At 68.2% G+C, this 57,671-nt stretch carries 47 protein-coding genes (1 of these 47 running past the window's edge); 29 read left to right on the top strand and 18 right to left on the bottom strand.

What is annotated here, in order from left to right; all coding sequences use genetic code 11:
• Positions 1-2,366, top strand: partial view of a discoidin domain-containing protein gene (locus IB228_RS14880; RefSeq protein WP_192199049.1) — the 3' portion only. Its footprint begins 736 nt before the window's first position; the window shows 2,366 of its 3,102 coding nt (coding positions 737-3,102); its start codon lies off the left edge, out of view; it ends in the stop codon at positions 2,364-2,366.
• Positions 2,367-2,593: 227 nt separating this feature from the next.
• On the opposite strand, the gene IB228_RS14875 is transcribed toward IB228_RS14880, so the two are convergent.
• Complete coding sequence (locus IB228_RS14875; RefSeq protein WP_343227090.1) at positions 2,594-3,790, bottom strand: serine hydrolase domain-containing protein; 1,197 nt, start codon at positions 3,788-3,790, stop codon at positions 2,594-2,596.
• A 232-nt stretch (positions 3,791-4,022) separates the two neighbouring features.
• Between IB228_RS14875 and IB228_RS14870 the strand changes: the two genes are divergently transcribed.
• A complete protein-coding gene (locus IB228_RS14870; RefSeq protein ID WP_192199048.1) occupies positions 4,023-5,129 on the top strand; it encodes a crosslink repair DNA glycosylase YcaQ family protein in 1,107 nt (368 codons plus the stop codon).
• A gap of 100 nt (positions 5,130-5,229) precedes the next feature.
• Here IB228_RS14870 and IB228_RS14865 read toward each other — a convergent pair whose 3' ends face one another.
• Together IB228_RS14865 and aceE are read right to left on the bottom strand one after the other, a co-directional pair.
• Positions 5,230-6,249, bottom strand: coding sequence for a hypothetical protein (locus tag IB228_RS14865; protein ID WP_192199047.1), 1,020 nt, complete (start codon positions 6,247-6,249; stop codon positions 5,230-5,232).
• Positions 6,250-6,598: 349 nt separating this feature from the next.
• Positions 6,599-9,292: a pyruvate dehydrogenase (acetyl-transferring), homodimeric type gene (gene aceE / locus IB228_RS14860; protein ID WP_192199046.1), complete on the bottom strand. Its 2,694-nt coding sequence runs from the start codon at positions 9,290-9,292 to the stop codon at positions 6,599-6,601.
• Positions 9,293-9,526: 234 nt separating this feature from the next.
• Between aceE and IB228_RS14855 the strand changes: the two genes are divergently transcribed.
• From IB228_RS14855 to IB228_RS14840, 4 genes are read left to right on the top strand one after another with little or no spacing between them, the layout of a single operon-like run.
• Complete coding sequence (locus IB228_RS14855; protein ID WP_183640595.1) at positions 9,527-11,521, top strand: SpoIIE family protein phosphatase; 1,995 nt, start codon at positions 9,527-9,529, stop codon at positions 11,519-11,521.
• Positions 11,515-11,952 (top strand): ATP-binding protein, encoded by a 438-nt coding sequence (locus IB228_RS14850; protein WP_192199045.1) that lies wholly within the window; start codon positions 11,515-11,517, stop codon positions 11,950-11,952. Before IB228_RS14855 ends, IB228_RS14850 begins: the two co-directional genes overlap by 7 nt.
• Positions 11,949-12,332 (top strand): STAS domain-containing protein, encoded by a 384-nt coding sequence (locus IB228_RS14845; protein WP_192199044.1) that lies wholly within the window; start codon positions 11,949-11,951, stop codon positions 12,330-12,332. The genes IB228_RS14850 and IB228_RS14845 overlap by 4 nt, the downstream gene beginning before the upstream one ends.
• 51 nt (positions 12,333-12,383) lie before the next feature.
• A complete protein-coding gene (locus tag IB228_RS14840; protein ID WP_183640589.1) occupies positions 12,384-12,758 on the top strand; it encodes an STAS domain-containing protein in 375 nt (124 codons plus the stop codon).
• Positions 12,759-13,514: 756 nt separating this feature from the next.
• Here the strand turns inward: IB228_RS14840 and IB228_RS14835 are convergent.
• Both IB228_RS14835 and IB228_RS14830 read right to left on the bottom strand, forming a co-directional pair.
• Entirely contained in the window at positions 13,515-15,812 is a 2,298-nt protein-coding gene (locus IB228_RS14835; RefSeq protein WP_183640587.1) for an NADP-dependent malic enzyme, read from the bottom strand.
• Positions 15,813-15,925: 113 nt separating this feature from the next.
• Positions 15,926-17,269: a dicarboxylate/amino acid:cation symporter gene (locus tag IB228_RS14830; protein ID WP_192199043.1), complete on the bottom strand. Its 1,344-nt coding sequence runs from the start codon at positions 17,267-17,269 to the stop codon at positions 15,926-15,928.
• A gap of 265 nt (positions 17,270-17,534) precedes the next feature.
• On the opposite strand from IB228_RS14830, the gene IB228_RS14825 reads away from it, so the two are divergent.
• Together IB228_RS14825 and IB228_RS14820 are read left to right on the top strand one after the other, a co-directional pair.
• On the top strand, positions 17,535-20,207 hold the full coding sequence (locus IB228_RS14825; RefSeq protein WP_192199042.1) for a PAS-domain containing protein: 2,673 nt from the start codon (positions 17,535-17,537) through the stop codon (positions 20,205-20,207).
• 119 nt (positions 20,208-20,326) lie between these two features.
• Positions 20,327-21,502 carry a porin gene (locus IB228_RS14820; protein WP_192199041.1) on the top strand — a complete coding sequence of 392 codons (1,176 nt, stop codon included), beginning with the start codon at positions 20,327-20,329 and terminating at the stop codon, positions 21,500-21,502.
• 12 nt (positions 21,503-21,514) lie between these two features.
• Here IB228_RS14820 and IB228_RS14815 read toward each other — a convergent pair whose 3' ends face one another.
• Positions 21,515-22,186, bottom strand: a complete 672-nt coding sequence (locus IB228_RS14815) for a response regulator transcription factor (protein WP_183640577.1) — start codon at positions 22,184-22,186, stop codon at positions 21,515-21,517.
• Between the two features lie 156 nt (positions 22,187-22,342).
• Between IB228_RS14815 and IB228_RS14810 the strand changes: the two genes are divergently transcribed.
• From IB228_RS14810 to IB228_RS14785, 6 genes are all read left to right on the top strand, one after another.
• Positions 22,343-23,464 carry a porin gene (locus IB228_RS14810; RefSeq protein WP_192199040.1) on the top strand — a complete coding sequence of 374 codons (1,122 nt, stop codon included), beginning with the start codon at positions 22,343-22,345 and terminating at the stop codon, positions 23,462-23,464.
• Positions 23,465-23,592: 128 nt separating this feature from the next.
• A complete protein-coding gene (locus tag IB228_RS14805; protein ID WP_343227089.1) occupies positions 23,593-24,858 on the top strand; it encodes an amino acid deaminase in 1,266 nt (421 codons plus the stop codon).
• 18 nt (positions 24,859-24,876) lie between these two features.
• Positions 24,877-26,232, top strand: a complete 1,356-nt coding sequence (locus tag IB228_RS14800) for a gluconate:H+ symporter (RefSeq protein ID WP_192199038.1) — start codon at positions 24,877-24,879, stop codon at positions 26,230-26,232.
• Positions 26,233-26,251: 19 nt separating this feature from the next.
• Positions 26,252-27,115 carry a MurR/RpiR family transcriptional regulator gene (locus IB228_RS14795; RefSeq protein WP_183640567.1) on the top strand — a complete coding sequence of 288 codons (864 nt, stop codon included), beginning with the start codon at positions 26,252-26,254 and terminating at the stop codon, positions 27,113-27,115.
• Positions 27,115-28,542 (top strand): D-aminoacylase, encoded by a 1,428-nt coding sequence (locus IB228_RS14790; protein WP_192199037.1) that lies wholly within the window; start codon positions 27,115-27,117, stop codon positions 28,540-28,542. The genes IB228_RS14795 and IB228_RS14790 overlap by 1 nt, the downstream gene beginning before the upstream one ends.
• A 31-nt stretch (positions 28,543-28,573) precedes the next feature.
• Positions 28,574-28,969: a RidA family protein gene (locus IB228_RS14785; RefSeq protein ID WP_183640562.1), complete on the top strand. Its 396-nt coding sequence runs from the start codon at positions 28,574-28,576 to the stop codon at positions 28,967-28,969.
• A gap of 3 nt (positions 28,970-28,972) precedes the next feature.
• Here the strand turns inward: IB228_RS14785 and IB228_RS14780 are convergent, their stop codons facing one another.
• Entirely contained in the window at positions 28,973-30,229 is a 1,257-nt protein-coding gene (locus IB228_RS14780) for a flavohemoglobin expression-modulating QEGLA motif protein (protein ID WP_192199036.1), read from the bottom strand.
• Between the two features lie 643 nt (positions 30,230-30,872).
• A complete protein-coding gene (gene rsgA / locus IB228_RS14775) occupies positions 30,873-32,000 on the bottom strand; it encodes a ribosome small subunit-dependent GTPase A (RefSeq protein ID WP_192199035.1) in 1,128 nt (375 codons plus the stop codon).
• A 90-nt stretch (positions 32,001-32,090) separates the two neighbouring features.
• On the opposite strand from rsgA, the gene IB228_RS14770 reads away from it, so the two are divergent.
• Complete coding sequence (locus IB228_RS14770; protein WP_192199034.1) at positions 32,091-33,368, top strand: aminotransferase class I/II-fold pyridoxal phosphate-dependent enzyme; 1,278 nt, start codon at positions 32,091-32,093, stop codon at positions 33,366-33,368.
• Positions 33,369-33,699: 331 nt separating this feature from the next.
• On the top strand, positions 33,700-34,353 hold the full coding sequence (locus IB228_RS14765) for an SGNH/GDSL hydrolase family protein (protein ID WP_192199033.1): 654 nt from the start codon (positions 33,700-33,702) through the stop codon (positions 34,351-34,353).
• 94 nt (positions 34,354-34,447) lie between these two features.
• Here the strand turns inward: IB228_RS14765 and IB228_RS14760 are convergent, their stop codons facing one another.
• Positions 34,448-35,239, bottom strand: coding sequence for a polysaccharide deacetylase family protein (locus IB228_RS14760; protein WP_183641383.1), 792 nt, complete (start codon positions 35,237-35,239; stop codon positions 34,448-34,450).
• A 54-nt stretch (positions 35,240-35,293) separates the two neighbouring features.
• On the opposite strand from IB228_RS14760, the gene grxD reads away from it, so the two are divergent.
• Positions 35,294-36,223, top strand: coding sequence for a Grx4 family monothiol glutaredoxin (grxD, locus tag IB228_RS14755; protein ID WP_192199032.1), 930 nt, complete (start codon positions 35,294-35,296; stop codon positions 36,221-36,223).
• Between the two features lie 363 nt (positions 36,224-36,586).
• Here grxD and IB228_RS14750 read toward each other — a convergent pair whose 3' ends face one another.
• The 3 genes from IB228_RS14750 to IB228_RS14740 all read right to left on the bottom strand — a co-directional run bounded on the left by IB228_RS14750 (position 36,587) and on the right by IB228_RS14740 (position 38,549).
• Positions 36,587-37,126 (bottom strand): DUF924 family protein, encoded by a 540-nt coding sequence (locus tag IB228_RS14750; protein WP_192199031.1) that lies wholly within the window; start codon positions 37,124-37,126, stop codon positions 36,587-36,589.
• Positions 37,127-37,227: 101 nt separating this feature from the next.
• Positions 37,228-37,752 carry a GNAT family N-acetyltransferase gene (locus tag IB228_RS14745; RefSeq protein ID WP_343227088.1) on the bottom strand — a complete coding sequence of 175 codons (525 nt, stop codon included), beginning with the start codon at positions 37,750-37,752 and terminating at the stop codon, positions 37,228-37,230.
• A 20-nt stretch (positions 37,753-37,772) separates the two neighbouring features.
• Positions 37,773-38,549 carry an AMP nucleosidase gene (locus IB228_RS14740; protein ID WP_183640544.1) on the bottom strand — a complete coding sequence of 259 codons (777 nt, stop codon included), beginning with the start codon at positions 38,547-38,549 and terminating at the stop codon, positions 37,773-37,775.
• Between the two features lie 111 nt (positions 38,550-38,660).
• On the opposite strand from IB228_RS14740, the gene IB228_RS14735 reads away from it, so the two are divergent.
• The 3 genes from IB228_RS14735 (at position 38,661) to IB228_RS14725 (ending at position 41,870) form a co-directional block, all read left to right on the top strand.
• Positions 38,661-40,082 (top strand): amidohydrolase, encoded by a 1,422-nt coding sequence (locus IB228_RS14735; protein WP_192199030.1) that lies wholly within the window; start codon positions 38,661-38,663, stop codon positions 40,080-40,082.
• A complete protein-coding gene (locus IB228_RS14730) occupies positions 40,079-41,347 on the top strand; it encodes an amidohydrolase family protein (protein ID WP_192199029.1) in 1,269 nt (422 codons plus the stop codon). Before IB228_RS14735 ends, IB228_RS14730 begins: the two co-directional genes overlap by 4 nt.
• A 130-nt stretch (positions 41,348-41,477) precedes the next feature.
• Positions 41,478-41,870 carry a DUF1761 domain-containing protein gene (locus IB228_RS14725; RefSeq protein ID WP_192199028.1) on the top strand — a complete coding sequence of 131 codons (393 nt, stop codon included), beginning with the start codon at positions 41,478-41,480 and terminating at the stop codon, positions 41,868-41,870.
• Between the two features lie 30 nt (positions 41,871-41,900).
• Here IB228_RS14725 and IB228_RS14720 read toward each other — a convergent pair whose 3' ends face one another.
• Positions 41,901-43,607 (bottom strand): diguanylate cyclase, encoded by a 1,707-nt coding sequence (locus tag IB228_RS14720; RefSeq protein WP_192199027.1) that lies wholly within the window; start codon positions 43,605-43,607, stop codon positions 41,901-41,903.
• Between the two features lie 261 nt (positions 43,608-43,868).
• Here IB228_RS14720 and IB228_RS14715 point away from each other — a divergent pair, with 261 nt between their 5' ends.
• The gene (locus IB228_RS14715) at positions 43,869-44,816 is read left to right on the top strand and encodes a DegV family protein (RefSeq protein ID WP_183640532.1); all 948 of its coding nucleotides are present in this window, start codon (positions 43,869-43,871) and stop codon (positions 44,814-44,816) included.
• 75 nt (positions 44,817-44,891) lie between these two features.
• On the top strand, positions 44,892-45,236 hold the full coding sequence (locus IB228_RS14710; protein WP_141454454.1) for a hypothetical protein: 345 nt from the start codon (positions 44,892-44,894) through the stop codon (positions 45,234-45,236).
• 28 nt (positions 45,237-45,264) lie between these two features.
• Here IB228_RS14710 and fghA read toward each other — a convergent pair whose 3' ends face one another.
• The 3 genes from fghA to IB228_RS14695 form a co-directional block, all read right to left on the bottom strand.
• On the bottom strand, positions 45,265-46,095 hold the full coding sequence (gene fghA, locus IB228_RS14705) for an S-formylglutathione hydrolase (protein WP_192199026.1): 831 nt from the start codon (positions 46,093-46,095) through the stop codon (positions 45,265-45,267).
• 18 nt (positions 46,096-46,113) lie between these two features.
• Entirely contained in the window at positions 46,114-47,223 is a 1,110-nt protein-coding gene (locus IB228_RS14700; protein WP_192199025.1) for an S-(hydroxymethyl)glutathione dehydrogenase/class III alcohol dehydrogenase, read from the bottom strand.
• An 80-nt stretch (positions 47,224-47,303) separates the two neighbouring features.
• The gene (locus tag IB228_RS14695) at positions 47,304-47,579 is read right to left on the bottom strand and encodes a metal/formaldehyde-sensitive transcriptional repressor (protein WP_192199024.1); all 276 of its coding nucleotides are present in this window, start codon (positions 47,577-47,579) and stop codon (positions 47,304-47,306) included.
• A gap of 262 nt (positions 47,580-47,841) precedes the next feature.
• On the opposite strand from IB228_RS14695, the gene IB228_RS14690 reads away from it, so the two are divergent.
• The gene (locus tag IB228_RS14690; protein ID WP_192199023.1) at positions 47,842-49,002 is read left to right on the top strand and encodes a helix-turn-helix domain-containing protein; all 1,161 of its coding nucleotides are present in this window, start codon (positions 47,842-47,844) and stop codon (positions 49,000-49,002) included.
• An 88-nt stretch (positions 49,003-49,090) separates the two neighbouring features.
• Positions 49,091-50,779, top strand: a complete 1,689-nt coding sequence (locus IB228_RS14685; protein WP_192199022.1) for a serine hydrolase domain-containing protein — start codon at positions 49,091-49,093, stop codon at positions 50,777-50,779.
• A gap of 52 nt (positions 50,780-50,831) precedes the next feature.
• Here the strand turns inward: IB228_RS14685 and IB228_RS14680 are convergent, their stop codons facing one another.
• On the bottom strand, positions 50,832-52,196 hold the full coding sequence (locus IB228_RS14680) for a glutamate--cysteine ligase (RefSeq protein ID WP_183640515.1): 1,365 nt from the start codon (positions 52,194-52,196) through the stop codon (positions 50,832-50,834).
• A gap of 178 nt (positions 52,197-52,374) precedes the next feature.
• Here IB228_RS14680 and IB228_RS14675 point away from each other — a divergent pair, with 178 nt between their 5' ends.
• The 3 genes from IB228_RS14675 (at position 52,375) to IB228_RS14665 (ending at position 55,034) form a co-directional block, all read left to right on the top strand.
• Positions 52,375-53,088, top strand: a complete 714-nt coding sequence (locus IB228_RS14675) for a VIT family protein (protein ID WP_183640513.1) — start codon at positions 52,375-52,377, stop codon at positions 53,086-53,088.
• A gap of 15 nt (positions 53,089-53,103) precedes the next feature.
• Positions 53,104-53,937, top strand: coding sequence for an AraC family transcriptional regulator (locus tag IB228_RS14670; RefSeq protein WP_183640510.1), 834 nt, complete (start codon positions 53,104-53,106; stop codon positions 53,935-53,937).
• A 98-nt stretch (positions 53,938-54,035) separates the two neighbouring features.
• Positions 54,036-55,034 carry an MBL fold metallo-hydrolase gene (locus IB228_RS14665; RefSeq protein ID WP_192199021.1) on the top strand — a complete coding sequence of 333 codons (999 nt, stop codon included), beginning with the start codon at positions 54,036-54,038 and terminating at the stop codon, positions 55,032-55,034.
• Positions 55,035-55,068: 34 nt separating this feature from the next.
• On the opposite strand, the gene yihA is transcribed toward IB228_RS14665, so the two are convergent.
• Positions 55,069-55,671 (bottom strand): ribosome biogenesis GTP-binding protein YihA/YsxC, encoded by a 603-nt coding sequence (yihA, locus tag IB228_RS14660; RefSeq protein ID WP_183640504.1) that lies wholly within the window; start codon positions 55,669-55,671, stop codon positions 55,069-55,071.
• A gap of 174 nt (positions 55,672-55,845) precedes the next feature.
• On the opposite strand from yihA, the gene IB228_RS14655 reads away from it, so the two are divergent.
• Positions 55,846-56,637 (top strand): c-type cytochrome, encoded by a 792-nt coding sequence (locus IB228_RS14655; protein ID WP_192199020.1) that lies wholly within the window; start codon positions 55,846-55,848, stop codon positions 56,635-56,637.
• A gap of 107 nt (positions 56,638-56,744) precedes the next feature.
• Entirely contained in the window at positions 56,745-57,392 is a 648-nt protein-coding gene (locus IB228_RS14650; protein ID WP_192199214.1) for a thiol:disulfide interchange protein DsbA/DsbL, read from the top strand.
• Positions 57,393-57,671: the final 279 nt, after the last annotated feature.

Genomic DNA, 57,671 nt, shown 5'->3' with positions numbered 1-57,671 from the left:
CGCCGGAGGTCCACGAGGCCACCGCGCTGCGGCTGGTGACCGAAGGCGGCGACGGCGCGATCGTGGATCGCCTGCAGTTGCTCGGCCCCAAGCGGCTGATGACACCGATGCGGCGCTACGAGATCGCCGCCACGCGCCGTCATGGCGAGTTGTTCCCGTCGTCGCTGAAACAGCAGCAGGTGTACTGGACCACGGTTGGCATTCCGGCCGGCCTGCAGAAATCGGTGTTCGACGAGTACGGCAACCTGGAAGCGTTCAAGGGCGCGCCGCTGGTGCAGCCGGTCTGGCGCGATCGCGGCGGTCGCGCCGCGGCGGCGTTCAACGCGGATTTGCGCCACAGCCTGCGCGAGGGCTGGATGCCGATGCCGGCGGTGGAATGGTCGCCGCAGCCGGGGCTGTCGCTGCGCAGCGAGGCCATCGCGATCGAACAGGACGGCGCGCCGGTCACCCTGGTCCGGTATCGCCTGCGCAACACCGGTGATCAGCCGGTGGACGGGCAACTCTCGCTGCTGACGCGGCCGATGCAGATCAGTCCGCCATGGCAGAACGGTGGCTTGTCTCCCTTGCATGCCATCGCGGTGGAAGACGATGCGGTGCGGGTGAACGGGCGACGGCTGTTCCAGTCGCTGACGCCGCCCTCGGGTGGGGGCGTATCCGCATTCGGCGCGCACGGTGAAGGCGAGATCACCCGCCACGCGGCGCAGGGCGATGTGCCCGCGCAGCGCAGCGTGGAGGACCCGGATGGCCTGGCCGCGGCGATCCTGCAATATCCGGTGAAGCTGCGGCCCGGCGAGCACCGCGACGTGGTCATCGCGTTCGCGCTGGGCAACACGCGCCTCGACACCCAGGCCCGGCAATGGCCCGACGCGCCCACGCTGGATCGGGCGGCGTTGACCGCCGGCGGCGATCCCGGCGTCGCCTTCGACACGCTGGCCGACACCCTCGCGCAGCAATGGCAATCGCGCCTGGGCCGGATCGGCCTGAGCCTGCCGGACGCCTCGCTGGTGGACATGCTGCGCGCGCAGGCCGCCTACATGCTGATCAACCAGAGCGGCCACGCGATGCAGCCGGGCCCGCGCAACTACAACCGTTCCTTCATCCGCGACGGCGCCGCCACCGCGGCGATCCTGCTGCGCATGGGCATGGGCAGGACCGCCCGCGACTACCTGCAGTGGTATGCGGGCCATGCGGTGCATCCGAACGGGCTGGTCTCGCCGATCCTCAACGACGACGGTTCGGTGAACACCGGCTTCGGCTCGGACCTGGAGCACGACAGCCAGGGCCAGTTCGTCTGGCTGGTCGCGGAAATCGCGCGGCTGGACGGCGGCGCGGCCAGCGTCCGCGACTACCAGGACGAAGTGAAGCGCGCGCTGCGCTTCCTGCAGGAACTGCGCGAACGCACGATGGTGCCCGGTTATCTGGCCGACCGCGAGGCGCCGGAACGTTTCCACGGCATCATCGCGCCCTCGATCAGCCACGAAGGCTACCCGGTGCCGACCCACAGCTACTGGGACGACTACTGGGCGCTGAAGGGCTGGCACGACGGGGCGTGGCTGGCCGAGCAATGGGGCGACCGGGAAACGGCGGTGTGGGCGCGCGAACAATACGCCGCGCTGCGCGATTCGATGTCGGCGTCGATGCGGGCGACGATGAAATGGAAAGGCATCGACTACATTCCGGCTTCCGCCGATCTGGGTGACAGCGATCCCACCAGCGTCTCGATCGGCCTGGATCCGACCGGCCAGCAGGACCTGATGCCGGCCGATGCGCTGGCGCGTACCTTCGCCCGCTACCTGGCCGACGTGCGCAAGCGCACGCCCGATGCGCTGTACGCCTACACGCCGTACGAAATGCGCAACGTGCTGACCTACGTACACCTGGGACAACCGGCCGAAGCCAACGAACTGCTGCAGGATCTGGTGCGCCATCGCCGTCCCGCCGAGTGGCAGGTGATCGCGGAGGTCGTCTATTCGGATCTGCGCCACGCGATCTACCTGGGCGACATGCCGCATACCTGGATTGGTTCGGAATACGCGCGTTCGATTTTCGGCATGCTGATGTACGAGGCCGACGATCACCTGTCGCTGCTGCCGGGTACGCCTCCGGAGTGGGTCGCGGGCGAAGGCCTGTCGGTCGATGGCCTGCCCACGGCCCATGGCACGCTGAAGATGCGCGCGCGCCGCGAAGGCGGACAGTTGCGTGTTTCGCTGGGCGAGGGACTGCGCGCCGACATGCCCGTCATGGTCAACTGGCCCGGCCGCTCCGCGCCGAAGCAGGTCACCGTCGATGGTCGCCGCGTTCGCGATTTCGACGCCAACGGCGTGCGCCTCGCGCGTCCCTTCAAGGAATTGATCGCGCAATGGTAGACCCGGGTTTACCCGGCTGCTGTGTCGCGCTAGACCGGACGTCCAGGGCAGCGGAGCAAGCTCCGCTCTACGAGGTGTAGAGCCGGGCTTGCCCGGCTGCTGTTGCGCGCTAGACCGGACGCCCCGGGTAGCGGAGCGAGCTCCGCTCTACGAGGTGTCGAGCCGGGCTTGCCCGGCTGCTGTTTCGTGCCAGACCGGATGCCCCCGGTAGCGGAGCGAGCTCCCCTCTACGGGGTTGCGAGGCGTTCCTCTATGGCCGAGAACGCCGAACGTCCACCGGCGCGCGCTTCGGGAACGCCGGTGACGAAGTAGGCCACGCCCGTGCCGGTCACCGGATCGACCCAGAGGCCGGACAGCAGGCCATAGGCCGAGCCGGAATGGCCGAAGCGTTCGATGCCATCGCCGAACGGATCGTCGTGGCATCCCTCGCGCGGCGTCGCCAAGGTCTGCACCGCCAATCCGTAGCGACAGAAGAAGCCGCGTCCGCCCTGCCCGCTTTCGTCCTCTTCCGACGTCAGGCCGGTACCGGGTGAATAACGCCACTGCGGTTCCACCAGGGTACGCACCGATTCCGGACGCAACAGGCGGACCCCGTCCACCTCGCCTTCGGACAGCAGCAGGCGGCCGATTTTCGCCAGCCCGTTCGCCGAGATCCGCAGGCCTCCCTGCGGCGAGAACAAGGCGCCGTTGTCGCCGGCCCGCCATCGCGCCAGATCGCAGCTGCCATCAGCGGCAGGGACCACCGGGCATTCCGGCCGGTGCCCGCGATTGTCGTCACGTACCGGCTGGCGGCCCTCGTCATACAGCACCACGGCGCGTGCGGCGGTCGCGTCATCGCAACTGGCCCAGTTGAAGCATCCATCGATATCCAGCGGCAGCAGCACCAGGCGCTGCATCAGTCTGTCGAAACGCTCGCCCGTGGCCTTTTCCATCACCGACGCGACCAACGGAAAATCCAGGTTGGCGTAGCGGAAAAACGTGCCCGGCGCGTGTACCGGATCCCAGGCGCGCGGATCGGCCAATACATCCTGCAACAAGCCGCCCAACGGCACCTGGTAGTAGCCCGCCGCGTCGGTCAGGCCGGCGCGGTGCGAGAGCAGCAGGCGCAGGGTGATCGGTGTATCCGGGAAAGCCGGGTTGCGCAGCTGCCATCCCAGCCAGCGCGACACGTCGGCATCGAGATCCAGTTGGCCGGCCTCGACCAACCGCATCACTCCGATGGCGGTGACCAGCTTGGATATCGAGGCGATGCGCACCGGATCCGCTGCCGTCACCGCGCGGTTCGCGGCGATGTCGGCCAACCCGCGCGCATTGGTGGCGGTGATGCCTTCGCGATCGAAGGCCACGCGGACGGTGGCGATGGGCTCGTTGGCATGCAACGGCATCGCGGCAAGCAACACCCCAAGCAGAAACCCGGTACGCACCATCATGCTCTCCTGTGAAATGGGGCGGCCCATGCGAGCGGGCCATGCAACGCCTGCCGTGCCATGGGTCGAAGCCTACTGCATCGCCTTCCGGCAGACGACCGCCACGGCGGTGAACCGGAACACCGCGTGGTGGATGGCGCGCCGTTGACGCGGCGCGTCATCGCCAGCACTCGATGCCGTGCGGCGAGTCGCGACCGAAGGCGACGGGCGTCGTGTTCTAATCCACACCATGCCCCCCTCGCCCACCCTCGACGATCTGCGCCGCCATGCGGTGGCGCGCACGCTGTTCACGCCGACCACGCTGCTGACCGCCATCCGCCGCCTGGGCTTCGTGCAGGCCGATCCGATCCGCGCCCCCGCGCGGGCGCAGGACCTGACCCTGCGCCATCGGGTGAAGGACTACCGCGCGGGCGATCTCGAGCGCCGCTACACGCGACTGCCGGTCGAGGAGGATTGCCTGGTCAACTACGGATTCCTGCCGCGCGAGCATCTGGCGCTGATGCATCCCCGGGTGTCGTCACGTCCCTGGGACGCGCAGACGCGCCGCAAGGCGGCCGATGTGCTGGCGTTCGTGCGCGAACGCGGCGCCGTGCATCCACGCGAAGTCGAACAGGCGTTCGCGCATGGCCGGGTGACCAACTACTGGGGCGGCACCAGCAACGCCAGCACCCACCTGCTCGATGGCATGCATTACCGCGGCATGCTGCGCGTGCAGCGTCGCGACAGCGGCACCCGTATCTACACCGCCGCCGAGCATCCGGTCGGCGACGACAGCGAGGCGGCGCGCGTCCAGCGCGCCGCCGCCCTGCTCGATCTGGTCGTGCGCAAGTACGCGCCCTTGCCTTCGGCCAGCCTGACCTACCTGGCGCGGCTGCTGGGCTATGGCGCCCCGCATCTGGCCGCGCAGATCCAGATCGCGCTGCGGCAGGCGCGCGCGCAACTGGCCAGCGGCACCATCGACGGCACCACCTGGTATTGGCCGGCCGATGAGAATCCGCGCTCGCGGCGTTTCCAGGCGGACGAGCGGGTGCGCCTGCTGGCCCCGTTCGATCCGGTTGCCTGGGATCGCCGCCGCTTCGAATTGTTGTGGGGCTGGACCTACAAGTTCGAAGCCTATACGCCGGCGGCCAAGCGTCGTTTCGGTTACTACGCGCTGCCGCTGCTGTGGCGCGATCAGATGGTCGGTTGGGCCAACGTCACCGCGAAGGATGGCCGCTTGCAGCCAAGCTTCGGCTATGCCGATCGTTCTCCGGCGAAAGACCCGGCTTTCCGCCGCGCCCTCGAGGATGAACTGGACGACATGACCCGGTTTCTTGCCGGGCATGCCTCCGCCTGATCGCCAGGGGATGTGCCATCGCCGGGAACGGTGGCGCGGAGCGCCGATGCCAGCCTGACCGCGCAGGCGCCACGATTGTCCGCAACGCCGGGGCGCCGAACTACTTCAGGCACGCACCCAACTGGTTCTCCGCATACCACAGCGCGCGCCGCGCCTGGTCGTAGGCCGCGTCGCCACGGCGCGGCAGCATCTGCCGGGCCATGATCGGGTCCGCACCATGGGCCAGTGCGTACTCGACCTGTTCCAGTTCGGTCAGGTGGGTACGGGCGGTAGCCAGCAGTTTCTGCACTTTCGCCGCCTCGCACGAAGCGGCGCGTTTCTGCAACGCTTCCAATGCGGTGCGGATGCGACGGCTGGCTTCGCCCGACAGGCCCGGCACCTTCTCGTGCGCGATGGGCGCCGCCTTGTAGGCATTGCCGGTTTCCGCGCGTCCCAGGTCCGAGGCCTGCTCGTAGGCCTGCGGTTTGAAACCCACCTCCGGCGGCGGCCGCGCCCGTACCGTCTGCCGCTCTTCGCCGAAGATCTTCTTGCCGATCGCCGCCAGGCCATCGCCGAGTTTGCGCGCGGCCTGCTGGCCGAGGGTGCCGTCGCTGGCCCAGGTACCACCGAACGGACTGTCGGGATCGGTTTCGATGGGATTGGGCGGATACAGCAGATCCCGCGCACGCTTGAGTTCGCGTTCGTTGGGCAGGCCCGGTGGATTGGCCGGAGGCTCGTTCTTCGCCATCGGATCGATGCGTGCCTGTGGCGGCAGCCTGGCCCGGCCCGTGTCGCGGTCGTACAGGCGATCGACGACCCGGTTTTCCTTGGGAGCGGGTGGTGCGGTACGCCTAGCTTCCGGCCGCACCACGCTCGCCGGCTCAGCCGTGCGGGGCGACGCGATCGTGTCCGCTGATGGCGTCGTGGCGGTGTCCGGCGATCGGCGAACATCGGCCGGAGGAGGCGTGACGGGCGACCAGCGCGGCCGTTCCAGATAGACCACCCGCAGCGAATCATCGTCGTGCGCGGTGGGCAACATGGGCCCTCTCAGCAGCAGCTTGCCAATCAGCAGCAGGATGGCGGCAGCGGTGGCCGCGGCGATGACGCGTGAGGCGGATTCATCGGGATAAGTGAATCTCACGCGATCTGCTGCCTTCGGAGCGATGGTGGTCATCCGCTTCAACGCGCGGACAGGATGCCGGTTGACCGATGTTGCCTGTGCAAGTTCCCACCATTTGAAGCCCCATGCCGGAACCGGCGCGTCGGCGTTTTACTGATGTTCATGCGTTCACGTCGGCACGATGTTTGTTTTTCGTTTTGCACCTGGCGAATGCCATACGGCCTGGATGGCATGCGGGAACGATGAAGCCGCCATGCGAAAGCGCGGCGCTGCATCCTGTCTGTGAAAGCGCACCCGGGATTCATGGATGGCGTGAAAAAGAAAAAAGGCGGCCCGTGGGCCGCCTTTTTCATTAAGCCGCTCCGCCGGTTCAGACGCCGATCGGGTTGGCCTTCTCCACATCGATCTTGTACTGCTTGATCGCGCGGGCAACGTCCTTGCCGGTCATCTTGCCTTCCTTCGCCAGCGCCGCGATCGCGGCATGGGCGATGTAGTAGCGGTCGACCTCGAAGAAGCGGCGCAGGTTGGCGCGGGTGTCGCTGCGGCCGAAGCCGTCGGTGCCCAGCACGGTGTACTGCGTCGGCACGAAGGCGCGGATCTGGTCGGCATAGCCGCGCACGTAGTCGGTGGCGGCGATGGCCGGGCCCTGGCGACCTTCCAGTTGCTCGGTCACGTAGGCCTTGCGCGGCGCCTTGGCTTCCGGATTCAGGCGATTCCAGCGCTCGACGTCGAAACCGTCGCGACGCAGCTCGTTGAAGCTCGGGCAGGACCAGATGTCGGCGGTGACACCGAAATCCTTGTCCAGCAGTTCCGCCGCCGCGATCGCCTCGCGCAGGATGGTGCCGCTGCCGAGCAGTTGCACGCGCAGCTCGCCCTTCTTCGGCTTGCCCGCGTCCTTCAACAGGTACATGCCCTTGATGATGCCGTCGGCCGCACCTTCCGGCATGTCCGGATGGGCGTAGTTCTCGTTCATCAGGGTGATGTAGTAGTACTCGTCGACCTGCTCCTGCATCATCCGCTGCACGCCGTGCTGCAGGATCACCGCGACTTCGTAGCCGAAGGTCGGGTCGTAGCTGCGGCAGTTCGGAATCGCGCCGGCCAGCAGGTGGCTGTGGCCGTCCTCGTGCTGCAGGCCCTCGCCGTTCAGGGTGGTGCGGCCGGCGGTGCCGCCGAGCAGGAAGCCGCGGGTGCGCATGTCCGCCGCCTGCCAGGCGAGATCGCCCACGCGCTGGAAGCCGAACATCGAGTAGTAGATGTAGAACGGCAGCATCGGCACGTTGCTGACCGAGTAGCTGGTGCCGGCCGCCATCCACGACGCGATCGCGCCCGGCTCGCTGATGCCCTGTTGCAGCACCTGGCCGCTCTGGTCCTCGCGGTAGTACATCAGCTGGTCGGCGTCGACCGGCTTGTACTTCTGGCCGAACGGCGCGTAGATGCCGATCTGGCGGAACATGCCCTCCATGCCGAAGGTACGCGCCTCGTCGGCCACGATCGGCACGATGCGCGGGCCGATCTGCTTGTCGCGCAGGGTGATGTTCAGCGCCTGTACGAACGCCATGGTGGTGGAGATCTCGCGCTCGCCGGTGGATTTGAGCAGGCGCTCGTAGGTCTCCAGCTTGGGGGCCTCGAACGACTCGGCGGCCTTGCGGCGGCGCTGCGGCAGGTACCCGCCCAGCGCGGCGCGGCGTTCCTTGAGGTACTGCACTTCCGGCGAATCCTCGCCCGGATGGTAGAACGGGATCTGCGAGGCTTCCTCAAGCTGCTTGTCGGTGATCGGAATGTTGAAGCGATCCCGGAAGGTGCGGATGGCGTCGTCGTCCAGCTTCTTGGTCTGGTGGGTCGGGTTGAGCGATTCGCCGGCCGAACCCATGCCGTAACCCTTGACCGTCTTGGCCAGGATCACGGTCGGCATGCCCTGGGTGTTCACCGCCTCGTGGAACGCGGCGTAGACCTTGTGCGGATCATGGCCGCCGCGGTTCAGGCGCCAGATGTCGTCGTCGGAGAGATTGGCGACCATCGCCGCGGTCTCCGGATACTTGCCGAAGAAATTCGCGCGGGTATAGGCGCCGCCGAAGGCCTTGCAGTTCTGGTACTCGCCGTCGACGGTTTCCATCATCAGCTTCTTCAGCACGCCGTCGGTGTCGCGCGCCAGGAGCGGATCCCAGTAGCTGCCCCACAGCAGCTTGATCACGTTCCAGCCGCCGCCGCGGAACACGCCTTCCAGCTCCTGGATGATCTTGCCGTTGCCGCGCACCGGGCCGTCCAGGCGCTGCAGGTTGCAGTTGACCACGAAGATCAGGTTGTCCAGGCCCTCGCGGCCGGCCAGCGCGATCGCGCCCAGGGTTTCCGGTTCGTCCGACTCGCCGTCGCCGATGAAGCACCACACCTTGCGATCGGACTTCTCGATCAGGCCGCGGTGCTCCAGGTACTTCATGAACTGCGCCTGGTAGATCGCCGCCAGCGGTCCCAGGCCCATCGACACGGTCGGGGTCTGCCAGAAGTCCGGCATCAGCCACGGATGCGGATACGAGGAAATGCCCTGGCCGTCGACTTCCATGCGGAAGTTGTCCAGCTGCGCCTCGTCGATGCGGCCTTCCAGGAAGGCGCGCGCGTAGATGCCCGGCGAGCTGTGGCCCTGGATGAACAGCAGATCGCCCGGATGGTTTTCGCTGGGCGCGCGCCAGAAGTGATTGAAGCCCACGTCATAGAGGGTGGCGCCGGAAGCGAAGCTGGCGATGTGGCCGCCGAGGTCGCCGGGCTTGCGGTTGGCGCGCACCACGGTGGCCATCGCGTTCCAGCGGATGATCGAGCGGATGCGCCATTCCAGCGCGGCGTCGCCGGGCGACTTGGCCTCGTTCTGCGGCGCGATGGTGTTGACGTACTCGGTGGTGGGCGAGAACGGCAGGTAGGCGCCCGCGCGGCGCGTGACTTCGACCATGCCTTCCAGCAGCTGATGTGCACGCAGGGCGCCGTTCTTCTCGATCACCGCCTGCATCGAATCGATCCATTCGCGGGTTTCCAACGGATCCGGATCGCTCTGCAGCATCTCGTTCAACCAGTTCATTACCACTCCCAATCTGTCGCGCGGGACCGCGCGGACGTTGTCGTTTTCAGGACTTTGAAGTGTAGCGCACCGCCCCTGTCCCGATCTGGCTACGCGGGCGTATGGATTCGTGATTTTTTCGTTGTCCTGGCCGGTTTGACCACACCAAAATGAGACCTCTGGCGCTGCGCGCCGGGTACCCGGGCGACGTATCATCCGTGCGGGGGGACACATCGCAGGGATTCGGGGTGCCGCATGAAGGGAAGTCGGCAGGACGGGGCTTTGTCGCCGGAGCGAACCGGCGTGGTGCATTGGCGCCGGAGCCTGCGCACCCGCATCGCGCTGTGGTCGGGCGTGATCAACGTCGCCGTGCTCCTGCTGCTGGCGGTCGGCATCGCCTGGTTCGCGCGCCGGCTGATCATCGAGGACGCCCGCCGCGACACCATCGCCAGCACCCAGGAGGCCGCGGATCGGCTGGACACCGCCCTGCGCGCGGTCGTCATCACCACCAGCGGATTGTCCGATCTGCTGGCCAATTCCAACCTCGACCCGGCCGAGCTCACCACCACCCTGCGGGCGATGGTGCGCGCCACGCCCGGCAGCGTCGGCGGCCTGCTGGTGGTCGAACCGGAGCAGCCCGGCCAGGCCGGATTCGCGCGTTACATCAGCGCCAACGGCCGGGATCGCGATTTCATCGCCGACGGCTACGACTACCGCGCACAGGGCTGGTACCGGCGCACCGTGTCCGCGCCCGGCGGCTGGTGGTCCGAACCCTACCTCAACCGCACCGCGGGCGACGTCTGGATGGTCACCTACAACCGTCCGCTGCGTCCGCAGGGCCGCGGCGTGACGACCCGCGGCATGGTCAGCCTGGACGTCCCGCTGTCCGAACTCACCGGCAGCTTCGAGAGCCTGGCCAACCTGCCCGGCTGGCGGGTCTCGCTGGTCGCGCCGGCCGGCACGCTGGCCGCGAATCCCGATGTGGGGGTGGAAGACAACCTCACCCTGGAACAGCACATCCGTCGCGCCGGACGCCCGGACCTGCAACCGGCCGCCGACGCCGTGCGCCTGCACCAGCCACTGCAGTTGATGCATACCGACGCCCGGACCGGCGAGAAACGCTTCACCGTGGTCGAGCCGATCGGCCAGAGCGGATGGAGCCTGCTGGTGGCGCAGTCCTACGCGCTGATCATGGCGCGCCTGGATCAGGCGCTGGGCTGGCTGCTGGCCGGCGGAGCGGTGCTGGCACTGCTTTGCATGCTGCTGGTGCGGCGGCTGGCCGGCCGCATCAGCCAGCCGGTCGAACAGCTGACCGCCTCGGCCGCGTACCTGGCCGAGGGCCACTACGACACCCCGGTGCCCTATACCCGTCGCCTGGACGAGGTCGGCCTGATGGCGCGCACGCTGGAACACGCGCGCACCTCCATCCAGCGGCAGCTGGCGGAAATCGAGGAGATGGGCGCGGCCCGGCAGAAGCTGGAGAGCGAACTGGCGATCGCGCGCGACATCCAGTTGGCGATGCTGCCGCCCGGACGCGTCATCGATCGCGATGATCGCCATCTGGAAGTTTTCGCGCTGCTGGAGCCGGCCAAGGCGGTCGGCGGCGATTTCTACAGTTTCATCGAGGGCGGCGACGGTCGGCTGTGGTTCGCGATTGGCGATGTCTCCGACAAGGGCGTGCCGGCGGCGCTGTTCATGGCGCGCACGGTCACCGTGCTGGAAGTCGCCGCGCGCGCCGGAGACTCGCCTTCGGCGGTGCTGGCGGAAGCCTCGCACCGGCTGGTCGAGGGCAACGACACCTGCATGTTCGCCACCGTGCTGTTTGGCTGCGTGGATCCGCGCAGCGGGCAGTGCGTGCTGGCCAGCGCCGGCCACGACGCCCCGCTGCTGCTGCATGCCGACGGCGCCTGCGAAACGCTGCCGGTCGCCTCCGGCCCGCCGCTGGGTTTCGAGGTCAGCCAGGAATTTCCGCTGTGGCGGGGCCGGTTGCCGGCCGGCGCCACCCTGCTGGCCTACACCGATGGGGTGACCGAGGCGTTCGATCCCGCGCAGCGGGCGTTCGGCCTGGAGCGCCTGATCGACGGGCTGCGCCCGGACGAGAGCGCGCGGATGCAATGCGAGGACGTGATCGCGCGGGTGCATGGCTTCGCCCATCCGGCGCCGCAGTCGGACGACATCACGGTGCTGGCGATGCGCCTGCGCCAGGATCACCGGATTCAACCACGCGTGGAGGAGGCAGCCATATGCTGATACGCCTGATCGTGCCGGGCGAGTACGCCCGGGTGGAAGATCTCAACGCCTCGCTGGAGGCCGTGCTCAACCGCCACGGCATGGCCCGGGCCATCCGTGACGACGTAAGGCTGATCGTCGAGGAACTGGCCAGCAATGCCATCGACTACGGCGGCGAACCGGCCGCCGGCACCGCGCAGCACGAACTGTCGGTGGACATCAGCATCGAGGACGGGTTGCTGCATCTGGAATTCCGCGATACCGGCGCGCCGTTCGATCCGCTCAGCGCGCCGGAACCCGACATCGACGCCGACATCCGTGATCGCGCCATCGGCGGCCTCGGCGTCTACTTGATCCGGCAACTGGCGCACCGGATCACCTACCAGCGCATCGACGCCTGCAACGTCTTGCGCGTCAGCCTGCGCATTCCCCAACCGGAGAGCGAACCATGAGCCTCGAAATCACCCTGCTGCCGCCCGGACAGGGCAGCCAGCGCGTCGTGGTGGCCGGCCGCCTGGACACCCATACCTACGAGGATCTGGACGAAGCGCTGGCGCCGTTGATGACGACGCAATTGCATTCGCTGGTGCTGGATCTGTCGCAACTGGAGTACATCAGCAGCGCCGGCATCCGTTCGATTTTCAAGGCCCGCAAGACCCTGGCCGCGCATGGCGGCAAGGTACTGGTGGTCAATCCGCAGCCGCAAATCCAGAAGGTGTTCGACGTGGTCAAGGCGGTGCCGCTCAACGACATCTTCGGCTCCACCGCCGAGGCCGACGCCTATCTGGACGCGATGCAGCGCAAGGTCCTGCAGGGCGATGACAGCGACTGACGCCGCCTGTCACACTGTCCGGCCTACCGGGGGCGCTCAGGGACACCGCGCATGAGTCTGGACATCGACATCTATCCACCCGTCAACGGCAACCAGTACATCGTGCTGACGGGCCGGCTGGATTCGCATACCCATGAAGCGCTGGATGATCAGCTGGAGGCGCTGCTCGCCGGCAGGCCGCAGGCGCTGGTGCTGGATCTGGCGCATCTGGAATACATCAGCAGCGCCGGCGTGCGTTCAATCCTGAAGGCACGCAAGGCGCTGGCGCCGCATGAAGGCAAGCTGCTGCTGGTGCATCCGCAGGAGCAAATCCGCAAGGTCATCGAGATCGTGCAGGCGGTGCCGATGGACAGCATCTTCGCCAGCACCGAGGAAGCCGATGCGTATCTGGATGCCTTGCAGCGGGACATCCTGGGCGGGTCATGAGGTCGCCAGGAGCAAGCGCTCCTCAACCGTCGAAGGGCGGGTCAATCCCCCTTGGTCCCCCTTTTTCAAAGGGGGAAGTGAAAGCGGGTTTCCAGGCAATCTTGTGGCTGGGATAGCCCCCTTTTTAAAAGGGGGCGGGCACCTGCGAAGCAGGTGATGGGGGATTTGCTTTCGGCGCCAAAAGCAAATCCCCCTCAATCCCCCTTTTGCAAAGGGGGAGGTAAAAGCGGTTTCCAGGCAATCTTGCGGCTGGGGATAGCCCTCTTTTTAAAAGGGGGCGGGCGCCTGTGAAGCAGGTGACGGGGGATTTGCTTTCGGCGCCGAAAGCGAATCCCCCTCAATCCCCCTTTTTCAAAGGGGGAGGCAGAAGCGGGGGTCCAGGCAATCTTGCGGCTGAGAATAGCCCCCTTTGAAAAAGGGGGCGGGCGCCTGCGGAGCAGGTGACGGGGGATTTGCTCTTGGCGCCGAAAGCGAATCCCCCTCAATCCCCCTTTTTCAAAGGGGGAGGCAGAAGCGGGGGTCCAGGCAATCTTGCGGCTGAGAATAGCCCCCTTTGAAAAAGGGGGCGGGCGCTTGCGGAGCGGGTGACGGGGGATTTGCTTTCGGCGCCGAAAGCGAATCCCCCTCATTCCCCCTTTTCAAAGGGGGAGAAACAAGCAGCGCTGACATAACCTCTTTGCACCGGGCCAGTGGCAGCAACGGCGAAGCATTCCCGCACACCGGCCATCCCGCCTCGCGGGATGGCCATGCGCCATCTCAACCCAGGCTGGCCTTTTCCGCTTCCAGTTGCGCGCGGATCTGCGCGTCCACCGCGGCGATGGCGGTCATGTTGACCACCCGGCGCGGCGTGGCGCTGGTGGTCAGGATGTGGACCGGCTTGGAGATGCCCATCAGGATCGGGCCGATGGCCACGCCATCGGTGACCACGCGCACCATGTTGTAGGTGATGTTGGCCGCGTCCAGGTTGGGCAGCACGAACAGGTTGGCGCGCCCGCTCAGGGTGCTGCCCGGCATGATGCGCTGGCGCAGCGCCTCGTCCCAGGCGGTGTCGCCCTGCATTTCGCCGTCGACGTTGAGGTCGGGCTTGCGCTTGAGCAGCAGCTCGCGCACCTGCCGCATCTTGGTCGAACCGCGGGTTTCATGGCTGCCGAAGTTGGAGTGCGACAACAGCGCGATGCGCGGTTCGATGCCGAACAGCTTCAAACGGTAGGCCGCCTGCAGGGTCGCCTCGGCGATCTGCTCGGCGGTCGGATCTTCCTGCACGTGGGTATCCAGGAAGAAGTACGCACCCTGGTTGTTGATGACGCCGGTCATCGCCGAGGTCGACTGCACGCCCGGGTCCAGCGGGATCACGCTACGCACGTAGCCCAGCTTCTTGTGGAAGCGGCCGACGATGCCGCTGACCATCGCGTCGGCCTCGCCGCGCGCGACCATCACCGCGGCAATCAGGGTCGGGCGCGAACGCATCAGGTTCTTGGCCGCGGCCGGGGTCACGCCGCGACGCGCGGTCAGCGCGTGGTAGTACTGCCAGTAGTCGTTGAAGCGCGGATCGTCGTTGATGTTGGTCAACTCGAAATCCACGCCGGCGCGCATGCGCAGGCCCAGGCGTTCGATGCGCGCGTCGATGACGTCCGGGCGGCCGATCAGGATCGGGAAGGCCAGGCCTTCATCGATGACCGTCTGCACCGCGCGCAGCACCGTCTCCTCCTCGCCCTCGGCGTAGGCCACGCGCTTGCGGTCTGCGCGCGCGCGGTCGTAGACCGGCTTCATCATCAGGCTGGTGCGGTAGACAAACTGGCCCAGCTTCTCGCGGTAGGCCTGCAGGTCGGCCATCGGCCGCAGCGCCACGCCCGAATCCATCGCCGCCTTGGCCACCGCCGGCGCCAGTTCCACCAGCAGGCGCGGATCGAACGGACGCGGAATCAGGTATTCGGGACCGAAGCACGGAATGTCGTCGCCGTAGGCGGTGCCCAGGTCCGAGGCTTCGCGCCGGGCCAGATCGGCGATCGCGTGCACGCACGCCAGCTTCATCGCCTCGTTGATGCCGGTGGCGCCCACGTCCAGCGCGCCGCGGAAGATGTAGGGGAAGCAGACCGCGTTGTTGACCTGGTTCGGATAGTCAGAGCGGCCGGTGGCGATGATGCAGTCCGGGCGGACCTGCCGGGCCAGCTCCGGCAGGATTTCCGGATTGGGGTTGGCCAGCGCCAGGATGATCGGCTTGTCGGCCATGGTCGCGACCATTTCCGGCTTCAGCACGTTGGCAGCGGACAGGCCCAGGAAGAGGTCGGCGCCATCGACGATTTCGGCCAGGGTGCGCTTGTCGGTGTCGCGGGCGTAGCGCGCCTTGTCCGGGTCCAGGTGCGGGCGGCCGGTGTAGAGCACGCCGTCGCGATCCACGGCCAGGATGTTCTCCGGCTTAAGGCCCAGCGCCACCAGCATGTCCAGGCAAGCGATGCCGGCCGCGCCGGCGCCGCTGGTGGCCAGCTTGACGTCCTCGATCTTCTTGCCGACCACTTCCAGCGCGTTGACCACCGCCGCGCCGACGATGATCGCGGTGCCGTGCTGGTCGTCGTGGAAGACCGGAATCTTCATCCGCTCGCGCAGCTTGCGCTCGACGATGAAGCATTCCGGCGCCTTGATGTCTTCCAGGTTGATGCCGCCGAAGGTCGGCTCCAGGCTGGCGATGATGTCGACCAGCTTGTCCGGATCGGTCTCGTCGATTTCGATGTCGAACACGTCGATGCCGGCGAACTTCTGGAACAGCACGCCCTTGCCTTCCATCACCGGCTTGCCGGCCAGTGCGCCGATGTTGCCCAGGCCCAGCACCGCGGTGCCGTTGGAAACCACCGCGACCAGGTTGCCGCGCGCGGTCATTTCGCTGGCGGCGTTGGGATCCTCGACGATGGCCTCGCAGGCATAGGCCACACCCGGCGAATACGCCAGCGCCAGATCGCGCTGGGTCAGCATCGGCTTGGTCGGCGAGACCTTGATCTTGCCGGGGGGCGAAAGGCGGTGGTATTCGAGGGCGGCCTGCTTGAAATCGTCGTTGGACATTACGGGCGGTCTGGGCAATAGCACGAAAGAGGCCCGATTCTACCCCCTGCGGCTGGGGTCTGCCGGCTTTCCGGTGCCATGGATCGGATGGGAAACGGCAAGGGTGAGTGGTCTCAGTCCGCGTGGGCGGGCAACGGGGATTCCAGCAGGATGTCCTCGCCCCTCGCGCCGCCGCTCAGCGCCCGATCGAGCTTCTGCCGGTCCAGCGCGCCTTCCCAGCGCGAAACCACCACGGTCGCGACGGCATTTCCGATGAAGTTGGTCAGCGAGCGGCACTCGCTCATGAACCGATCCACGCCCAGGATCAGCGCCATGCCGGCCACCGGCACGGTCGGCACCACCGACAGCGTCGCCGCCAGGGTGATGAAGCCGGCGCCGGTCACGCCCGCCGCGCCCTTGGAGCTGAGCATGGCTACCAGCAGCAGCGTGATCTGCTGGCCCAGGGTCAGATCGGTGTTGGTGGCCTGGGCGATGAACAGCGCGGCCAGGGTCATGTAGATGTTGGTGCCGTCCAGGTTGAACGAATAGCCGGTGGGCACCACCAGGCCGACCACCGATTTTTCGCAGCCGGCCTTCTCCATCTTCTCCATCAGCGAAGGCAGTGCCGATTCGGACGAGGACGTGCCCAGCACCAGCAGCAGTTCGGCCTTCAGGTAGCGCGCCAGCCGCAGCACCGAGAAGCCGCACAGGCGCGCCACCGTGCCCAGCACCACCAGCACGAACAGCAGCGAGCTGACGTAGAAGGTGCCGACCAGCCAGGCCAGGTTCGTCAGTGATTCGATGCCGTACTTGCCGATGGTGAAGGCGATGGCGCCGAACGCGCCGATCGGCGCGGCCTTCATCAGCAGGTGCACCAGCTTGAACACCGGCACGGTCAAGGCTTCCAGCAGGTCCAGCACCGGACGGCCGCGCTCGCCGGTCATCGCCAGGGCGATGCCGAACAGCGCCGCGATCAGCAGCACCTGCAGGATGTTGCCGGAGACGAACGCGCCGACCAGCGTTCCGGGAATGATGTCGAGCAGGAATCCGGTCAGGGTCAGCTCGTGCGCCTTTTCGGCGTAGTCGTGCACCGCCTTGGCGTCGAGTTGGGCCGGGTCGATGTTCATGCCCGCGCCGGGCTGGACCACGTGCGCGACCACCATGCCCACCACCAGCGCCAGGGTGGAAAAGAACAGGAAATAGACCATCGCCTTGCCGAACACGCGTCCCACCTTGCTCAGGTGGGTCATGCCGGCCACGCCGGTGACGATGGTCAGGAAGATCACCGGCGCGATGATCATCTTCACCAGCTTGATGAAGGCATCGCCCAACGGCTTGAGCTGTTCGGCGAAGGCCGGCTCGAAGTGACCCAACAGCGCGCCCAGCGCGATCGCCACCAGCACCTGCACGTACAGCTGGCGGTGGAGCGGCAGGCGGGGGCCGGCGCCGGCCGGAGCGGATTCGGTGGAAACGTGCATGGGACACCTCGACGAAGGTTTTCGCTTCGGTGGCTGTTGTACGTCCGCGAACGCGCGGTGCCGATAACGCATTGGTACTAGCTAATCCAATGGTATTAGGCGTCGCCGCGCCGCCGGCCATGCAATCGTGGCGCCAGCCGCCACCGGCACGCGGATTCATCGGGATTTTCCGTCCCGCGCGCAGGCGATTGGGCGGGCGCCGCAGGGTCGGGGAAAGGTTGAACAGGGTCTGGTGCATCGGACCGGTCTGCGTGACCATCCCGCCATGCCTTTCCTTCGCACGCCCCGCCGTCGCACCGGCCTGTTCCTGCTGCTGGCCGTCGTGGCGATCGCCATCGCCACGCTGAGCCTGCTCGCGATGCGCCAGCTGGAGCGCCGCAGCCTGCTCGGCGATGCGGCGCAGGCGCGCGAGCAGTTGCGCCTGCACGGCGACGCGCTGCAATCGCTGATCGAACGCCACCGGGTGCTGCCGGCGGTGCTGGCGCTGGATCCTGACATCCGCGCGGCACTGGCGCACGGCAACGTCGATGCGGCCGATTCGGAGCGACTCAGCCGCAAGCTCGAACGCGTCAACGGCGCCGCGGCCACGTCCACTCTCACCCTGCTGGATCGGGATGGACTGGCGCTGGCGGCCAGCAACTGGCGCATGGCCGACGCCAGCAACGTCGGCAACCGCTACCACTTCCGCCCCTACTTCCAGCAGGCCATGCGCGAAGGCAGCGGCACGTTCTATGCCGAGGGCGTCACCACCGCCGTGCCCGGCTACTTCCTGTCCGAAGCGGTGCGCGACGAAGCCGGACGACCGATCGGCGTGGTGGTGGTGAAGGTGGTGCTGCGGCCGCTGGAACGAACCTGGGCCGAAGCCCCCGAGATCGTGTTCGTCACCGACGCCAATGGCGTGATCTTCCTTTCCAGCCGCACCGGCTGGCGCTACCGCGTACTGCACGCCCTGACCCCGGCCGCCCGGGAACGGCTCGCCCGCACGCGCCAGTACGGGCAGATTCCGCGCCTGCCGCTGGAGTACCGGATCACGGCGGATCTCGGCCAGCAGGTGCATCGCGCGCGCCTGCCCGACGCGGGCGACGTGATCTGGGTGTCGCAGCCACTGCCGCGGCAGGGCTGGACACTGAACCTGCTGCGCTCCACCCACGACAGCGTCGCCGCCGCGCGCACGATGGCCGCGGCGGTGGCGGCTGGCCTGCTGGTGCTGGCGCTGTTGGGCTTCGTGCTGTGGCAGCGGCGCCGGCTGGCGCAACTGCGCGAGCGCAGCCGGGTGGAGCTGGAACGCCTGGTCGAGCACCACGCGCAGGAACTGCGCAGCGCCCAGGATGGGCTGGTGCAGGCCGCGCACGCCGCCGACTATGGCGAAAGCCCCAGCCTGCAGCATCTGCCTCAAGGCGTCTGCGTGGTCGACGCCCAGCTCAACCTGGTGGCCTGGAACCGGCGCTACATCGAGCTGTTCCGGTTTCCGCCGGGCTTCATCCAGGTCGGCCGTCCGATCGCCGATGTGTTCCGCTACAACGCCAATCGCGGCCTGCTCGGCCCCGGCCCCATCGACGAAGCCATCGAGCGCAGGCTCAACCACCTACGCTCGGGCAAGCCGCACATGCACGAACGCGAGCGCGGCGATGGCAGCGTCATCGAGATCCGCGGCAATCCGCTTCCCGATGGCGGTTTCGTCACCAGCTACGCCGACATCACCGCCTACAAGAACGCCGCCCGCGACCTGCGCTCGCTGGCCGATACGCTCAGCCGCCGCATCGACGAACGCACCCGCGACCTGGCCGACGCCAAGCGCGAGGCCGAGGACGCCAACCGCTCCAAGACCCGCTTCGTCGCCGCGGCGGTGCACGACCTGTTGCAGCCGCTGAACGCGGCGCGCATGTTCCTGTCGGCGCTGCGCGGGCGCCTGCCGGATGCCGGCGCGCGGGACATCGCCGAGAACATCGACAACGCGCTGGCCGCGCAGGACGGCATCCTCAACAGCCTGCTGGACATCTCGCGACTGGAATCCGGCGCGCTGGAAACGCACGTGCGGGACTTCGCCCTGGATCCGCTGCTGGCGACGCTGGCGCGCGAATTCGGCATCCTCGCCGCGGCACGCGGCCTGCGCCTGGAGCGGGTCGCCACTTCGGCGGTGGTGCGCAGCGACGAAGCGCTGCTGCGCAGGATCCTGCAGAACTTCCTGTCCAACGCCATCCGCTACACGCCGCGCGGGCGGATCGTGCTGGGCTGCCGTCGCCAGGGCGATCAGGTGCGCATCGAGGTCCACGACACCGGCCCCGGCATTCCGGAGGCGCGGCAGCAGGAGATCTTCGAGGAATTCCGCCGCCTGGATGGTGATGGCGAGGAGCGCGGAGCCGGCCTGGGCCTGGCGATCGTGGATCGGATCGCGCGCCTGCTCGGCCATCGCATCGGCCTGCGTTCGCGACTGGGAAACGGCAGCGTGTTTTCGATCCGCGTGCCGCGCGGCGTATCGGCCGCCGCCCCGGCAACGGAAGACGGGCCCGGCGCGGAAGACGCATCGACGGCGACCGAAGAAGCAGCCACCGATTCGCTGCTGGCCGGTTGCCGGGTCTGGTGCATCGACGACGACGCGCGGGTGATTCGCGCGACCCGCCTGCTGCTGGAACGCTGGGGATGCCGGGTGGAACTGGCCGGCGGCGTGGAGCAGGCCCTGGCGGCGGCACGCGCCGACGACGTGCCGGATCTGCTGTTGCTGGACGTGCGGCTGGGCGACGACGTCACCGGCCCGGAATTGTTCGGGCAACTGGCGCGTCGCTGGCAACGCGAACCGGCCGTGCTGCTGTTCACCGCCGAGCAGGACGAAGCACTTCGGGCGCTGGCGCGGGAACGGAATTGGGGCTTCCTGTCCAAGCAGGCGCGCACGTCCGCGCTGCGTTCGCTGATGACCCATCTCTACCAGCGCTCGCGTTGACATCCTTTGCTCGATCGGTTTCCCGTCATCCCCGGCTTGCTTTCATTGCAGGTCAATGCGCGATTCCCGCCCCGCCGATGCGCTGACATGCCTCCGCATGTTTCCTGCGAGGGCTTTCGATGCATCACTTCATCCCGGGATGCCTGCGGGCATCCGTTCCGCTGTTCGCGCTGTCGGCCATCCTGCTGGTCGTCCCTGGGGCATGCGCCTCCGATGAGGCGATCCGGCCCACCGGCCGCATTTACTACGACTTCGCGCGCTTCGACAACGACGATCGCGGTGTTCCCTCGCGCGGCCGGGATGGCCTGCGCCTGGCCTGGCTCGGCGTGACCGGAAAGTGGCAGGGGTTCGGCTATCGCGCCGAGGTGGATGTCGCGCCCACGCACTGGGCGCTGCGCAATGTGTGGCTCAGCCGCGAGCTCGGTTCGCCCGCCCGCGGCGTGATCAGCGTGGGCCAGATGGGCCAATACTTCGCGCTCGACGAGCGGGTCAGCTTCAACCATCGGCCCGCGGTGGAATCCAGTTACCTGACCCAGACGCTGGCTTCACCGCACCGCGTCGGCATCGGCTGGGAAGGGCATCACGCCGGCTGGTTCTGGGGCGTCGGCGCCGGCAGGCTGGGCCGCTTCGACGTTCCGGAAATCAAGGGCCGTGGCTTCAGCGGACGCGCGGGCCGGGTGTTTCCACGCGATGACGGCGACCTGCTGCACCTGGCCGGCTCGGTGATGCGCGAGCACCACGATCATCCCGGCATCGGCGGTTCCGCGCCGCTGCGGGTGCCGCTCAGGACCGCGGGCCATTTCTCCCGCCGGCCGGCGCTGGTCCTGGCCGACTACCGCGACGGACGCGACGTGCGGGTGGACAAGCGCGGGCTGGAAGCGGCCGGCGTGCATGGCGCATGGTCCTGGCAGACCGAATATGCACGCGGCCGCTACCACGACGATCTGCGGCGTGATCGCATCGCCGCCCATTACGTGATGGCGACCTGGATGCTCACCGGCGAGCGCCGGCCCTACGACGTCGCCGGCGGCCATTTCGGCCAGGTGCAACCGCAGGGCTCGGGTGGCGCATGGGAACTGATGGCGCGCTACGACCGCATCACCGCCAGCGGCAACGGCGAAGGCCGGCGGCAGCGGCTGGCGGCCGACGCCTGGACGGTCGGCGTCAACTGGTATCCGCGGCGCAACGTGCGGGTGATGCTGGACTGGATCGACAGCCGCCGCCAGGACCGCACGCGGGATCAGCTGCTGGACCATACCGGCACCCTGGCCGGCCGCGTGCAATGGGATTTCTGATTTCGCCGGGCGCTAGGATGCGCCGCCGGAAGTGTCCGATGCCGGATCCGGATCGCCTTCCGGCTCCAGCGCCTTCACCAGCAATGCCGCCTGCGTGCGGCTGTTGCACTCGAGTTTCTTCAGGATCGCGGTGACGTGCACCTTCACCGTGTTCTCGGCCAGGCCAAGCTCGTAGGCAATCTGCTTGTTGAGCAGGCCGTCGGCCACGCACAGCAGGACCCGGAACTGCTGCGGGGTCAGGCGTGCCAGGCGCGCGGCCAGTTGGGCGTCGCGTTCGGAACGTTCAGCGGCCAGTGGCGGGAAGCAGGTATCGCCGCCCATCACCGCGGTGACGGCGGTGCGGATCGCCTCTGCCGGCGCGGACTTGGGAATGAAACCGGCGGCTCCGAACTGCTGCGCGCGACGAATCACGCGCGGGTGATCGTTGGAGGAAATCACGATGACCGGAATATCCGGACGCTCGCCGCGCAGCCAGACCAGCGACGAGAATCCGCGCGCGCCCGGCATGGTCAGATCCAGCAGCACCAGATCCACGTCCGGATGCACGGCCAGCGCCTCGGTCAGCGCCGAGACGCTGGCCACTTCCAGGGTCTGGCCGACTTCGATTTCCTCGCGCAGCGCATGCAGCACCGCTGCGCGGAACAGCGGATGATCATCGGCGACAAGGACCCGGGCCAGGCTCATGGCCGCCAGTGTGGCACGCGCCGCGCGCCGGTGCCCTAGTACCAATGCGTTATTGGAGCCGGTGGTCGGGCTGTTATCTTCGCCCCCTTCCAAACCGGTTCCGAGGGAGAGCGGATGCCATTTTCCAATCGACGCGTGCCGCTGGCGGTTCCGTTCATGCTGGCCCCGCTCATGCTGGGGACCGTGCCCGCCGCCCAAGCCGAGGACGCACTGACCCTCAAGCCGACCGGCCGGTTGCATTACGACTTCGCGCGCTTCGACAACGACGCACGCGGCACCGCCGAGCGCGACGGTGACGATCTGCGTGCGGCATGGCTGGCGATTTCCGGCCGGTTCTACGTGGTCGACTACAAGCTGGAAGCGGATTTCGCCGGTCACCGGCCGGTCGCGCGCGACGCCTATCTGGCCCGCAGCTTCGGCAACGCCACCGTGACCCTCGGCCAGTTCAAGCAGTTCTATACGCTGGACGATCGCGGCAGTTCCAACCACATCCTGGCGGTCGAACGCAGCTGGCTGGCGCAGACCCTGGCGCCGTCCTACCGGTTGGGCCTGGGCGTCAACGGCCATCGCGACGGCGTGTTCTGGAGCGGCAGCGTCTACAGCCTGGAGAGCATCGACGTCTGGCAGGCCAAGGGACGCGCGGCGGGCGCGCGTGCCGGCTACGCGCCGTGGCGCGAGGCCGGCCGGGTGCTGCATTTTGGCGCCGCGCTGGCGCACGAGCGCTACGACCATCCCGGCGCCGATGGCGCGCCCGCGCTGCGCGTGCAGCCGCGCGTCGCGGGCTATTTCGGCGACAACAGCCGGCTGTCGCTGGTGGATTTCCGCAGCGGCCGCGACGTCTCGGTGGACAAGTACGGCCTGGAAGCGGCGGGCGTGCACGGCGCCTGGTCCTGGCAGGCCGAATACGGCGGCGCCCGTTACGACGACGGCCGGCAGCGCGGGCGGGTCGAGGCCGGTTATCTGCAAGCCAGTTGGCTGCTCACCGGCGAGTCCCGCCCCTACGATGCCAAGGCGGGACGGTTCGTCCAGCTCAAGCCGCAGCGACGCGGCGGCGCCTGGGAACTGGTGGCGCGCTACGACCACATCGAGGGCAGGCAATGGCCGCTCAACCGCCGCGACCTGTCGGCGGACGCATGGACGGTGGGCGTGAACTGGTATGCGCCGAAGCACTTCCGGGTGATGCTGGACTGGACCGACAGCCGGCGCCGTGATGAAGTGAGCGGAAGAACATTGGATCGCACCGGCGTACTGGCCGGCCGCGTCCAGTTCGATTTCTGACGCACCCGCCGGCCCTGCGCCCGGTTACGGGTCACGAAATCGCGAGAAAATAATTTTCATCCAACCCTTCCTGTGCTACACAATAGACGGCCACGATGTCACGTGGCCGTGCACAGGGGAGGCGGTTCGTGCGAGAAAATTACTTTCATTCCGACGCGCCGCTGGCCGGAAAAGGCCTGCCGGCCGGTGATGCCTGGACGCCTTCCGGGCTGGCGGCGCGGCCCCTGTCGATCCTGGAGGAACAGGTCAGCCTGCCGGTGGCGGTACTGAGCGAATCCGCCCTGCGCCACAACCTGGCCTGGATGCGCGAGTTCACCGAGGCCTATGGCTGCCGGCTCGCACCGCACGGCAAGACCACGATGAGTCCGGCGCTGTTCCGGATGCAGCTGGATGCCGGCGCGTGGGGCATCACCCTGGCGACCGCGCCGCAGACGGCGGCGGCGCACGCGCATGGCGTGCGGCGGGTCCTGCTCGCCAACCAGCTCGTCGGCAGGGGCAACTTCGATGTGATCGCCGATCTCCAGGCAAGCGATCCGGACTTCTGGTTCGCCTGCGTGGTGGATTCGGCCGATAACGTCGCCGCGCTGGGTCGTCATTTCGGCGCACGCGGACAACGCATCCGGGTATTGCTGGAAGTCGGCGCGGAAGGCGGACGCACCGGCGTGCGCGACGAGGCTCAGGCGCGCGCGGTGCTGGACGAGATCGCGCGCTGGCCGGACGCGGTGGCGCTGGTCGGCGTGGAAGTCTACGAGGGCGTGGTCAAGGACGAGGCCGGCGTGCGCGCGCTGCTGCGGCGTACGCTGGCGCAATGGCAGGCAATCCGCGCCGCCGGCGGATTCGGCGAGTCGCCCGCGCTGCTTTCCGGCGCCGGTTCGGCCTGGTTCGACGTGGTCGCGGAAGAATTCGCGGCGCTTGTGTCGGATCCGCAGGCGCAAGTGGTGTTGCGTCCGGGCTGCTACCTGACCCACGACGTGGGCATCTATCGCGACGCCGCCAGCCGCATCCACGCCTCCAATCCGGTCGCGCAGCGCATGGGGCGCGGCCTGTTGCCGGCACTGCGACTGTGGGCCTGCGTGCAGTCGCGTCCGGAACCGGACCGCGCGATCATCGGCCTGGGCAAGCGCGACGCTGCGTTCGATGCCGGCTTCCCGCAACCGGTGCTGCATCATCGCCCCGGCCATGCCACGCCCGCCGACGCGCCTTCCCACTGGCGTATCGGCGCGATGATGGATCAGCACGCGTTCCTGCAGCTCAATGCCGACGACGACCTCAAGGTCGGCGATCTGCTGTGCTTCGATATCTCCCATCCCTGCCTGACCTTCGACAAATGGCGCCACCTGCTGGTGGTGGACGACGCGCATCGCGTCGTCGGCGCCGTCGAAACCTTCTTCTGATCGGCGGGAACAGCACGCATGACGCCAGGAAACCTGTTGCTGCTGTACGCCACGCTGTCGATCGTCGCCCTGGTGGTGTTGATCGCGCGCTACCGCCTCAACCCCTTCATTTCGATCACCGTGGTCTCGCTCGGGCTGGCGCTGCTGGCCGGCATGCCGGCACCGGACATCGTGCCGGCCTACGAACAGGGCGTGGGCAAGACCCTGGGCCACATCGCGCTGATCGTCGCCCTCGGCACCATGCTGGGCAAGCTGATGGCCGAATCCGGCGGCGCCGAGCGCATCGCGCGCACGCTGATCCGGCGCTTCGGTACCCGCCACGTGCACTGGGCGATGATGCTGATCGCGTTCTGCATCGGCCTGCCGATCTTCTTCGAGGTCGGGTTCGTGCTGCTGATTCCGATCGTGCTGAACGTCGCCCGCCGCACCGGCGTGCCGCTGCTGCTGGTCGGCCTGCCGATGGTCGCCGGCCTGTCGGTGGTGCACGGTCTGGTGCCGCCGCACCCGGCCGCGATGCTGGCGGTGCACGAATACCAGGCCGACGTCGGGCGCACGCTGTTCTATGCGTTGATGGTCGGCTTGCCGACCGCCGCGCTGGCCGGACCAATCTTCGCCCGGCTGGTATCGCGCCATGTCACCCTGCCGGCACACAACCCGATGGAAGCCGCGCTGCTCAACCAGGGCCAACGGGAGATCCCCGACGCCGAACTGCCCGGCTTCGGCATCACCCTGGCGACCCTGCTGCTGCCGGTCGGCCTGATGCTGCTGGGCGGCTGGGCGGACGAACTGGCCGCACCCGGCAGCGCCGCCAACCACGTGCTGCGTTTCATCGGCCATTCGGTGGTGGCGCTGCTGCTGGCGACCCTGCTCAGCTTCGTCACCCTGGGCCTGATGCGCGGCTTCAACCGCGAGCAGATCCTGAAGTTCTCGCAGGAATGCCTGGCGCCCACCGCCGCCATCACCCTGCTGGTCGGCGCCGGCGGCGGTCTCAACGGCATCCTGGTCAAGACCGGCGTGGCCCAGGAAATCACCCGGCTGTCGCACGAGTTTCAGCTCTCGCCGCTGCTGATGGGCTGGACCGTGGCCGCGCTGATGCGGGTGGCGACCGGTTCGGCCACGGTGGCGATGAGTACCGCCGCCGGCATCGTCGCGCCGGTCGCGCTGGCCGCCGGCTACCCGCATCCGGAGCTGCTGGTACTGGCCACCGGGGCAGGCTCGCTGGTGCTGTCGCACGTCAACGACGGTGGCTTCTGGCTGGTCAAGGAATACTTCAACATGAGCGTGGCCCAGACCTTCAAGACCTGGACCGTGCTGGAAACCCTCATTTCGGTGACCGCACTGCTGCTGGTGCTGGGCATCGCCGCACTGCACTGACGACCGGCCGGAGACCGCCATGTACGACATCGTCTACCACCTCAAGCAGCGCCTGCACGAGCTGAGTCCGGTCGAGCGGCGGATCGCCGACACCATCCTGGCCGACATCGACGGCGCCGCGCAGTCCGGCATCGCCGAACTGGCCGAACAGGCGGGCGTCAGCGTGGCCGCGATCTCGCGCTTCGCCAAGGCGCTGGACTGCGACAACGTGCGTGAACTGCGCGCCCGCCTGGCCGAGGCCAGCGCGGTCGGCAAGCGCTTCCTGGACGACCAGGACACCCCGCCCAGTTCGGCGCTGTACGCGCAGATCTGCGCCGACATCGAGAGCTGCCTGCGTCGCAACGTCGGCGGATTGCAGGAACAGGTGGTGCAGTCGCTGGCCGAGGCGCTGGCCTCGGCGCGGATGATCTACGTGTTCGGCATGGGTGGCTGCTCGACCGTGTTCGGTCTGGAGCTGCAGAACCGGCTGGTCCGCTTCGGCCGCCCGATCGCCGCCTACAGCGATGCGATCTCGCTGAAGGTGGTCGCCGCGACCCTGACCCCGGAGGACATGGTGGTGGCGCTGTCGGTCAGCGGCATCACCCCGGAAATCCTGTCGGCGGTGGACATCGCGCGCGGCTACGGTGCGAAGGTCGGTGCGATCACCCGCGCCGACACCGCGCTGGCCGAGCGCGCCGACTGGCTGCTGCCGATCGTCATCGACGAAACCGACTTCGTGTTCAAGCCATCCGCCTCGCGCTACGCGATGATGCTGGCGGTGGACGTGCTGGCCACCACCCTGGCGCTGCATATCGCCGACGACAGCCGCGAGCGGCTGCGCCGGATCAAGTTCGCGCTGGACAACTACCGCGGCGGCGAGAATCGCCTGCCGCTGGGGGATTGATGCGTTACGACCTGTTGATCCGCGATGCCCTGCTGCTGGATGGCAGCGGTGCCGCCGGCACGCGCGGCGACATCGGCGTCAGCGCCGGCCGCATCGCCGCGATGGGCCGCCTGGACGGCGACGCGGCGAGCGTCGTCGACGCCTGCGGGCGGGCGGTCAGCCCAGGCTTCATCGACGTGCATACCCACGACGATCTGGAAGTCATCCGCGATCCCGCCATGACCAGCAAGCTGTCGCAGGGCGTCACCACGATCGTGGTCGGCAACTGCGGCATCAGTGCCAGTCCGGTGAACACCGCCGACGCGGTACCCGACCCGATGAACCTGCTCGGCGAGCCGGGCGAGTTCCGCTATCCGCGCTTCGCCGACTACCGTCGCGCGGTGGAGGACGCACGTCCGGCACTGAACGTCGCCGCGCTGGTCGGGCACACCTCGCTGCGCCAGAACCACATGGATCGGCTGGATCGCGCCGCCAGCGACGAAGAGATCGCGGCGATGCGGTCGCAATTGCGCGCGGCGATCGCCGAGGGCGCGCTTGGCCTGAGCACCGGGCTGGCCTACGCCTCCGCGTTCGCCGCGCCCGCGCGCGAGGTGCTGGAACTGACCCGCGACCTGCCCGCCGATCGCCTCTACGCCACCCATCTGCGCGACGAGTTCGCCGGCATCCTGCCCGCACTGGACGAAGCGCGCGCGGTCGGCCACCACAGCGGCGCCCCGGTGCGGGTGTCGCACCTGAAATGCGCCGGCATCGACAACTGGGGCCGCAGCCGCGAAGTGCTGGCGTGGCTGGATGACGCCGCCGGCGAGCATGACGTGGCCTGCGACTGCTATCCGTACGCGGCCAGCGCTTCCACCCTGGACCTGAAACAGGTCACCGACGCCTACGACATCCTGATCACCTGGTCCGAACCGCATCCGGATCAGGGCGGACGGATGCTGGCCGCGATCGCCGCCGACTGGCGGGTGTCGCTGCATGAAACCGCCAACCGCCTGCAACCGGCCGGCGCGGTGTACTTCTGCATGGACGAGGAAGACGTGCGCCGGTTCCTGCGCCATCCGCTGACCATGATCGGATCCGACGGCCTGCCGCGGGATCCGCGCCCGCACCCGCGCCTGTGGGGCACCTTCCCGCGCGTGCTCGGCCATTACGCGCGCGACGAGGGCCTGTTCCCGCTGCACGAAGCCGTGCACAAGATGACCGGCCTGCCCGGCAGCCGCTTCGCCCTGCCCGGGCGCGGCCTGCTGCGAGAGGGCTGGCACGCGGACCTGGTGTTGTTCGATCCGGCACGCGTGCGCGATACCGCCGACTATCACGATCCGATGCGCGCCGCCGAAGGCATCGACGCGGTGTGGGTGAACGGCGAACTGGCCTACGACGGCAACGCGGTCACCCGAGCGCGCAGCGGCCGTTTCCTGGCACCGGCCTGAAGAATCTTCCCGAAATCCGAGAGGTATCCACATGAGCGACATCAAGCGCTATGGCGCCGAAGGCGGCGTCGGCCAGGGCCGGCAGCACATGCCGTTCTCGCGCGCGGTCGAGGCCGATGGCTGGCTGTACGTGTCCGGCCAGGTGCCGATGCGCGACGGCGAGCTGATCGGCGGCACCGTCACCGAGCAATCGCACGTGGCCATCGGCAACGTGCTGGCAATCCTGGCCGAGGCCGGCTATGGCCCCGAACACGTGGTCCGCTGCGGCGTCTGGCTGGACGACGCGCGCGACTTCGCCGCCTTCAACCAGGTGTTCCGGCACTACTTCGGCGAGCATCCGCCCGCGCGCGCCTGCGTTGAGAACCGGATGGTGGTGGACTGCAAGGTCGAGGTCGACTGCGTGGCCTACAAGCGCCCCGCGCGCTGACCGTCACACCGGCACTTCGGTCAACTGGTCCATGCGGATGCGGTTGGCGAACAGCGAGAACGCCAGCGTGCCGGCCAGGCCGTTGGCGCGGCTGACCCAGGTCGGCAGCCAGCGTGGCGGCGCCAGCACGCCGCCGTCGAACAATGGCTCGAACAGGGCCACGTCCCCCAGCGTCATCTTGCCGGCGAACAGGCGCCGGCACAGTTGCAGGCGGTCCCGCTGCAGGGAATGGCGGAAGAAGGTGTGCACGGCAATCAGGCCGCGCAGGTAGACCGTATCCTTGGTGAACGCCGCGCCGCCACTGGTGGGCACACCGCGGAACACGCGTTGCGCCGAGGCGAAGCTCTCGGCCGGATTCTGGCCCGCCTCGCAGAAGTAGCGGTACACCTCGATGAAATCCGCACCCGCCAGGGTCATCGCGATCGCCTCGATGCGCAGGCTGATCCGTTTCATCCGTTCGATGTCGATGCTGCCGGTGATCTGCTCGGCGAAGGTCGCCAGCCCTTCCTGGGTCTCGGTGATGCGCGGCGACGACAATGCCAGGCTCGGGAACAAGGGCTGCTCGCGGCCGTTGAGCGCGGTCAGCGAATGCACCAGCGCCTCGTGTTGCAGGAGCTGCCGGCGGTCGTAGTCGCTGAAGGCGGCGCCATGGCGCAGGCGGATGCGGGTGGCGCCGGCCGCCGCCTTGGCGATCAGATCCGGATCCAGCTCCACCGTGATCACCCGCGCATCGAAGAAATCATCCAGGTCGCCTTGCAACTGGAGTTGCAGCGCGGTCGCCGACACCGGGATCTGTTCTTCCGGCGCCAGCAACTCGCGATCCATGTCCTGGGCAATGGCAATGAAGTGGCGGGCGGCGTCGCGGGTGGTCGGTCCGTTGCCGGGCAAGGGCGCTTCGGGCGTGCCGAACAGGGTGATCGAATGCGCGGTCACGGCGGGCGTGCCCAGGCATTCCAGCAACTGCGCGGCGACCGACCAGCTGTCCACCGATTCGCGCAGATAGCGACCCAGCGGATGCGCCGGATCGGCGGCATGCGCGATCGCTTCCAGTTCGCGGCGGGCCTCGCTGAAATCCAGCTTGGGGTATTCGACTTTCGGCAATCGCGGATTGCCGCGCTCCATTCCTTCCAGGAACGGCGCCTGCAACGCGGCCGGCCAACTCGCCAGGCTCAGCAGCTTGATGCCGCGCACCGCCTTGACCAGGCGCGCGTCCAGCGCGGCATGATGGGCGATGTCGGCAGACAGGTTCATCGTGTCCATGCCGATGCCTCGCATCCGCCCCACCCTGTAGGAGCGACGCGAGTCGCGAGCTTTTGACGGAAATCCAGAAGGCTTCCAACCGGGTCGCCGTCGCGACTCACGTCGCTCCCACAAGGGAAGAGATGGCGCGTCGGTCGCATCCTGGCGTCCTGCGTGGGCGCTTCGCGGTCAGGCTGTCCGGCATACCGGCTGCAACCTGTAGGAGCGACGTGAGTCGCGAGCTCTTGGCGGAAACTCCAAGGGCTTCCAACCGGGTCGCCTTCGCGACTCACGTCGCTCCCACAAGGGAAGAGATGGCGCGTCGGTCGTATCCTGGCGCCCTGCGTGGGCGCTTCGCGGCCATGCTGTCCGGCATACCGGCTGCAACCTGTAGGAGCGACGTGAGTCGCGAGCTCTTGGCGGAAACTCCAAGGGCTTCCCACCGGGTCGCCGTCGCGACTCACGTCGCTCCCACAAGGGAGGAGATGGCGCGTCGGTCGTATCCTGGCGCCCTGCGTGGGTGCTTCGCGGTCAAGCTGTCCGGCATACCGGCTGCAACCTGTAGGAGCGACGTGAGTCGCGAGCTTTTGATCGAAATCCAGAAGACTTCCAACCGGGTCGCCGTCGCGACTCACGTCGCTCCTACAAGAGAGGTGACGGCGCATCAGTGGCGTCCGTACTTGTCGTCCAGGCGCTTGTTGAGCGCCTTGACCTGCACGCGGGCTTCGGCCTTCTGCGCCAGCCGGGTGGCCAGCTTGCCGGCCGCGCTGGCGACTTCGTCGCGCAGTTTCAGGTAATTGAGGAAGCGTTCCTCGTCCAGCTCGCCGCGCTCGATCGCCGCGCGTACCGCGCAACCGGGTTCACGCTGGTGCGAACAATCGCGGAAGCGGCATTGTTCGGCCAATGCCTCGATGTCGGCGAAGCCCCCTTCGACCAGATCCTCTTCGCCGGTCGGCTTGAGTTCGCGCATGCCGGGGGTGTCAATCAGGCAGGCGCCGGACGGCAGTGGCATCAGCGCGCGATGGGTGGTGGTATGGCGACCACGCGAATCGCTCTCGCGGACCTCGCCGGTCTTCATCCGGTCGTCGCCCAGCAGGGTGTTGGTGAGGGTGGACTTGCCCGCGCCCGAGGAACCGACCAGCACCACCGTATGGCCCGGCTGCAACCAGGGCGCCAGCACCGCCACGCCGTCGGGATCCTTGGCGTTGAGCGCGAACACCGGCACGTCCTGCGCGGTCACGTCGGCCAGCGCTTCGATGGCATCGCTCGCGTGTTCATGGCGGTCGGCCTTGGTCAGCACCACCACCGGCTGCGCCCCGCCGCTGCCGACCAGCAGCAGGTAGCGCTCGATCCGGCGCGGATTGAAGTCCGCGTCCAGGCCCGAAACGATGAAGACGGCATCCACGTTGGCGGCGATGACCTGCTGCTGGTAGTGCTCGCCGGCCGCGCCGCGCTTGATGCCGGTGTGCCGCGGAAGCAGGGCGACGATGCGCTTGCCTTCCAGCAGCACCCAGTCGCCAACCGCCGGACGCTCGTGGGCGGGAGACCCGTCCTTGCGGAAGCCGGGGCGGCGCTGCCATTCGGGCAGGGATTCGGCCTTGATGGCGGTGTCCGGGCCGTCGGCCACGACATACCCCGAGCGGTGCTGCTCGGTCACCCTGGCAGGCCGCGCCGCCGGGTGGGCCGCCAGCAGGGCCGCCCAGGCAGGGTCCTCCGGTTCGCCAGGCCAGGGCCAGCCGATGGCGCGCAGGGAGGCGAGGTCGAGGGGGGCGTGTGCGGGATTTGCGGGCATGGCGGGATTCTAGACGCCTGTTAAACCGGGCGGCGCGCGGCTGCATAAATTTCCGTTAAGCTGGCCGTCCAACTCCCCAAAACCATTGCCATGTCTGCCCCGTCCCCCTTCCAGCTGCCCGTGCGCGAGCGCCTCTCCGAAGTCCGTTACGAAATCCGTGGCGAGCTGGCTCGGCGAGCTCGCGAGCTGGAGGCCCAGGGACGCAAGCTGATCAAGCTGAACATCGGCAACCCCGGCGCCTTCGGTTTCCGTGCCCCGGCGCATCTGCAGAAGTCGATCGTGGGTGATATCGACCACACCGACCCCTATACCCACCAGCAGGGCCTGCCGGCCGCGCGCGAAGCGGTCGCCGCCGCCTATGCCCGGCGCGGCACCCCGCATGCCAGCGCGGATCGCGTGTTCATGGGCAACGGCGTCAGCGAGCTGATCGACGTGTCGCTGCGCGCGCTGCTCAACCCCGGCGATGAAGTGCTGGTGCCGTCGCCCGACTACCCGCTGTGGTCGGCCGCCACCATCCTCAACGACGGCCGCCCGGTCTATTACCGCTGCACGCCGGAAAACGACTTCCTGCCGGATCCCGGCGAAATCGAACAGCTGATCTCCTCGCGTACCAAGGCGATCGTGCTGATCAACCCGAACAACCCGACCGGCGCCATCTATCCGCGCGAACTGCTGGAGCGGATCGTCACCATCGCGACCAAGCACAAGCTGCTGCTGATGGTCGATGAAATCTACGACCAGGTGCTGTACGACGGCGCGCGGTTCGAGCCGGTCGCGCCGCTGGCCGGCGATCATCCCTGCATCACCTTCAGCGGCCTGAGCAAGGTCCACCGCGCCTGCGGCTGGCGGGTCGGCTGGGCGGTGGTGTCCGGCAGCATCGAACGGGTTCGCGAGTACCTGCAGGCGATGGACCTGCTGAGCGCGCTGCGCCTGTGCGCCAACGTGCCCGGCCAGTACGCGGTGGAAGCCGCGGTCAACGGCCCGGACACCATCACCGAACTCTGTTCGCCGGGCGGACGCCTGTACGAGACCCGCCGCGCGATCATCGAGGCCTGCGACGCCAGCGAGCACCTGGAACTGGTGCGTCCGGACGCGGCGCTGTACGCGTTCCCGGCGGTGGTCGGCGACGCCGCCAAGGGCTTCGACGATCACGCCTTCGCCCTGGACCTGCTGGAAACCGAAGGCGTGCTGGTGGTGCCCGGTTCGAGCTTCAACGTGCCCTACCGCAACCACTTCCGGGTGACCTTCCTGCCCGAGGCGGCGGTGATGCGCGAAGTCTTCGTCCGCATCGGCCGCGCCCTGGATCGCCGCGCCGAGGCCGCCACCAAGGTGGTGCCAATCAAGGGACGCCGCCCCGCCGCGGCCTGAGCCGGGGCGCCCGTGGTTTCACCGCTTCCCCTGGCGGTGAAACCAGAAACCCTGCCTCAGTTGTGGGAGCGACGTGAGTCGCGAGCTTTTCACGGAAATTCCGAAAGGCGTCCAGCTTGGTCGCCTTCGCGACTGACGTCGCTCCCACAAGGAAAGGGATGGCGCATCGGTGGCATCCCTGCTTCCTGCTCGAACACTTCGCGGGCCAGCGGCCCCATGCGCCAGCCGCAACCTGTGGGAGCGACGTCAGTCGCGACGCCTTCCCCGCCCCACGCCATCGGGTTGGTCAGACGGCCTTTGAACCGGCGGCCATCCGGCGCAGAATGCGCGCATGACCACCGCCGCCACTCCACACACCACCGCCCTGTTGCCCGAATTGAGCTACCTGGCGCTCGGCGACTCCTACACCATCGGTGAATCGGTGCCCGAAAACGGGCGCTGGCCGGTGCAGCTCGCGCAGGCGCTGCGCAACGAAAGCATTCCGCTGGCGGACCCGCGCATCATCGCCACCACCGGCTGGAGCACCGACGAACTGGACGCGGCGATCACCGCGCAGGAGCCGCTGGGCACGCATGATTTCGTGAGCCTGCTGATCGGCGTCAACAACCAGTACCGCGGTCGTGACGTCGAGGAATACCGCGTGCAGTTCGCGGCGCTGCTGTGGCGCGCGATCGGTTTCGCCGGCAACCGGCCGGAACGGGTGCTGGTGCTGTCGATTCCCGATTGGGGCGTGACCCCCTTCGCGGTGAAGGAAGGCCGCGACACCGCCCGCATCGCCAGCGAACTGGATGCCTACAACGAGGCCGCAAGGCTGGCCTGCACGCAACGCGGCGTGGCCTTCGTCGATATCACCGCGGCCAGCCGCGCGCGCGGCGCCGAAGCCGCGATGCTGGCCGACGACGGCCTGCATCCGTCCGCGGCCATGTACGCCGAATGGACCCGGCTGGCCCTGCCGGTGGCGCATCGCCTGCTCGCCCACGCCTGATCCCTTCGCGTAGAGCCGAGCTTGCTCGGCTGCCTTGCTCGGCTGTGCCCGGGACGCAGGGCCTTCGGCGGGATTCAGCCGAGCAAGCTCGGCTCTACACGGGAGGGTGTTCCGACGGCACCACGGTGGCATAGCCTTCCCGCGCCAGCCATTCCAGCAGGCGCGCGAGAATCTCGACGTTGTGCCCGTGCGCGGCGCCTTCGTGCAGCAGCACGATCGCGCCGGGCGCGATGTCGCGCGTCAGTCGCGCCAGCACCTGGTCCGGATCGCAATCCACGCCATCGAACCCGCGCGCGCTCCAGGCGACACGAGCCAATCGATGGCGCTTGAGCGACATCCCGACGAAGGGATTGGTCATCCCCACCACCGAGCGGAACCAGCGCGGCGTCTGACCGGACACCACCGTCAGCAGCGACTGGTTGCGGCCGATCTCGTCCTCCATCGCGGCCGGACCGAGCCGCCAGAAACGGGTGTCCGGATGGCTGGCGCTGTGGTTGCCGATGCCGTGTCCGCGGCGGAGGATGTCCCGCACCTGTTCCGGCTGCGCCAGCGCCCGCTCGCCAACCAGGAAGAACGTGGCCCGGGCACCATGGCGTTCCAGCAGATCCAGCATCGGCGCGGTGTCCGCGGACGGCCCGTCGTCGATGGTCAGCCAGACCTCGCGCCGCGTCGTCGGCAAGCGGGACAGCGCCGGGCACAGCAGGGTCGCGCGGGGGTACAGGGTCGCCCAGACCACGGTCAGGTGGGTCAGCAGCATCGCCGGCAGGCCGACCCGCCATCCCCAGCGCCACCACACCGCCGCGACCGCCACTTGCGACAACGCCAACAGGCCCAATATCAGGCCGGGCCGGCGTGGGACGCGATGCAGTGTTCTTGCGCGGGTCATGCCCCATGATGCCATGGGGCGTAAAATTCCCTTTCCGCCTTCCGGTAGCCGTCCATGTCCCTCGACCCCGTCCTGCGCGCCCGTATCGAATCCCTCCTGCAGTCCAATCGCGTGGTGCTGTTCATGAAGGGCCAGCCCAACATGCCGCAATGCGGTTTCTCCGCCAAGGCGGTCGGCGCACTGGGCGCGCTGGGCGTGGACTACGCGCACGTCAACGTGCTGGCCGACCAGGAAATCCGCGAAGGCATCAAGGCCTATGGCGATTGGCCGACCATCCCGCAGCTGTACATCGACGGCGAGCTGGTCGGCGGCAGCGACATTATCGAGCAGATGACCAATTCCGGCGAACTGGCCGGCCTGCTCGGCCTGGACGCGCCGGACCGCACGCCGCCGGCGATCACCATCACCCCGGCCGCCGCCGAGATGCTGAAGAACGCGGTCGCCGACGCCGGCCCGGGCGCCACGCTGGCGCTGGCGATCAACGCCCAGTTCCAGCCCAACTTCCAGCTGGCACAGTTCGACGCCAACGCCATCGCCGCCGAGTCCAACGGCGTGCGCGTGCAGTTCGATCTGGGCAGCGCGCGCCGCGCCGACGGCATCACCATCGACTGGGTCGACGACATCCGCGGCAAGGGCCTGGCCATCGACAACCCGAATGCACCCAAGCCGGTGCAGGCGCTGTCGCCGATGGAGGCCGATGCCAAGGTCCGCGCCGGCGAGGTACTGCTGGTGGACGTGCGTCCGGCCGACGAGCGCGCCATGGCCGCGGTCGCGGTGCCGTTCAAGACCTTCGATGGCAACGGCCGCGCGGATCTGGAAAACCTGCCCAAGGACACCGCGTTGGCATTCCTGTGCCGCAGCGGCGGCCGCAGCCAGCAGGCTGCCGAGGAGTTCCGCGCCCGCGGCTTCACCCGGGTCTACAATGTCACCGGCGGCATCAACGCCTGGGCCGATGAGGTCGACGGCACGATCAGCAAGTACTGATCGCTCCATTGCCGAAAGAAGAGACGGCGCCGGAAGGCGCCGTTTCTTTTGCCGCGCGCTTGGGGACCTGAGCCGGTCCGGACTTCCCGCGGATTCTCCTTCCTCCACATGCTGGGAAGGCGGCGGCATTCACCGTTGCCCATGCACGGCGGAACGACGTGCTCCGGGTGCGGCCCCCACCCATCCTCCCCCGCAAGCGGGGGAGGGGAATGTTTTGGCTATCCCCGGTAACCAGAAAAACGGGCGACATCCTTCCCTCGCGTGCGGGGGAAGGTGCCCAAAGAACTTGCCCCGTACTTGATACGGGGGCGGATGGGGGCAGGCCGGGAGCAAAGCCGCCGTCGTCCACGGAACCCGGCCACCCTACCCGCTGAAACCACCCTCGGCCAGATAGGCGAGTTCCTCGTTCGTGGAGCCGCGTCCCAGCGCCGGATTGCGGTGCGGGAAACGGCCGAAGCGGGCGATGATGTCGTAGTGCAGCTGCGCGTAGCGGATGTAGTTGGCATCGCCGGTGGCGTTGAACAGATCCAGCGAGCGCTGCTGATCGGCCAGCGCCTCGGAATGTTCGAACGGCATGTAGAAGAAGATCCTCAGTGCGTGTTCCACGCTTCCATCGAAACCGGCATCGACCGCGCGCGCCGCGTAGTGGCGCGCCAATCCGTCGGTCGCGTAGGAGTGCGCGCTGCCGCGAAAACAATTGCGCGGAAACTGATCCAGCAGCAGGACCAGCGCCAGCGCACCCTCGGCCTGGTCCATCCAGCCTTCCAGTTCGCGGCGCGCGGCGCGGAAATGCAGTTCGCGGAACTCGTCGTGGAAGCGATCGTCGAAAGCTTCATCGCGGGCGAACCATTTTTCGTAGCCGGCATCGCGCCAGAACTCGATCACGCGGCGGGCGTCGCTCATCTCGGAATCTCCATTCGTGTCCGCCGGCAAGGCTAACCGCTGCGGCGGCGCAACGGCGCATCGGCCGCCGCACGCAGCGTTCCGTGGACGTGCCGCGGGATTCAGCCCGGCAGTGCGAGCGCCAGCAGGTGGTCGTCGTATTCGCGTCCGCCGACCTGGAACCGGCGCTCGCCGACCGGCACATAGCCGGCCTTGCGATAGAACGCGATCGCCGCGTGGTTGTGCGCGTATACGCCCAGCAGCAGGCGCGGCGCGCCCAGCGCGGTCGCCTCGTCGATGGCCGCGCGCATCAACGCCGCGCCGATGCCGTGGCCCTGGAAGCGGTGCAGCAGATAGATGCGCTTGACCTCGCGATCGCCGGGTTGCGGGTCCGACACCGGCAGGTTTGCCGGGGACAGCACCAGATAGCCCACCGGCGCCGCACCGGGCTCGAGTTCGGCCAGCCAGATCCGGAGTTCCGGATCGGCCAGCCAGCGCGCGTACAGCGCCGCCGCATGCTGATCCTGGCAATGGCGCAGGATGTCCGCGCCCTCCAGCACCCCGGCGAAGGTTTCCAGGAAGCTGGCCGCGCCCACCGCGGCCAACGCCTGCTCGTCGCCCAGGGCGGCGCGGCGGACGCGGATCACCGGCCGTTCCGTCGCCTGGATCACTCGTCGAACCTCAGGTGCCGGACCGACTTGCCGTTGCGGCGGATCAGCTTGAGCGCCTCGATGCCGACGTTGATGTGGTTCTGCACGAACGCCGAGCTGACCTTGGCGTCGGAGGCCTCGGTCTTGACCCCTTCCGGAATCATCGGCTGGTCCGAGACCAGCAGCAGCGCGCCGCACGGAATTCGGTTGGCGAAGCCGGCGGCGAACACCGTCGCGGTCTCCATGTCGATCGCCATGCAGCGCATCACCCGCAGGCGTTCCTTGAACGCGTCGTCGTGTTCCCACACGCGGCGGTTGGTGGTGTAGACGGTGCCGGTCCAGTAATCGTGGCCCAGATCACGGATCATCGTCGAGACCGCGCGTTGCAGGGCGAACGCGGGCAGCGCCGGGACTTCCGGCGGCAGGTAGTCGTTGCTGGTGCCTTCGCCACGGATGGCCGCGATTGGCAGTACCAGATCACCCAGCTGGTTCTTCTTCTTCAGGCCGCCGCACTTGCCCAGGAACAGCACGGCCTTGGGCATGATCGCGGAGAGCAGATCCATCATCGTCGCCGCGTTCGGGCTGCCCATGCCGAAGTTGATCATGGTGATGCCGTCGACGGTGGCGCTGGCCATCGGCCGGTCCAGGCCGACGATGGGCGCGCCGGTCAGCTGCGAAAAGGTGTTGAGGTAGCCGCCGAAGTTGGTCAGCAGGATGTGTTCGCCGAACTGGTCCAGCGGCACCCCGGTGTAGCGCGGCAGCCAGTTGTCGACGATTTCGTTCTTGTCCTTCATGGGCATCCTCGTTCTCGTTGTTATCAGGCCATTCTCGCACGCACGGCCTCCCGCACTTGGCAAGCCGGCACGGGCCGGGTTAGGGTCCAGCCACCTTCCGGGGAATACACCATGCGACTGACCTTGATGGCCGGGTTCGGCCTGGCTTTGCTCTGCATCACGGCCCAGGCGGCGACGCCGGCCTCGCGCTTCATCCAGGATCCCTATCCCAGCACCTATCGTCCGCTCGGTTCGGCGCCGGTACTGATCGAACACGCCACCGTGCTGACCGGCACCGGCGAACGCCTGGACGATGCCGACGTGCTGGTGCAGGACGGCCGCATCGCGGCGGTGGGGCGCGGCCTGCAGGCGCCGGAAGGCGCCACCCGCGTGGACGCGCGCGGCAAGTGGGTCACCCCCGGCATCATCGACGTGCATTCGCACCTGGGCGTCTACCCGAGTCCCGGCGCGCGCGCGCACCAGGACGGCAACGAGATGACCGGTTCGGTCACCGCCAACGTCTGGGCCGAGCATTCGGTGTGGCCGCAGGATCCCGCTTTCCACACCGCGCTGGCCGGTGGCGTCACCACCCTGCAGGTGCTGCCCGGTTCGGCCAACCTGGTCGGTGGGCGCGGCGTGACCCTGAAGAACGTTTCCGCCACCACCTACCAGGGCATGAAGTTCCCGGGCGCGCCGTGGGGACTGAAGATGGCCTGCGGCGAAAATCCCAAGCGCGTGTATGGCGGCAAGGGCGTGCCGCCGATGACCCGGATGGGCAACGTGGCCGGCTACCGCGCCGCCTTCATCGATGCGGCCGAATATCTGAAAAAGAATGCGCCGAAGGAGTCGGAACCGAAGAAGAAGCGCTGGTGGCAGCGCGGCTCCGGTGACGGCCAGGACAGCAGCGGCGACAGCGGCGGCAAGCGCGATCTGAAGCTGGACACCCTCGCCGGCGCGATCCACGGCGACATCCTGGTGCACATCCACTGCTACCGCGCCGACGAGATGGCCACCATGCTCGACCTGGCCAAGGAGTTCGGCTTCAAGGTCGCCGCGTTCCACCACGGCGTGGAAGCCTACAAGCTGGCCGACCGGCTGGCCGCCGAGGGCGTCTGCGGCGCCCTGTGGGCCGACTGGTGGGGCTTCAAGATGGAAGCCTTCGACGGCATCCAGGAAAACATCGCATTGGTCGATCGTCCCGCCAACAGCTGCGCGATCGTGCATTCGGATTCCGACGAGGGCATCCAGCGCCTCAACCAGGAGGCGGCCAAGGTGATCGCCAGCGCGCGCCGCGCCGGCATGGGCGAGATCACGCCCGAACACGCGATCCGCTGGCTCACCGCCAATCCGGCCAAGGCGCTGGGCGTGGCCGCGCAGACCGGCACCCTGGAGGCGGGCAAGATGGGCGACGTGGTGATCTGGAACCAGAACCCCTTCAGCGTGTACGCGCAGGCCGAACAGGTCTACATCGACGGCGCGCGCGTGTACGACCGCCACGACCGGAGCCGCCAACCCGTCTCGGACTTCCTGCTCGGCCAGGAGGTGTCGCGATGAGCCGCCACCTGCTGGGTCGCCTGTGCCTGCTCGCCGCCGCCGTCGCGGCCACACCCGCTTTCGCGCAGGACGTCCTGATTCGCAACGCCACCGTGCACACCGCCACCGCGCAGGGCACGCTCAAGCATGCCGACGTGCTGATCCGCAACGGCGTGATCCAGTCCGTCGGCACCGGCCTGCCCGCGCCCGCGGGCGTTGACGTGGTCGACGCGGCGGGCAAGCCGCTGACGCCGGCATTGTTCGCCGGTATCACCGAGATCGGCGTGGAGGAGGTCTCCGGCGAACAGGCCACTGACGACAGTTCGGTCTCGCTGGGCAACCTGCAGCCGATGCGGCCGGAGTTCGACGTCACCCTCGCCTACAACCCGGCCTCGGTGCTGGTGCCGGTGGCGCGCGTGGAAGGATTGGGCTTCACCCTGCTCGGCGCCGGCACCGGCGCGTCCTTCATCGCCGGCCAGGGTGGCGTCGTGCGACTGGATGGCAGCGCCGATCCGATCGGCCCGCGTGCGCTGTTCGTCCGCCTCGGCGGCGGCGCGTCCGGCCTGAGCGGCAACTCGCGCGCGGCGCAGTGGATGCTGCTGGACCAGCTGGTCGCCGAAGCCCGTGGCCGCATTCCGGCCGATTCACCGCACGCCCTGCTCACGCCGGCCGGCCGCGCCACGCTGGCGAAATACCTGGCCGGCAACGGCCGGCTGGTGATCGGCGTCAACCGCGCCGCCGACATCCGCCAGTTGCTGCGCTGGTCGAAGAAAGAGAACGTCCGCATCGCGATCAGCGGTGGCGCCGAAGCGTGGAAGCTGGCGCCGGAACTGGCGCAGGCGCGGGTACCGGTGTTCATCGACGGACTGGCCGCGCTGCCGTCGGACTTCGATCAGATCGGCGCGACCCTGGAGAACGCGAAGCGGCTGGACGCGGCCGGCGTCAGCGTCGGCTTCACCCAGTCCGGCGACGCCTCGCACAACGCGCGCAAGATCCGCCAGCACGCCGGCAACGCGGTCGCCAACGGACTGCCGTGGGAACAGGGCCTGGCGGGACTGACCCGGGTACCGGCACAGGCACTGGGCGTGGACGATCGACTGGGCAGCATCGCGCCGGGCAAGCTGGCCGATCTGGTGTTGTGGAGCGGGGATCCGCTGGACGTGATCAATACCGCCGAGCAGATCTGGCTGGGCGGCAAGGCCATGCCGATGCGTTCGCGCCAGACCGAACTGCGGGATCGCTATCTGCGCGACAGCGGCGCCCTGCCGCGCGCCTACAGCCGCTGAGGAAAGACAATCCAGCCGGCGCCAGCCGGCCGGGCCATGCGCGGCGCGGGCATCGCCCACCCCGGCACGCCTGTCCAGACACCCATGACGCGCCTACACTGGCGCGTCATCCGGCCTCGGGGAGCGGCAAATGGAGCACATCAATTTCCTGGCGGTGCTGGCCGCCGCGGCGTCGGCTTTCCTGCTGGGAGGCCTCTGGTACGGCCCGCTGTTCAAGCAGGCGTGGTGCCGCGAGGCCGGCGTGGATCCGGACGCCTCCAACGGCCATCCGGCACGCATTTTCGGTGGCGCCTTCGTGCTGAGCCTGATCGCGGCGGCCGTGTTCGCCTGGTTCCTGGGTCCGCGCCCCGCGCTGGGCGTCGCCGTCTGCACCGGCGCGGTCACCGGAGTGGGCTGGGTCGCCGCCAGCTTCGGCATCAACTACCTGTTCGCCGGCCGCTCGCTGAAGCTGTGGCTGATCGACGGCGGCTACCACACCCTGCAGTTCATCCTGTACGGGTTGATCCTGGGTCTCTGGCACTGAGGAACCGAGGCGCGGAGCCAGCGAGCGCGATCAGCCCTCGTTGTCGGCCGCCCAGCGCGAGCTCGCCGCGACGCCGGCGGCGGGGTCGTCTCCCGCCACCACCTGGTTGCCGCCGGCGCGCTTGGCGCGATACATCGCTTCGTCGGCGCGCTTGATCAGGCTGGCGACGGTGTCCTCGGCGGTGCATTCGGCCACCCCGACACTGACGGTCAGGCCAACCTCGATTTCGTCCACCACCCGGCAATGCCGCGCGATCTTGGCGCGCACGCGCTCGGCGAGCGTCGCGGCCGCGCGACCATCCACGCCGGTCAGCACCAGCACGAATTCCTCGCCGCCCAGCCGCCCCAACTGATCGCCGTACTGGAACTCCTCGCTGATCACCCGGGTCACCGCGCGCAGGCAGTGATCGCCGAAGGCGTGTCCATGGCGATCGTTGATCTGCTTGAACACATCCAGGTCGATGAACAGCAGCGACAGCGGAATGTGTTCGCGGCGGCGTTCCAGGATGGCCCAGTCCAGCCGGTACTCGATGCCGCCACGGTTGAGCACGCCGGTCAGCGCATCGCGCTCGGCGTGCTCCTTGGCCGTATCGCGTTCCTGGCGGAACGTCAGCACGCGATCGGCCAGGCCCAGCGCCATCACCACCGAGGCGTAGCCCAGGACGAAGGGATAGCCGTAATCCAGCCAATCCTGTACCGGCATGCCAAGGCTGATCCGCACCGCGCGCCAGATGCCGAATACCATCAGCGGCACCCACGCGGCCAGGAAGTAGGCGGCATGGCGGCTGCCGTTGCGCCCGGCCAGCGCCAGGCTGAGGATGCTGAGGGCGTGGGTCAGCAGGAACAGGCCATTGCCGAGATCGGGAAACCAGTCCTTCCGCGCCGGCCAGGGCAACAGCAGGAACAGCAACGCCAGCACCGGCAGGCGGATGCCGGTCCAGCGCATCCACGACGTCAATCGCGGCGTGTGCCTGCGCAGATCGGCGTATTCGATCATCAGGGCGGTGGTCAGCATCGTCGCCAGGGTGGCGATGTACCAGATGCCCGGCGCGCCGAAATGCCAGAGCACCCGCAGGCCCGGCAGGGCATACGCTTCGCCGTAGGAACACAGGACATACAGCATCTGCGCGAGCATGGCACCGGCATAGAGCAGGTAGACCCGCTCGCGCAGCACCAGCCAGAACAGCAGCACGGTCAACGACACGCCCAGCGTCACGCCCATCGCCATCATCAGCATGCGGGTGTGCTGGAGGTCGGACGCGGCGTGTTCGGCGCGCGACTCCACCTTGACGTGCAACGGGTAGCGCGCGTCCTCCACCTTCACGTAGACCGGCGCGTCGCCGGCCAGCGGAAACACCAGCGCATGGCGGGAATAGCGCGGATCCAGATCCGGGTCGAACAGGCGATGGCTGACCGGCGCGACACCGGGCCCGGTCAGGACGGTGACCCGCGCGCTGTACGGGTGGTACACCACCAGCAATGGCGATTCGATGCCGCCCTGCGGTTGCAGCCGCCACTCGCCGTTGCCGAGCACGTGCGGGCCGGGCGTGGTCGGGTTGGCTTCATCGGCCAGCGCTTGCTCGAAGCGGCGTTCGGAAAACAGGCCCACGGTCTGGTCGGCCTGTTGCGTGGCGACGACGGGCAGGATGGGATCAACGCGCGCGATGCCGCCTTCCTGCGCCACCGCCGGCTGCGTCAGCGCCGTCCCCAGCAGAATCCACACCCACCCCAGTTTCATGCCGCTCCCTGTCCTGCGGGCGGAAGTGTGGACATGGGCCCCCCGTGCCACAAGGGGAAAGACGGTTATTTTGTGATGATAGTCACACTAATATTTAGTCATAAGTCTCTGATGAGACCTGTCTGTAATCTCGTTTCTAGTGTGACGACACCCGCCATATAGTGACCGCTCGCACAATCCCACTTCCGGGACGCGACGCGGCGGACCGCTTGCGCTAGCGTGCGATGGCTGACAATGCGATACCTGCCGGGAGGGGCAAAGATGCGCATCGGAATCGTCGTCGACTCCGCCTGTGATTTACCGCAGGATTTCCTGCGCGACAACAACATCATCCTGCTGCCGATCACCGTGCGCATCGGTGACGCCGTACTGACCGATCACCGCGACGAGGAAGCGACGCTCAGCTTCCTCCATGCGCACGTGGCCGAGCGCGGGCACGAGGCCGAGACGACGCCATTCTCCGTCGCCCAGATCCGGGATCTGTTCCTGGGCAAGCTGGTGATGGACTACGACCACGTGTTCTGCCTGACCATCACCCGCACGCGCAGCCCGATCCACGACAACGCGATGCAGGCCAGCTTTGCCATCCTCAACGATTACAAGCCGGTGCGGCAGGCGGCGGGTTTCAACTCGCCGTTCGCGCTGCGGGTGATCGATACCCAGAATCTGTTCGCCGCGCAGGGCGTCACCGCGGTGGAAGCGGTGCGCATGCGCGCGGCCGGCGCCAGCGTGCAACAGATCCGGGTGCGCCTGGAGGAACTGGCCAACCACACCCACGGCTACATGATTCCCCGCGATCTGTATTACCTGCGGGCGCGGGCGCGGACCAAGGGCGATCGCAGCGTCGGCCTGCTCAGCGCCGCGCTGGGCAGCGCGCTGGACATCAAGCCGGTGCTGCATGGGCATGCCGGCAACACCGAGCCGGTCGCCAAGATCAAGGGCTTCGACAACGCGGTCGAGCAGCTGTTCCGGTTTACCGGCCATCGGGTGATGGACGGCCTGATGACGCCCACCGTGTGCCTGGGCTACGGCGGCGAACTGGCGGAAATGCGTTCCCTGCCCGGCTACCAGCGCCTGCGCGACATCTGCGCCAACCACAACGTCGAGGTGTTCGAGAGCGTCATGAGCCTGACCGGCATGGTCAACGTCGGCAAGGGTGCGATGGTGGTGGGGTTCGCCTCCGAACCGCACGTGTTCAAGCCGGCTTAAGCCTGCGTCGCCGTCATAACGGACAGCTAACGCTCGGGATCGCTAACCTTAGCCACCCAAGGACGAGAGGCTCGTATGGCCGTGCGTTACTACATCAGCCTGCCCGACCCCGACCGCGCCCGCGGTGGCGATCCGGCACTCAGTTTCACCGCCCACGGCGCCGACGAATTCGCGGCGCAATTGCAGTCGGCGCTGCAGAGCGATGGCCTGTTCCAGCGCTGGCGGCTGAAGCAGGACGACCCCGATGACGTCGATCCCGGACTGGGACTGACCGATCCCGGCGCCCGCGTTTCCGGCCAGCAGGACGATCTGCGGATCGTGCTGGTGGCGACCACCTCCATTCCCGGCCAGGTGCTGAAGCACCGCCTGCGCTTGCTGTCCGGCAGCGCCTGGGAACTGCGCGACGTCTCGGCCGCCTGACGGCGGCCGCTGTCGACTCCGGCGGGCCTCAGGCCCGCAATGCCGCCGCGTGGTGGGCGATGTGCTCGCCGATGAAGCTGGCGATGAAGTAGTAGCTGTGATTGTATCCCGGCCGCATCCGCAGCCTCAGCGGATACCCGGCCCGGTCGCAGGCATCCCGCAGCAGTTGCGGCTTCAGCTGGCCATCCAGGAACTCGTCCGCCTCGCCCTGATCGATTAGCAGCGGCAGGCGTTCGCTGGCATGCCCGACCAGCTCGCTCGCATCCCAGCCTTTCCAGGCCTCGCGGTCCTCGCCCAGATAGGCGGTGAACGCCTTCTCGCCCCAGGGCGCGCGCGCCGGCGCGACGATCGGCGAGAACGCCGACACGCTGCGATACCGGCCCGGGTTCTTCAGCGCCACGATCAGCGCGCCGTGCCCGCCCATCGAGTGCCCGCTGATCCCGCGCGCGCCGGTCGCCGGAGAGTGCGCCTCGATCAGCGCCGGCAGCTCTTCCACGACGTAGTCGTACATGTGGTAGTGGGATGACCACGGCGACTGCGTGGCATTGAGGTAGAAACCCGCGCCCTTGCCCAGGTCATAGCCTTCCGCGTCGGCGACGTCATCGCCGCGCGGGCTGGTGTCCGGCGCCACCAGGATCACGCCATGTTCGGCGGCGTAGCGTTGCGCGCCGGCCTTGGTGATGAAGTTCTGCTCGGTGCAGGTCAGCCCGGACAGCCAGTACAGCACCGGCAGGCGCTGGGTCTTCGCCTGCGGCGGCAGGTACACGGCGACCCGCATGTCGCAGTCCAGCACCGTCGAGCGGTGGGCCCAGACTTCCTGCGAGCCGCCGAAGCAGGCGTGTTGTTCGATGCGTTGCATGTGTTCGCCTTTCCGGAATCAGTAATGGACCACCGAACGAATCGACTTGCCCTCGTGCATCAGGTCGAACGCTTCGTTGATGGCATCCAGTGCCATGGTGTGGGTGACGAACGGCGCCAGTTCGATGTCGCCCTTCATCGCGTCCTCGACCATGCCCGGCAACTGGCTGCGTCCCTTCACGCCGCCGAAGGCGGTGCCCATCCATTTGCGGCCGGTGACCAACTGGAACGGACGGGTGGAGATCTCCTGGCCGGCGCCGGCCACGCCGATGATCACCGACTGGCCCCAGCCGCGGTGCGCGCATTCCAGCGCGGCCCGCATCACGTTGACGTTGCCGATGCACTCGAAGCTGTGATCGACGCCCCAACCGGTCATCTCGACGATCACCTGCTGGATCGGTTTGTCGAAGTCCTTCGGGTTGACGCAGTCGGTGGCGCCGAATTCACGCGCCAGCTCGAACTTGGACGGGTTGGTGTCGATCGCGATGATGCGCCCGGCCTTGGCCTGGCGGGCACCCTGGATCACGGCCAGGCCGATGCCGCCGAGTCCGAACACCGCGACCGAGTCGCCGGGCTGCACCTTGGCCGTGTTGTGCACCGCGCCGATCCCGGTGGTCACGCCGCAGCCGAGCAGGCAGACATGTTCCGGGTTGGCCTCGGGGTTGATCTTCGCCAGCGAGACCTCCGCCACCACGGTGTACTCGCTGAAGGTCGAGCAGCCCATGTAGTGGTAGATCGGTTCGCCGTTGTAGCTGAAGCGGCTGGTGCCGTCCGGCATCACGCCCTTGCCCTGGGTGGCGCGCACCGATACGCACAGGTTGGTCTTGCCGCTCTTGCAGAACAGGCACTCGCCGCATTCGGCGGTGTACAGCGGAATCACGTGGTCGCCCGGCTTGACGCTGGTCACTCCCTCGCCCACTTCCACCACGATGCCGGCGCCTTCATGGCCGAGCACCACCGGGAACAACCCTTCCGGATCATCGCCGGACAGGGTGAACGCATCGGTGTGGCAGACGCCGGTGTGGGTGATCTTGATCAGCACCTCGCCCTTCCGCGGCGGGGCGACGTCGATCTCGACGATTTCCAGTGGCTTGCCGGGAGCGAAGGCGACGGCGGCACGGCTTTTCATGGGGATTCTCCTGCGTATTCCTGGGATGACGGCACGACGGTGCGGACGAGGGCACGAATCCGTGCCATCGTCCGGCGGGTTCATTTCAGATAGGAGCGCACCAGCCCGGCCATTTCACGGACCCGGGCCTGGCGCTGCGCGTCGGACTGGGCCGGCTGGCCGAACTCCTCGCGGATGTGGGCTTCCATCACCTCCGACATCAGCCCGTTGACCGCGCCACGGATCGCGGCGATCTGCTGCAACACCGCACCGCACTCGGTACCGGCCTCCAGCGCGCGTTCCAGCGCCTCGGCTTGGCCGCGGATGCGCCGCACCCGGGTCAGCACCCGCTTCTTCTCGATCTCGGTGTGGGGCATGGCCGCCTCCTATCCAATACTGGGGTATGGTATCCGAGTGACTGCCCGGATTGAAGGGCTTGATGACCGCTCCATGGCTCCCTGCGGATCAAAGGAGCACGAATCGGGATCGATTGGTGGAGACCGGCACCCGCTTGCAGCATTCCCATGACGATCGCCCCTCGCGCGGTCCGGCACCCCGTGCTTGTCTATAGTGGCGTTGGTTCCGAATGCCCTCCTGCCCGCGAAGATGGCGTCACCCCTGCTCCCCCCACTCGGCGTGATGACCGCTGGCCTGTGCCTGCTGCTGGCGCTGTTCCTGTGGGTGACGCCGGGGCCGTTGAAGTCCGCCAACCGTTTCCTCGGTGGCTTCCTGCTGCTGACCGGGTTGGACGTGATCGGCTGGGCCTCGACGCTGCTGCCTGTGTCGCTGCGCGAATTGATGATGTACCGCGCGCCACTGGCGTTCCTGCAGGATCCGCTGCTTTACGCCTACGTCGTCTCGCTGTGCTTTCCCGGGAGCAGGGTGCGTCCCTTCCTGTTGGCCGGCCTGGCGCTGGCGGGCACGATGATGCTCGCGCTGCTGTGGACCGGCGCCCTGTCCGATGGCAGGGCCGCAACGGTCTCGGTCGCACGCATCGGCAGCCTGCTCCTGCACGTGCAGTACTACGTCTACCTGGCGCTGATGGTGCGGGTGCTGCTGCGCTACCGCCGCACCTATCGCGACACCTGCTCGAACCCGGACAGCGCGACCTTCGGCTGGCTCGCGACGCTGCTGGCAGTGTCCGCGTTCGCGAATTTCTTCGTGCTGCAGAAGACCCTGGCCTGGTGGAGCGGCGACATCGCGCTGTACCGGCTGCTGGATCCGGTGGTCGCCAGCTTCGCCGCCGTGATCACCTGCGCCTTCACCCTGACCGCGCTGACCCGCCAGCACCTGTTCCTGGGGGTGCCGGCCGACACCGAATCCGCCGCCGATGCAGCGCCTGCGCCACCGGACCCGGCCGTGGCCGTGGTCGCGCCGCAATCCGCTTCCCTGACTGCGGTCGGGGAACCCGCGCCGGCCGTGTCCACCGACCCGGCGGCGCTGGCGCGGCTCGAAGCCTTCATGGCCGCGCAGGAACCGTTCCTGGATCCCTCCCTGACCATCCGCTCGCTGGCCCGCCGCCTGGGCTGGGGCCAGCGCGAGCTGTCGCAACTGCTCAACCAGCAACTGGGCGTGCACTTCTTCGATTTCATCAACCGGCATCGGGTGGCCAAGGCCGCCGAGCTCCTGCGCGATCCGGCCCTGCGTGACCTGACGGTGCTGGACATCGCGCACCGCGCCGGCTTCAACACCAAGTCGTCCTTCAACACCGCATTCGCCCGCCATCAGGGCACCACGCCGACCGCGTACCGCCGGGAAGCCGATGCGACGGCGTCGCCGCCGCTGCGACCGACCCCATAGCGCATCGGTCGTCCGACTTCGCGAAGTCGGTCGATGCTGACGGCCCCCGGCCGGCATCGTCGGCGCCTCATCTGCGAAGGAGCCACCGATGCGGCGTTTCCTGTTCCTGCTGTTGCTGGCCTGGCCGGCGTTTCCGGGCGCGCGGGCGCAGGCGGCCCCGCCCCTCCACTCCGCCCCGGCGACCGAGGCGGCGGTGCGCGCCCTGCTGGCTCCCTGGGACCGTCCCGGCATGCCCGGCGTGGCCGTCTCGATCACCCTGGACGGCCGGATCGTCCAGCACGCCGAGGTCGGCTCCGCCGATCTGGAGCAGGCCACGCCGGTCACCCCGGATTCGGTCTTCCACGTCGCCTCGGTTTCCAAGCAGTTCACCGCCTTCGCGATCCTGCTGCTGGAACAGGATGGCAAGCTATCCATCGACGATCCGCTCTCGCGCCATCTGCCGGAAACCGCCGACTGGGCGCCGATGACCCTGCGGCAACTGCTCAACCACACCGCCGGCCTGCGCGACTTCGGCACCCTGATGCCCGCGGCCGGCTGGCGCGAGGAGGATCTGCTCACCGATGAGCAGGTCCTGCGGATGGTGCTGCGCCAGCGCGGCGGCAACTTCGCGCCTGGCAGCCGGTACCAGTACAACAACACCGGCTATGCGCTGCTGGGCGAAGTGGTGCGGCGGGTCTCGGGTCAGTCGCTGCGGGCGTTCTGCGACGAGCGCATCTTCCAGCCGCTGGGCATGCGCGACACGCGCTTCGGCGACGAAATCGACGATCGGGTGCCGCATCGGGTGCCGTCCTGGCGATCGACGAAGGACGGCTACGTCCGCGACGTGCTGAACAGCACCACCACCGGCTCCACCGGCCTGCTGACCACCGCCGCCGATCTCAGCCGCTGGGCGCTGAATTTCGAGACCCACGCCGTCGGCAACGCCGCGCTGTTCACGCGCATGCGGGAGCAGGGCGTGCTGGTGGACGGCACCGTCAACTTCTATGCGCTCGGCCAGGAACGCCATGCCTGGAACGGCCTGGATACCTGGAGCCACGGCGGCCGCGACGCGGGCTATCGCGCTTTCCTGCTGCGCGTGCCCGGCGAGCGCTTCAGCGTGGCGGTGGTGGCCAACGCCAACGATGTCGACACCTCGGAAATCGCCTACGGCGTCGCCGCAGCCTACCTGTCGCATCGCCCTGGTTACCGCGTGTCGTCAACGGACAAAAGCGGGCCGGGCCGCCGCCAGCTCGCGGCGTATGCCGGCGACTACGAACTGTTCCCGGGCTACTTTTTCCGCGTCACCAGCGACGGTCGCCGCCTGTTCGTCGCCACGCTCGACGATCCCGATCCGGAGGCGTTGCCCGCGTTGTCGGCCAACCGCTTCCTGTTGAGTGAAAAATTCAATCAGGTGCTGGAATTTCCCACCGGGGGAAAGGGCCGGCCTGACCGGTTGCATTTCGTCATCGGCCAATACGGCCGGATCGACGCCCTTCGAGTGAAGCTGGCGGCGTTCGATCCCGCCAGCGCGCGCGCCGGCGAGTTCGCCGGTCGCTATCACAGCGACGAACTGGACACGGACTACGTGCTGACGGTCGAAGGCGACCAACTGCGCATCCATCACCCGCGCTGGCCAACGGCCACGCTGCAACCCTACCAGCGCGATCTGTTCCGCAGCTCGGCGTGGTTCCTGCAGAAGATCGCGTTCCAGCGCGACGGCGCCGGACGCGTGACCGGTTTCCTGCTGTCGGGCCCGGTCGCCGAGAACATCGTCTTCGAGCGGATCGCCGATCCCTGAGCCCTGCCAACGCGCAGGCCGCCGGTCGGGCCCGCGATCCGGCGGCGGTGCCTCAGTAGGCGAACTCGCGGAACACCGGATCGACGCTGCCGTTCCATTCGCCGGCGAACAGCTTGAGCTTGCGCTCGGCCGGCGTCTCGTTGGATTCCACGATTTCGATCAGCGCGTCGAGGAAGCCACTTTCGTCCACACCCTTGCTGTTCACGCACGCGCGGCGGCGCAGGCCGGCGACCGCGATCTTCAGCGCCTCGGCGGCGACGTCGCGCACCGTGCCTCCGCGGAACGGCAGCTTCAGCGCGTCGCGCGGCACGCCGTCGCGCAGGGCATGGCGCTCGACCAGGCTGAAGTCCTTCACCAGATCCCAGGCCGCGTCCAGCGCCGTGTCGTCATACAGCAGGCCCACCCAGAACGCCGGCAACGCACACAGGCGATTCCACGGGCCGCCGTCGGCGCCGCGCATCTCCAGGAACTTCTTCAGCCGCACTTCCGGGAACGCGGTGGTCATGTGATCCGACCAGTCGCGCAGGGTCGGCAGCGCGCCCGGCAGCACCGGCAGCTCGCCCTTGAGGAAGTCGCGGAAGCTCTGCCCGCTGGCGTCGTGGTAGATGCCGTCGCGGTAACTGAAATACATCGGCACGTCGAGCAGATAGTCGACGTAGCGTTCGTAGCCGAAACCGTCTTCGAACACGAAGTCGAGCATGCCGGTGCGATCCGGATCGGTATCGGTCCAGATGTGCGAGCGATAGCTCTGGTAACCGTTCGGCTTGCCCTCGGTGAACGGCGAATCGGCGAACAGCGCGGTGGCGATCGGCTGCAACGCCAGCGACACGCGGAACTTCTTCACCATGTCCGCTTCGCTGGCGTAATCCAGGTTGACCTGCACGGTGCAGGTGCGGGTCATCATGTCCAGGCCGAGCGAACCGACCTTGGGCATGTACGACTTCATGATCTTGTAGCGGCCCTTGGGCATCCACGGCATTTCGTCGCGCCGCCACTTGGGCTGGAAGCCCATGCCGAGGAAACCCAGCCGCAGTTCATCGGCGACTTCCTTGACTTCCTTCAGGTGGGTGCCGACTTCGACGCAGGTCTGGTGGATGGTTTCCAGCGCGGCGCCGGAAAGCTCCAGCTGGCCGGCCGGTTCCAGGGTGACCGAGGCGCCGTCGCGGGTCAGCGCGATCACCCGGCCCTTTTCCTCGACCGCTTCCCAGCCGAACCGGGTCAGGCCCTTCAGCAGCGCCTCGATGCCGCGCTCCCCGTCGAATTCCGGCGGACGCAGATCGTCCAGGCGGAAACCGAACTTCTCGTGCTCGGTGCCGATGCGCCAGTCCGCGCGTGGTTTCTCGCCACCGGCGATGTACTGCACGAGCTGCGTGCGATCGGTGATCAGCGTATCGGCGACGTGGCTGGGGCTGGACAAAGGCGGACTCGCACGGCAGGGAACGACGATGTGGGGCTGCGGCGCAGGCGCCACAAGGGCGGCAATATAGCGTGCCGCCCGTCCCGGCATCATCGCCATCGCCCACATCGCAGTGTTCCGCACCTGTGCTGGCCGCTCCCGGCTCGACCCCGCGTGGCGCGGAGGCTACCCTGCCGCCATGCCTCGCCGCCCGCTTCCCACCAGCCGCCATCCCGAACTCCACCGCACCAACCGGGTCGGCTGGCTGCGCGCGGCGGTCCTGGGAGCCAACGACGGCATCGTCTCGGTGGCCGGCATCGTGGTCGGCGTGGCCGCCAGCGGCGCGGCGCCCGAAACCATCCTGATGACCGGCGTCGCCGGCGTGGTCGCCGGCGCGATGTCGATGGCGGCCGGCGAATATGTGTCCGTGCAGTCACAAGCCGACACCGAAGCGGCGGATCTCGCCATCGAGAAACGCGAACTGCATGCCGAGCCCGGGCTCGAACTCGCCGAACTCACCCAGATCTACGTGCAGCGCGGACTCGAACCCGCGCTCGCCCGCCAGGTCGCCGAACAGCTCACCGCCCATGACGCGCTGGCCGCGCATGCGCGCGACGAACTGGGCATCACCGAGGAATTGCGCGCGCGTCCGTTGCAGGCGGCGCTGGCCTCGGCCGCCGCCTTCACCGCGGGCGCGGCGGTACCGATCGTCGCGTCAGTGCTGGCGCCAGCGGATCGGGTCGCGGCGGTGACCACCGCCGTCACCCTCGTCGGCCTGCTGGTATCCGGCGGCCTCGCCGCGCGCATCGGCGGCGCGCCGGTGCTGCGCGGCGCGTGGCGGGTCGGCTTCTGGGGCGCGGTGGCGATGGCGGCGGCGGCGCTGGTGGGCCGATTGTTCAATGTCGCCGTGTAGTCCATCGCCTTGCCGATGAATGCGGTCGTCGCCCCCGGTCCCTCCCTGCTCGTGCGTCTCGGCGCGCTGGTCGACTGCACGCGCGCGGAAGGCTACGCCTGCATCACCGCGCGCCACGAGCACGGCGCGCATGCGGTGGACATCGATCACCCCTGCATCGCGATCGTGCTGCGCGGTCGCAAGCAGGTGCGCACGCATGCGCAGGCGCTGGAATTCGCACCCGGCGATCTGTTCCTGATCGCGCGCCGCTGCCGGATGGACGTGGTCAACATTCCCGACCCGGACAGCGGCCTCTACCTGACGGTCACGATTCCGCTGTGCGAGGAAGTGCTCGCCGCCGCGCGCCTGCTGTGGTCCGAACCGATCACCGGCCGGGGCGACGATCTCGCGCGCCTGGACAGCGCCGATTTCGCACCGGAGCTGCAGCATTGGCTGGCGTCTTTGCAGGCCGGTCACTACACCGAGGCGCGGCTGGCGCTGGCCGCGCTGACCGTGGCGCTGTGCCGGCGCGGACACACGACCATGCTGGTGCCCCCGCCCCCCCGCCTGGCGATGCGGATTCGCGATCTGATCCGCGCCGATCCCGCCCGCGATTGGCAGTCGCAGCACATCGAAACCACGCTCGGCCTGAGCGGCGCGACCCTGCGTCGGCGCCTGGCCGGCGAAGGTACCGGGCTGCGCGAGATCATCGCCGCCGCGCGCCTGGCCTGCGCGATGGATCTGCTCTACACCACCGACTGGCCGGTGAAGACGGTCGCGGCACGGGTCGGTTACCGCTCGGTCGCCAGCTTCAGTCGTCGCTTCAGCGAACGCTACGGCCTGGATCCCGCGCGCATCGGCAATGCCTGAACCGCATTGAGCGTTTGACGCCACGGATTGAGCGTTGCGCTCGCGGGCGCCGACCTAGGATGAAATCTCCGCGGCGACGCCGCTTCGATTCTTCCCCCATGGTTTCCATCCGCTTGCATCCCCGTCTTTTCCCGCTGGCCTCGTTCGCGTTCGCCCTTTTGGCCACGCTCGCCCTGCCCGCCGGCGCGCAGACCGCGCCCGCCCGGCAGGTGCCCGGCGTCTACCACCAGGCCATCGGCGACCTGCATGTCACCGCGCTGTTCGACGGCGTGGTGCCGCTGGCGCGCGCGGAGCTGTCCGGGATCGACGAGGCCGGCAAGCAGGCGCTGCTGTCCTCCCGCCACGTTCCCGAATCTCCGCAAGGCCTGCAGACCGCGGTCAACGCCTATCTGGTCCAGCGTGGCGACGTGCTGACCCTGGTGGATGCCGGCACCGCGCAATGCTTCGGACCGGGCCTGGGCCATGTGCTGGAAAACCTGCGCCATGCCGGCTATTCACCGGAGCAAGTCGATCAGGTGCTGATCACCCATGCGCATCCGGATCACCTGTGCGGACTGCTCGATGCGCAGGGGCGCGAGGCGTTCCCGAACGCGACCGTCTGGCTGGCGCGCGCCGACGCCGACTACTGGCTGGATCCGGCGACCGAGACCCGCACCGACACACCGGCGATGTATCGCCCGTTGTTCAAGATGGCGCGCGATGCGGTGGCGCCCTATCGCGCCGCCGGCCGGCTGCACCTGTTCGCGCAAGGCGAACGGCTGCCCGCCGGCGTGAGCGGCCTGGATTCGCACGGACACACGCCGGGCCATACCTCGTTTCTGTTCGAGGCCGGCGCGGACCAGCAGTTGCTGGTCTGGGGCGACATCGTCCATTACCACGCGGTGCAGTTCGCGCGCCCGGACGCTTCCTTCGAGGCGGATCTGGATCGCGGCCAGGCGATCGCCAGCCGCCGCGCGCTCATGGCCCGGACCGCCGACGCCGGCTGGTGGCTGGCGGGCGCGCACCTTCCCTTTCCGGGATTGGGGCATGTCCGTCGCGACGACGACGCCTTCGCCTGGGTGCCGGCGGAGTTCTCGCCGCTGCCTGGCGAACCGTGATCGGAAGGCCCGGTGGTTGCCGGGCCGGCGCGCGCTAGGCCAGTTCCAGCCAGTCCATGACCACCTGGCGCGCCTCGTCCACGCCCTGCTTGGACTCGGAGGAGAACACCTGCACGCCGACACTGTCGCCGAAGGCGGAGAACAGCTCCTTCTTCACCGCCTGCAGGGTCTGCGACTGCTGGCCGCGGCCGAGCTTGTCGGCCTTGGTCAGCAGCGCGTGCGCCGGCAGCCCGCGCTGGACCGCATAGCCCAGCATCTGCCGGTCGTAGTCCTTGAGCGGATGGCGAATGTCCATCACCACCACCAGGCCCTTGAGCGCGTCGCGGCGCTGGAAGTAGTCCTGGATGAAGGCTTGCCAGTGCGCCTGAAGTTCCTGCGGCACCTTGGCGTAGCCGTAGCCCGGCAGATCCACCAGATGGCGGTCCGGCTGGACCTCGAAAAACACCAGTTGCTGGGTCCGGCCCGGCGTCTTGGACACCCGGGCCAGCGCGTTGTGGCGGGTCAGCGCGTTCAGTGCGCTGGACTTGCCGGCGTTGGAACGGCCGGCGAAAGCCACTTCCCGGCCGCTATCGGGCGGGAGCTGGCGGAAATTGTGCGCCGAGAGCAGGTAGCGGGCGGAATTGAGCAGGTTCGACATGCCACTAGGATGGCATGGTCGGGCCGCGGACTGGGCCGCCGGACGGCGATCGCGGCCCGGATCCGCCGTTCCGGCGCATCCGAATTGACCGCGGAGCCCCCCCGCAGGGATAATTCCGGGGTTTCGCGGCCGCCATGGGGCGCCGCTTCTTGAAGGTTTTCGGAGCTTTAGCACATGCGCCACGCTCGCGTTTGGGGACTTGCAGGACTGGCCATTGCGGCCGTTGGGGCGGTTGCCTATGCACAGACCACGGTCGTACCGGTGCCGGACAATGCGCCGGTGGAGACCGCGTCGCTGGATGTCGATCTGACCAAGACCACCTGGGGCGACGCCAAGGCCGGCCAGGCCAAGGCCGCCGCCTGCGCCGCCTGCCATGGCGCCGACGGCAACCCGACCGATCCGCAGTACCCGCGCATCGCCGGCCAGAGCGAGCGCTACATCGCCCGCCAGCTGGCGCTGTTCGCCGATGGCCAGCGCACCGGTGGCTTGGCCGCGGTGATGGTGCCGTTCGCCCAGACCCTCAGCGCGCAGGACATGCGCGATGTCGGCGCCTACTTCGCCACCCAGAAGGCCGGTGCCGGCCTGGCCGACGATTCGGTCGTCGCCGACGGCGTCTACAAGGACATGAAGTTCTACGAGATCGGCCAGAAGCTCTACCGCACCGGCGACGCCAGCCGCGGCGTTCCGGCCTGCATGGCCTGCCACGGCCCCACCGGCGCCGGCAATCCGGGCCCGGCCTATCCGCACATTGGCGGCCAGCAGCAGGCCTACGTGGTCCGCCGCCTGCAGGAGTACCAGGCGGGCACGACCACCGAGAAGGATCCCACCCATTTCAACACCATGGCGCAGGTCGTCCACTCGCTGACCGAGCAGGAAATCCAGGCACTGGGCAGCTATCTGCAGGGCCTGCACGACCGCGCCGACGACGAGGCCGCCGCGAAGACCACGACCGCCAAGAAGTCGTGAACTTCGCCGCTTCGTCGCGGTCCTGATTCACAGCTCCTGTTCATTGCGCCGGCCCCACCATGGCCGGCGTTTCTTTTTCCAGCGCCCGTGGAGGAAACCCCATGAAGATCCGCCTGACCCTGCGCCTCGTGTTGTCGGCGCTGTTCTCGCTGTTGCCGATGCTGGCGCTGGCCGCCGACGCACCGGCGCCGAAGGAAGGCCTGGACTACGAGATCATTCCCGACGGCAAGCCGTTCGCGCCGGTCAAGGGCAAGGTCGAAGTGGCGGAGGTGTTCTCCTACGCCTGCATCCATTGCGCCCATTTCGAACCCAAGCTGCAGGCCTGGAAGCGCAAGCAGGGCCCGGCCGTGCAACTGGTGCAGGTACCGGCGGCGCTGTCCTCCTCCTGGGTGCCGTATGCGCGCGCCTACTACGCCGCCGAAATGAGCGGCGTGCTGGGCAAGACCCACGCGGCGGTGTTCGCGGCGCTGCACGAAACCGGCGCGCTGCCGATGAACAATCCCTCGGCCGATGAACTGGTCACGTTCTATGCCGGCTACGGCGTGGACCGCGCGCGCTTCAATGCGCTGCTGCGCGGCCCGGAAGTGGACGCGCGGCTGGAGAAGGCGCGTGCCTTCGCCATGGCCAGCGGCGTGCGCGGCACGCCCACGCTGGTCGTCAACGGCAAGTACCGCGTCACCGGCGGCAGCACCTACGACGACGTGCTGCGCATCACCGATTGGCTGGTCGCCCGCGAGCGCGGCGCCCGCAAGTAACGTAATGCGGGTGACACCATCTCGCCCGCGGCACAGAATGTGCGGTCCCTTTGCGGGCCTCGGCGCCCGCCCCCGAACCTTTCCCATGCTGGAGTCAGTGCCATGAAACTTCGTCCGCTCCTGATGACGCTCGCCCTGCTGCCGCTGCTGGCGGCCTGTGGCCAGACCAACGCCCCCGGCGCGACCACGCCGGCCACCGAGACCGCCCCCGCCACCGCGCCGGCCGCGGAAACCCCGGCACCGGGCACCGACGCCGCCGCCCCGGCGGCCCCCCCCGCC

The organism is Pseudoxanthomonas sp. PXM04 (assembly GCF_014851695.1).
Lineage (GTDB): Bacteria > Pseudomonadota > Gammaproteobacteria > Xanthomonadales > Xanthomonadaceae > Pseudoxanthomonas_A > Pseudoxanthomonas_A beigongshangi.
The sequence above is the reverse complement of the archived record's forward strand: the minus strand, read 5'-3'. Positions and strand labels throughout refer to the sequence as shown.

Bases quoted from the DNA above. Each gene is read 5' to 3' on its own strand.
- aceE (WP_192199046.1), bottom strand. From the start codon at position 9,292: ATGAACTGGTTGAACGAGATGCTGCAGAGCGATCCGGATCCGTTGGAA.
- IB228_RS14765 (WP_192199033.1), top strand. From the start codon at position 33,700: ATGACCACCGCCGCCACTCCACACACCACCGCCCTGTTGCCCGAATTG.
- fghA (WP_192199026.1), bottom strand. From the start codon at position 46,095: ATGCAACGCATCGAACAACACGCCTGCTTCGGCGGCTCGCAGGAAGTC.
- IB228_RS14830 (WP_192199043.1), bottom strand. From the start codon at position 17,269: ATGCACGTTTCCACCGAATCCGCTCCGGCCGGCGCCGGCCCCCGCCTG.
- IB228_RS14655 (WP_192199020.1), top strand. From the start codon at position 55,846: ATGCGCCACGCTCGCGTTTGGGGACTTGCAGGACTGGCCATTGCGGCC.
- IB228_RS14835 (WP_183640587.1), bottom strand. From the start codon at position 15,812: ATGTCCAACGACGATTTCAAGCAGGCCGCCCTCGAATACCACCGCCTT.
- IB228_RS14820 (WP_192199041.1), top strand. From the start codon at position 20,327: ATGCATCACTTCATCCCGGGATGCCTGCGGGCATCCGTTCCGCTGTTC.
- IB228_RS14855 (WP_183640595.1), top strand. From the start codon at position 9,527: ATGAAGGGAAGTCGGCAGGACGGGGCTTTGTCGCCGGAGCGAACCGGC.
- IB228_RS14760 (WP_183641383.1), bottom strand. From the start codon at position 35,239: ATGACCCGCGCAAGAACACTGCATCGCGTCCCACGCCGGCCCGGCCTG.
- IB228_RS14695 (WP_192199024.1), bottom strand. From the start codon at position 47,579: ATGCCCCACACCGAGATCGAGAAGAAGCGGGTGCTGACCCGGGTGCGG.
- IB228_RS14795 (WP_183640567.1), top strand. From the start codon at position 26,252: ATGTACGACATCGTCTACCACCTCAAGCAGCGCCTGCACGAGCTGAGT.
- IB228_RS14825 (WP_192199042.1), top strand. From the start codon at position 17,535: ATGCCTTTCCTTCGCACGCCCCGCCGTCGCACCGGCCTGTTCCTGCTG.
- IB228_RS14675 (WP_183640513.1), top strand. From the start codon at position 52,375: ATGCCTCGCCGCCCGCTTCCCACCAGCCGCCATCCCGAACTCCACCGC.
- IB228_RS14690 (WP_192199023.1), top strand. From the start codon at position 47,842: ATGACCGCTGGCCTGTGCCTGCTGCTGGCGCTGTTCCTGTGGGTGACG.
- IB228_RS14740 (WP_183640544.1), bottom strand. From the start codon at position 38,549: ATGAAGGACAAGAACGAAATCGTCGACAACTGGCTGCCGCGCTACACC.
- IB228_RS14770 (WP_192199034.1), top strand. From the start codon at position 32,091: ATGTCTGCCCCGTCCCCCTTCCAGCTGCCCGTGCGCGAGCGCCTCTCC.
- IB228_RS14715 (WP_183640532.1), top strand. From the start codon at position 43,869: ATGCGCATCGGAATCGTCGTCGACTCCGCCTGTGATTTACCGCAGGAT.
- IB228_RS14780 (WP_192199036.1), bottom strand. From the start codon at position 30,229: ATGGACACGATGAACCTGTCTGCCGACATCGCCCATCATGCCGCGCTG.
- IB228_RS14845 (WP_192199044.1), top strand. From the start codon at position 11,949: ATGAGCCTCGAAATCACCCTGCTGCCGCCCGGACAGGGCAGCCAGCGC.
- IB228_RS14730 (WP_192199029.1), top strand. From the start codon at position 40,079: ATGAGCCGCCACCTGCTGGGTCGCCTGTGCCTGCTCGCCGCCGCCGTC.
- grxD (WP_192199032.1), top strand. From the start codon at position 35,294: ATGTCCCTCGACCCCGTCCTGCGCGCCCGTATCGAATCCCTCCTGCAG.
- IB228_RS14800 (WP_192199038.1), top strand. From the start codon at position 24,877: ATGACGCCAGGAAACCTGTTGCTGCTGTACGCCACGCTGTCGATCGTC.
- IB228_RS14790 (WP_192199037.1), top strand. From the start codon at position 27,115: ATGCGTTACGACCTGTTGATCCGCGATGCCCTGCTGCTGGATGGCAGC.
- IB228_RS14785 (WP_183640562.1), top strand. From the start codon at position 28,574: ATGAGCGACATCAAGCGCTATGGCGCCGAAGGCGGCGTCGGCCAGGGC.
- IB228_RS14870 (WP_192199048.1), top strand. From the start codon at position 4,023: ATGCCCCCCTCGCCCACCCTCGACGATCTGCGCCGCCATGCGGTGGCG.
- IB228_RS14670 (WP_183640510.1), top strand. From the start codon at position 53,104: ATGAATGCGGTCGTCGCCCCCGGTCCCTCCCTGCTCGTGCGTCTCGGC.
- yihA (WP_183640504.1), bottom strand. From the start codon at position 55,671: ATGTCGAACCTGCTCAATTCCGCCCGCTACCTGCTCTCGGCGCACAAT.
- IB228_RS14850 (WP_192199045.1), top strand. From the start codon at position 11,515: ATGCTGATACGCCTGATCGTGCCGGGCGAGTACGCCCGGGTGGAAGAT.
- IB228_RS14665 (WP_192199021.1), top strand. From the start codon at position 54,036: ATGGTTTCCATCCGCTTGCATCCCCGTCTTTTCCCGCTGGCCTCGTTC.
- IB228_RS14725 (WP_192199028.1), top strand. From the start codon at position 41,478: ATGGAGCACATCAATTTCCTGGCGGTGCTGGCCGCCGCGGCGTCGGCT.
- IB228_RS14720 (WP_192199027.1), bottom strand. From the start codon at position 43,607: ATGAAACTGGGGTGGGTGTGGATTCTGCTGGGGACGGCGCTGACGCAG.
- IB228_RS14735 (WP_192199030.1), top strand. From the start codon at position 38,661: ATGCGACTGACCTTGATGGCCGGGTTCGGCCTGGCTTTGCTCTGCATC.
- IB228_RS14840 (WP_183640589.1), top strand. From the start codon at position 12,384: ATGAGTCTGGACATCGACATCTATCCACCCGTCAACGGCAACCAGTAC.
- IB228_RS14710 (WP_141454454.1), top strand. From the start codon at position 44,892: ATGGCCGTGCGTTACTACATCAGCCTGCCCGACCCCGACCGCGCCCGC.
- IB228_RS14700 (WP_192199025.1), bottom strand. From the start codon at position 47,223: ATGAAAAGCCGTGCCGCCGTCGCCTTCGCTCCCGGCAAGCCACTGGAA.
- IB228_RS14750 (WP_192199031.1), bottom strand. From the start codon at position 37,126: ATGAGCGACGCCCGCCGCGTGATCGAGTTCTGGCGCGATGCCGGCTAC.
- IB228_RS14685 (WP_192199022.1), top strand. From the start codon at position 49,091: ATGCGGCGTTTCCTGTTCCTGCTGTTGCTGGCCTGGCCGGCGTTTCCG.
- IB228_RS14815 (WP_183640577.1), bottom strand. From the start codon at position 22,186: ATGAGCCTGGCCCGGGTCCTTGTCGCCGATGATCATCCGCTGTTCCGC.
- IB228_RS14810 (WP_192199040.1), top strand. From the start codon at position 22,343: ATGCTGGCCCCGCTCATGCTGGGGACCGTGCCCGCCGCCCAAGCCGAG.
- rsgA (WP_192199035.1), bottom strand. From the start codon at position 32,000: ATGCCCGCAAATCCCGCACACGCCCCCCTCGACCTCGCCTCCCTGCGC.